Below are 57,671 nucleotides of genomic sequence, written 5' to 3'. Positions count from 1 at the left end.
TCATGCCGCTCGTTGGTTAACAACTCAATCACCTGCTTTAGTAATTTTAAGTAGATATTACTTGAAATCGCTTCCAAAATCAATCATAATCATTCATAAGCAATCAAAAACGTTCATTTTCTATCATTGGTTCTTTGATATACAGTGGTTTATACTATTGAAAATGAACTTATAATTATATTTAGGAGGAATTTAAATGACTGAAAAACAATTCACCATTACAGACGAAGCGGGTATGCATGCGCGCCCTGCATCTGCGCTGGTTGGTACAGTGAGCAAATTCAAATCTGATATCCAATTGGAATTCAAAGGCAAGAAAGTAAACTTGAAATCAATATTAGGTGTCATGTCCCTCGGCATTTCATCAGGCTCGGTTGTTACAATTTCAGCGGACGGTGAAGACGAAGCAGAAGCGATGGCTAAAATCGAAGAAGCGATGAAAGCTGAAGGAATATCAAACCAATGACAACGGAATTATATGGAATTGCGGCTTCTGACGGAATTGCCATAGCAAAGACATACCGGCTCGAAAGCCCTTCTCTGGAATTTGACAGAAACACAATTGATGATCCGGCACTTGAAATCGAGCGGTTCCAGACAGCGATAGCTGTTTCTTCAAAAGAGCTGGAACTCATCAAAGAACAGGCAGAAACGCAGATCGGCCCTAAAGAAGCAGCGATTTTCGGTGCCCATCTCATGGTGTTAAGTGATCCGGAACTGATTGGGCCGATCACTGAGAAAATTGAAACGGACCGGGTCAATGCTGAGACTGCCCTTCATGAAGTATCGGAAATGTTCATGAATATATTCGCTTCGATGGACAATGACTATATGAAAGAACGGGCAGCGGATATCAAGGATGTCCGAAACCGTGTTTTGGCACATTTACTGGGAGTGAAGTTTCCAAACCCAGGGTTGATCTCAGAAAAAGTGATCCTGTTGGCGGAGGATCTTACGCCATCTGACACTGTCCAGTTCAACCCTGAATTCATCCAGGGCTTTTTGACTGAAATAGGCGGCAGGACATCACACTCAGCCATTTTAGCGAGAACATTGGAAATTCCGGCAGTTGTCGGAGTCAAAAAATTGATGGAGAGCCTGGCCGATGAGACGTTGCTGATAATCGACGGAATCGAAGGGAAAATTATTGCAGATCCCACCGGAGAGCAAATCGAATCGTATAAAAAACGCAAAGAAGAGTTTGAAACACGGAAAACACTTCTGGCCGGTCTGAAAGACTCACCTTCTGTTTCCTCGGACGGCTCTAAAGTGGAACTGGCGGCTAATATCGGTTCACCGAAAGACGTGAAATCCGCGCTTGAAAACGGCGCTGAAGCAATCGGCCTTTTCCGGACCGAATTTTTGTATATGGGCAGAGACAGTTTCCCGACTGAAGAACAGCAATATGAAATTTATTCTGATGTACTGAAGGCAATGGGAACAAAACCCACTGTTGTCCGTACCTTGGACATCGGCGGGGACAAAGAACTCGCTTATTTGGATTTGCCGAAAGAACTGAACCCGTTTCTTGGCCTTCGCGCCATTCGCCTTTGCCTTGAAATGCCGGATATGTTCAGGACACAGCTGCGGGCTTTGCTTCGTTCAAGTGTCCACGGCAATTTGAAGATCATGTTTCCGATGATCGCCACTCTTGATGAATTCAGGCAGGCCAAGCAATTGCTGTTGGAAGAACAAGAGAAGCTTGCTGCTGAAAACATTGCTTTCAGCAAGGATATCGAAGTCGGCATAATGGTCGAAATCCCTTCCACAGCGGTAATGGCTGACCTTTTCGCTAAGGAAGTCGACTTCTTCTCCATCGGCACCAATGATCTGATCCAGTACACGATGGCTGCCGACCGCATGAATGAGAACGTCTCACATCTATACCAGCCATTTAATCCCGCAATTCTACGGATGGTCAAGATGGTTATTGACGCAGCGCATAAAGAGGGCAAATGGGCTGGCATGTGCGGAGAGATGGCTGGTGAAGAAATGGCTGTTCCCATTTTGCTCGGACTCGGTCTCGATGAGTTTTCAATGAGTGCATCATCCATATTAAAAACCCGCTCCATGATCGCCAGCTTGTCGAAAGCTGAAATGGAGAACCACACAGATACCATTTTGGCATTGGCTACTGCTGAAGATGTGAAGAATTATGTAACGCAATTAATGGACAAATAAGTTTTAAAGGTTTAATTTTCCGATGGAAATCACAGCAATAAAAAATAACCCCTTGGACAAGGTTTTCCTTGTCCAAGGGGTTATTCTGTACGTTGGCACAATTTTGCAGCCAATTCTTCTGGATACAGTGTAATCGACGGCAGCGTATCCCTGGCCACCCATACAGCTTTATAGCTTCCCCGCTCCGGGTCGCGTTCTGTAAATTCCATGCCGGCGCCCGTTCCAAACTTCCCGCCTGTAACTGCAGCCAGAAAATAAGATTCCTCCGCCGTACCTGACAGTTCGAAAAAGCATTCACCAATTTCCACTTCCAGGCCCAGTTCCTCCAAAGCTTCACGTTTGGCAGCTTCTGCAGGCGTTTCTTTTGCTTCGATGCCGCCGCCTGGAAAGACGTAATAGGTATATCCGTTCCGAGTTCTTTCAATCAATGCCAATCGATCGTTTTCGATTATAATCACACCAGCCCGATTTCTCATGACCTGAACCCGCCTTTCAGTAATTTCAGCCGATTTGCTTGAAATTCAAGCTGCTGGGTATATAATAGTATGTATAAGAAAAAGCCGCCCGGTGCGTCAACACCGGACAGCAAGCAATCGACAGGTCCCAACAAGGGAGATCAGCCATTAGGTTACTTAATAAGGATAACCCGCAGAGCTACCAACTCAAGGGCGGGTTATTTTTTTTGGTTTGAAGACGTGACCATGAGCATCAGGCTTGCGAAAGTTACTGCAAACATCAATGCTTCATAAACCGTCATATGCACCACCCCCTTTCTTCCGGGGATGGCCAACCACCCTTGAGTTCCCTGTTCGATTGCATCTTTCAGTTTACCATAGACAAGTGCAGCGGCAGACAGGCTAATTTCTTATTTCCATCACTTTTATCTGTTTAAATAAAAACTTTTCAATAACTATTTGCTTGATGCTTGGGTTCCAGTTCAATCACGAATGTAATGATGCTTTTCACTTTTTCAGAATGTTCACCCTCCAATGTATACATATCACAATAGCAGAAATTGCGGACATTCCCTTCATCATCATTACGGCGGCTGACCCCTTTAACAGCAGCTTCGCCCTGGCTGCAAATAACTGATTCAATCTCGTATTCCATATTGCTGAAGTCTGCTACACCGAAAGCAGCGTCCAATAGCCCCTGCTTCCCTTTAACAGGTTCTGCACCGACAATCGACCAGGTCACATTTTCCGTGACATGGCTATTAATGAATTCCTGATCTCCATTAAAAAAAGCGGCATTGAATTTACGGAAAAACTCTGCTTTCGCCTTCTCTTCCATCTGGATCGCCTCCGAATAGTTTCTGGTGACGGTTGGCATTTTAGCATTTGAAAAATATTATACTTCTTGTCATCCTCCTTTAATATTCAAATATTTCTGACATTTAAACACATTCTAATTTTACATCAAAAACGCATTTAAATAAATACAGCAAGTTCCATAAATGCCCATTTTGAGTGATAAATATTTATGTTCCCCGACATACAACAAACCGCTCCGTCTAATGGGAGCGGTTTGTTGTATTTATCTTCTCAGTTGTCTGAGTCCTCTTCTTTTTCAGCGCGTTCTTTCTGCTGATTCTGTATATCTTCCGCTTCCAGATCCGGTAATCGTTCTTCAGGCGTTCCAGTAAAATGTTCTTCCCTATCTTCTCCGTTATTTTGCTGCTCTTTTTTATCTGGCATTCGTTTCACTCCTTTGTTAAGGTTTACTGTCCTTTACCCGTTCCATTATTTTTCAAGCAGTTCAGTCAGCTTGCTTTGTTTAATACGCCTTTAATAAGGCTATTTCTTCTATATAGCAAAGAGGAAGGATGAACTGAATGGATAACATCCCTGTTTGGTCAAAAGATCTTGTCAAAAGGCACTTACCCCATCGCCACCCGGAAAGCCATAAAGGTACATATGGGACCGCTCTATTGATTGCCGGCAGTTCAGGAATGCCTGGCGCTGCAATCCTGGCGTCTGCTGCAGCGATGCGCAGCGGGCTTGGTAAATTAGCGGTGGCAACAGCCAGGGAATCCATAGCACCAATCTCCTCCCATGTGCCGGAAGCGACTTTCGAGCCAGAATTGATGGAGCGCATTAACGATCCTGACCTTGACCTGGACTCTTATAAAGCTATTGCAATCGGTCCAGGGATGCTGCCGGATCAAAGAACTGAAGCTGCAGTCGGGCACCTGCTCCGAGGCGGAAAACCACTTGTGCTGGATGCCGGTGCCCTGTCTGAGAGAGCATACGGCAAAACTGAAGCTCCCGTCATATTGACGCCGCACCCGGGTGAATTTTCACGGATCGCAGGAGTTCCGGCAGAAGAACTTCAACACCAGCGCGCTCATCATGCCGCAATTTGGGCTGCCAAATTAGGTGTCACCATAGTGCTAAAAGGGCAGAACACTGTCATCGCATTTCCGGACGGCGAAATTTATTTGAATCCGACCGGCAACAGCGCACTTGCAAAAGGCGGCACCGGCGATACACTGACAGGCATGGTGCTTGGCATGCTCTGCTGCCATGATAACTGGCGTCACGCGGTTCTGAATGCTGTCCATCTCCACGGGGCGTGCGCCGATGAATGGGTCAAAACCCGCTCCGCGCATACGCTCGTGGCACATGAATTGGCGGAGCTTCTGCCAACAGTCATGAAATTATATGAATGATATAAAAAGGGGTTATCAGATGAATATCTGATAACCCCTTTTTGTTTTATACCAATGCTGATTCTTCGCCTACTTGAACTTGAACCACGTCTGGCTGTTCAGAAACGAAATAACGTCTATGCCAAACAAGGAACATAAAAATGGTCCAGATTTTACGGGCATTATTTGCTTTATTCGTGTAATGCTCATCCAAAAGAGCAAGGAGCTCGTTCTGATTGAAGAATTCTGCCGCTTCGTCCGAAGTGAAATAGGACTTGATCTGCTGATAGAATTTATCTTCACGCATCCAATTACGGATCGGCACAGGGAAGCCCATCTTTTTGCGATTGGCTGAAACTTCCGGAAGTGCCCGGCGAGCCGCGAGCCGCATCGCATATTTGGTGTCATTCGCGCCAATGCGGTAATGGGCAGGCAATCGGGATGCTGTCTCCATCACCTTTTTATCCAGGAAAGGTACACGCAATTCAAGGGAATGGGCCATGCTCATCTTGTCGGCTTTCAACAGGATATCCCCTACCAGCCAAAGATTCAAATCAAGATACTGCATTTTTGTTAAATCATCTTTTCCTTTGACACGGTCATAAACGGGCTGCACGATTTCAGCTACCGTGGGGCCAGTCTGGTAAGCGGGCTTAAGCATACGAGCCGCTTCGTGTTCAGGGAATACGTTGGCTTGGCCGATAAACCACTTCTCTACCGGCAAGCCGCCTTGGATCAAAAATTGCTTGCCGCGCATCTCCGGCAGTTTTGCTGCTGCAGAACCAACAGCCGAACGCAAGCCAGCTGGCAGCTTTCTGTATTTCTTCAGATTCGGGCGAACATCATAATCATCGTAACCACCGAATAATTCATCCGCTCCTTCACCCGACAAAACGACTGTAACATCTTTTTTCGCAAGTTGAGCCAGGAAATACAATGGCACAATCGATGGATTCGAATGTGGTTCATCCATTAAATACTGGATTTGCTCCAGCTCGCTGAAACATTCATCCGAATTAAGGACTTCATTGATATTCTGGATTTCCAGTTCATCAGATAAGATTTGCGCATTGTCGATTTCCGAAAAGTTCTTATCACTGAAACCGACTGTGAATGTTTTGTCCGGTTTAAGGACAGAAGCCACATAACTGGAATCTACACCACTGGACAGGAAAGAACCGACTTTTACATCACTGATCCGGTGTGCTTGGATAGATTCTCGAATCACGCTGTCGATTTCTTCCACTGTTTCTTCCAAAGGTTTCTCGTTTACATCAAAAGAAGGTTCCCAATAACGTTCAAGTGACACCTGGCCTTCTTTATACACCATAAAATGGGCTGCTGGCAGCTTGAAAACGCCTTTGAAGAAAGTCTCATCCATAACAGAATACTGGAATGTCAAATAAGGTTTCAACGCATCCCGGTTCACTTCTTTTTTGAATGCCGGATGCGGAAGGAAACTTTTGATTTCGGAGCCGAACAGCAAAACGCCGTTCATGTTCGCATAATATAACGGCTTGATGCCGAACATGTCTCTGGCAACAACCAATTTCTTTTCCTGGCGGTCCCAGATGGCACAAGCGAACATGCCGCGAAGCCGGCTGAAAATCGCCGTGCCGTATTCTTCGTAACCGTGGATGATGACTTCACAATCCGAATGGGTCTTGAATACATGCCCTTTTCCGATCAGCTCTTCACGCAGTTCCTGGAAGTTATAAATTTCGCCGTTGACCATGGAGACAAGCGTATTGTCTTCATTATGGAAAGGCTGGCTGCCGCTTTCAAGATCGATGATGCTCAATCTGCGGAAACCCAAAGCTGCTTCCCCTTCCAAAAATTCACCGGCTGAATCCGGCCCTCTATGTATGATCCGGTCCATCATTTTATTCAATATAGATCCGGCATTTTCTGTATTACCTATAAATCCTGTAAATCCGCACATATGAAGCCTCTTTTCCAAATTTAATCGTAATGCTATCCTTGTTTCTTCATTCATTAAATCACATGAAACACTAAAAAAGAATCTATATGTGATAAATTTTGTATAAAAATTTTAAAATCAAAAAACGCAACAAATTAAATACATATAAATATATGTATTTAACAAAATACTAATTTTAAATATCCCCTTTTAATTTGACGTTTTTTCCTCTTCTAAGTTCCTGATCCGACGCTTCTTCACTTTGAATCGGCCCGTAACATAAAAAACTGGTGAACAAGAGCGGCGCTCTTCTTGACCAGTTTGTCATCAGACATCTCTTTTGCTCAGATAATCCATTAACCCCATTGAACCGACCATCAAATCAAGTTCGATGAGCATATAGACCTCATGGTCATCATTGATACCCAAAGACCGTAATCTTTTAGTGACCTGTTTTTTGAGCCGCGCTGTCAGCTCGATATATGTTTCTTGTGCCTTTACGGCTGCCTCCGCTTCTTCCATAAAAACAACCAGCCATTCGAGCGTCTGGTCAAAAGCCGCTTCCGGATTTTCAGTCATCCCGTAATGTCCATAAAATGCACGGTTGAACCCTTCTTCTTTCATTCTTAAAATCGATTCGCGCATGAGATCCGGATCGAATTGATTAGGAGAAGTCGAAGGCAAATGAAATTCGATATTTTCCTTCGCCAGCTGCTCATAATGTATTCCTGCAGTATCACCCGTGAATATGCCTTTGCTGACAGGGTCCAGGATAGCTAGATGATGGTTTGCATGACCTGGCGAATTCCAAAATACAAGCTTGCAATCCGGTCCTATTTCCAGCTCATCGCCTTCCCCTTTTATCAGCAATTTCTCTTCCGGTACAGGCAGCACCGGCTCGAACAAACTTTCAAACCTGTCCCCATAGACCAATTTAGCACCTGCCACCAAACGCGATGGGTCTGAAAGATGCCTTGCTCCTTTCGGATGCACCACAAGTTTCGCATTCGGACAATCCTGCAGCAGCAGCCCTGCTCCGCCAGCATGATCGAGATGAATATGGGTGACAATGACATATTTGACTTGATCTAAAGAATGGCCCAGTTTTTTTAACCCTTCTTTTATATAGGGAACTGATGGACTTGGGCCGGTTTCTATTAATGTGAGCTTATCTTCGTTAATTACGTATGTACCGGTTCGTTCCGAGATATTCATATCAAAACCATCAATCAATGAAATTCGTTCTGTTAAAACTTTGGGATCTTCTATGCTCATGAATAACCCTCCTCTTATAAAGATAAGTATAACAAATATTCGGTCAATAAATTCAGTCCATACCGCCCCTAAACATGAATACGTATACATGCTGATGAAAATTATATTTTACGGGTCGATTTCCGTTCAAATAACACAGGTGCATATTTCATTTCAACGGATTTATTCGCACCACCTTCTTCTATCGCTTTGACCAGCCGGTCCACACCATCACTGTAAATATCCCTGTCTCCAGATATACCGATACTGCTCAAGTTCATGTAAGACATGGCAGATAAAGGTGCATTACCGATACCCAACAATGAGATATCGTCAGGTATCCTATAGCCATAATCCACCAAAAAATCCATAGCGCGGTATGCGATCACATCCGTTGCAGCTATAATGGCCGTCGGTCTTTCCTTTCTTGCCAGCATTGCTGATAAAGGTGCATCCAAATCATCGATGGCTGCCATGGCACGCAAAATATTCATGTTGTTCGCTTTTGCGCATTCCTGGAATCCTTGATATCGAAGCTGAAGATGCGACTCTGATGGTTCTCCTCCGAGCCAGCCAACATTGCTATGGCTCAGTGAATTGATATATTCAGCTGCTGCAGCACCTGCCGAGCGGTTGTCCAAAGAAGCGGTAAGCTCATTTGCAGCTGGCTCCATATTGAAAAACATCAAAGGTATCCCTGTTTTCTTCAATTTGGCTATCGCAATTTCATCGATGACAACAGAGCCCAGGATTATACCTTCCGCCTGCGTATTTTGAACTGATAAGAGAACCGATTCAGGATTTGAGGAATCCTGTAAATGGATCTCTGCAATGAAACCTCTTTCCTGGATGCGTTTTATCGTTTCATTTGTGAATTCAGCATTGTCCGGATTATCGAGCGGACCGCTTACTATTGCGATCACTCCGCTTTTTCTGCTGATCAATGAACGGGCTGCGGCATTTGGACGGTAATTCAACTGCCGTATCGCGGCATTCACTTTATCAAGCGTCGGCTTATTCACTTTATCAGGATCATTCAAAACTCTGGAAACAGTTGCTTGTGATACACCAGCGAGCTTGGCGACATCGATTGAAGAGACCATCTGTCCTCCCCCTTTTCTTAATTTACAGTATATATGTATACGTATTCATAATCAACGAAATCCATAAAATAAGCCCTTTCCAAGATATATACCTGGAAAGGGCTTTGGTTAGTCTTTATTGCGAAGCATAACGATAACGGTCTATACCACCGGGAACGGGTAGCTTTTTGGCCCGTTTACGGTCAATCGCATCGTTTTCAAACTTCGCTGAAATGAGTCCCAGCACGACACCAAACATTGCCCCAGCGAAAACTTCAATTGGCTGATGGCCTAATAGTTCCTTCAATTCTTCTTCTCGCTTAATCAATTCAAGGCTTGGGAAATCGCCTTTCAATGAGATAAGGCTGTCTTCAAGGTCATTGACCAGCTGTGCAATTTCACCGGTATGTCTTCTGATGCCTTGTGCATCGTACATGACGATTGTGCCGAATACAATAGCAAGTGCGGTTTCAGTATGGCGCGTCCCTTTGTTGGCGGCCACATATGTAGCCAGAGCAGACACACCTGCTGAGTGGGAGCTTGGCATGCCTCCGGTTGTAAACGCGTGCTTCAGATGCCATTCACCCGTCAATTTTTTATTTGTTACAATTTTTAATGCTTGAGCGATGCCTATCGCTGATAATGATGTGATTACTCCACGGTTCATACAATCCGCCTCCTGCTTTGGATACTGCAGCAAAAATGCTGTATAAAGACCAATACCCTAAAATATAAACTGATAACCGAAAAATTTCAGGCATAAAAAAAGAAGCTGATCGACGCTTCTTTTTTGCAGGCTATTTTTTGTTGGAATGTTGAGCCAGGACAATACCCGTCGAGCTTAATGTATCGATCAGCAGTTCATGCATCAATTTATAGCCTTCCTCATTGGGATGGATACCGTCCAACCAGATTCCTGGATTTTTCCCCATCTTGTTGGTCTTTGATATGATGACGCCCCGTTCTCCGATAGCCCGGTTCCATCGTCTGTAGAGCAGTTTTGTCAATCCCCAATACTGATGCTCTTTTTTCATGGAATTATACAGATCGTTCTGAACGATTAGCATTTCCGGATTCAACTCACGAAGCTTGGCATACATTTCAAGCAGATTTTTCCGGTAATTAACGCGGATTGCTTTAAAATTACGGACCAACCCGGCAGTTCCCAGTTTTCGGAATCCCTGCAGCAGGTCATTGCCGCCGATATTGATCAGCACCAGGTCAGCGGAAGCTATCTGGAGATCCCATGAGCCGGATTTCAATTTTGCTCCAAGTCCGTCACTCGTCAGCCCATTGATGCCCAGGTTGATGACACGGCTTCCCGGAAAACTCGTTTTCAGATACCTCGAGATCCCTTCTTTTGTTCCATATCCGTATGCGACAGAGTCACCGATGATGACAATTGTTTCGATTGAATATTCCTTTTTGCGTTTTTTGATTTTATTTAAAGGCGCTTTTGTTAAAAGGGCGCCCGTCAGCGATTTATTCTTCAATCTAAGCACCTCTCTTTCAATCATCCATTATCATAATTATATCATTATAACATTATTTTATCAAAGGTTTCAACTCTTATCAGACTTATGATTATACAAGGCCAGTAATTTCACTTATCATTTTAATAAGTACTCAATCAAGCAATTTTTAAAGGAGGCTGACAATGACTGAAATCTACGCTATTTTAGGCATTATCCTGATACTTGCGGGCATTATCGATTTTGCATGGACGACTTTATGGCCCGATGGCGGCGCGGGACCTATCACAAAAAGGATTTCGCTGCTTTGTTGGCTGGGCATTCGTTGGCTGAGTGGAGGGAAATCCTTTATCATCAGCATGGCCGGGCCTATAATTCTTGTAGCGACGCTGTTGACCTGGATCCTGTTGTTTTGGACCGGGTGGACATTGCTTTTTGCTGGAGATTCTTCTTCATTCATTGATACAAATGATAATAATCCCATCAGCTGGGCGGAACGGTGGTATGTCACCGGTTACCTCCTTTTTACACTCGGTGTAGGGGATTACATCATGAAAGAGGGCTTATGGCAGATCCTGGCTGTCCTGACAGCTGCAAGCGGCCTTGTATTTATCACACTCGGCGTTACCTATATCTTATCGGTACTCGATGCGGTTACCCAAAAAAGGGCTTTCGCTGAAAGTGTGCGTGGAATGGGACAAAATGTAACGGAGATAGTATCGAACTCGTGGAATGGCGAAAATTTCCATAACATTGATCTGTTACTCAACACCTTTTCTTCCCAACTAAGCACATTGACATCACAGCACAATGCGTATCCTATCCTGCATTATTACCACTCAAGCAAACGCGATGAGGAACTCGCTGTGTCGGTCGCTACATTGGATGAAGTTTTGACTGTCTTCAAATTCGGTATAAGAAATGGCCACGGGCTGAATCAGTTGCTCGTCCATGAAGCCAGATCGACAATCGACAGTTACATCACAACATTGCGCAGCGGTTATATCAGTCCTGCAGAAATGGCTCCCCCGCCACCGGACCTGGATACGATGAGAGAGAGAGGACTGCCAGTTGTCCAGACAGACGATTTCCTGCAGTCACTCGAAGAGTTATCTGAACGCCGGAAAGCATTATTAGGAAGTTTGCGTGACAATGGCCGAAAATGGCCGGAATAAAGCAACTTAAAAAGCGGCTCTGCAAAGTGGTTATTTCCACCTTGCAGAGCCGCTTATTTTTATTCACTTACTGTTTTTTCGCCTGTCCCTTATTTGTTACCACCGTATAGTTGCCAAATTCGTTTACGCTCAAAGTGAAGGTATCGCCATCCACTTCGCCCTGGATGATTTTCCATTTGCCTTTCGCATCTTCACGTGCGCCGAATTGGATTTTCACTCCGCTGTCAGTATCAAAAGCCAAAGTGAAGTCAGAGTTGAAATCTACATCGATTTCATTGCCTTCCGGATCTGTAACTGCGATGTCAAGCTGCTGCGTCAACGCTGGACGTTTGTCCACCGTTTCTGCGTCGTCGACAGCCAGTTCCAGGTTGAAGCTTTGTCCTGCAGCATCCGCTAATTGCTGAAGGTTTTCAGCCGTGAAGGTGATATCTGCTGCCGGAAGATCGATCAACAGATCTTTTCCGCTCGCCAGCAATTCTTCGACGGTGCCTTCAGTAAATTCGATTGTCAGTGTGCCTTCTTCGTCAAACTCGCCTGCTGTGATAACAGCCACATCTCCTGAATAATCAGGATCCGCTTCCTGTTCGCCCGGCACTGCAGGTTTTGAAAAGTCGATCTGTGCAAGCAATGGATCGTGGTCAGATGCGCGTCCATGTTCTTCCATGAACATGGCGTTGATATGAACCATATCCAGGTCTGTGCGCTCCGCCAGGTTGTTCGTCACCAGCAGGTGATCAAGAACCTGGGAATTGCCCTGATAATAGTAAGAGAAACGGTCTTCGAGTGGAACATCTTCCACTTTATTAGTTAAAATATCACCTTTTAATGCTTCCATTGCTGGTGTGAATTCAAAATCATTCATATCACCCGCAACGATGACATTCAGGTCTGGATCTTGTTCAAGCCCTTCCTGGATGAAGCCGTTGATGGCTTCCGCCAGTTCAATGCGTTCTTCTTCAGAACCAAGGAATGGCGGCTGGTTTTGGCCGAATAATGGCTCGTCTCCGCCTTTTGAATTCAAGTGTGCGCCGATTACAACAACCTGCTCACCCTGGAATTCGAATTGTGCGGCAATCGGTTTGCGTGTATTCGGCATCGGGATCGGCTGAATGCGGCCTGGATTCAATGACAATTCACCGTCCACCCATTCCGTATCCTGTGTCGCAGTTCCTTTTGTTCCTTCTGAAAGTGTTACGCGTTCAGGGTTGTAAAGGTAACCGACGCGAATATTTCCGCCAGGCTGTCCTCCGTCCTGATTGTATTCAGGTGCGATATCCGTCCATGCATAAGTCGGACCGCCAGCAGCTTCGATATCAGCGATCAAGCGTTCATAACTTGCAGTTGCATCGCTGTTGCCGGATGCCGTCGGACCGTCGCTGTCCTGTACTTCCACCATGACGATAATATCCGGTGAATTTAAATCGTTCACAAATGATTCAGCAATGCGTTGAGCTTTCTCGTCAGAAGTGTGGCTCGGATCTGCAGAGAAATTCTCCACATTATATGCTGCTACTGTTAACTCGTCTTCATCATTTTCAATCCATGTTTCTTCCGGCGTTGTTCCGCCGTCCACTATTGCCGGAACTTCATTTTCATTTGTCCAAATCTGGTAATTGCCGAAGCCGAAGCCAAGTACGCCAATCGGCATTTCCGCAAATGTGTCGCCAGCTTTGGCGATGACATTCTCACCCGTCGTTACAGTGATGCGTTCCGGATTATAATCATCTTCCGCAAGCAGGATGCCGCCTTGTTTATGGAAATCATTGTTTGTGGCGTTCTTCGATACGACGAATACTTCGCCATAATCCTGTGGTCCAACGATTTGTGCGTCAGCCACACCGACACGCATCAATTCAAGAGATTCCCAGAAATCGATGCCGTCTTCTTCCGGATCGAACGAAGTCAATCCGTCATTTTCAATATTTTGAGTCGGAGGGAAAACATCTTCTCCGATGACAAGCGGTTCCGGCAGTTCAGCCGTACCGTTTTTCACTACTTCCGTCGAACGGATGCGTGTCAGCGGCAGGTCGTTATCCCGCATATCCGAATAGCCTTTATAGAACCATTCTTCCACGGTTCCCGCTACTGTCACGAGATCACCAACTGCAAATGAGGTGCTTGCACTGGATCTGTTTACGATAATCGCTTCTGAAGTCGTCCAGTCGCCATCATCATCCAAGTCCTGGATGACAAAATTCGCTCCGTTGTAGAAATGTGTGATAACGCCAGTGATTTCATTGACTGCTACGTCTTCGTAATTTGAATAATGGCCTTGCCCTTGAATATCACGGATGCGAAGATCTTCCGTTTTTAAAACCGTATATTCGAATGAAAAGACTTCCGATGTTTCGTCAGCTGCAGCAATCGCCTTGATGACTGTATCCTCCGTCAATACGATCGGAGCTGTGTATTGTGTGCTGGCGGCTGTTGGATCTGAGCCGTCAATCGTGTAATAGATCGTTGCGTTTTCCCAGCCTGACTGAAGCGTGATCTCTGTGCCTTCAGACACGATGCCTGGGAAAACATCCGCATAGACAGCCGGTTTGTTGACTAAGTCGAAGCTCTCAAAACCTAATGTCTTCACCTGATAAGTATCATTGTATTTAGAAGCGATTCCTGTCACATGGATCAGGTCACCTTCCTGGTAACGCTGTGTGAATTGCTCAAACGTCACGCCGTTGCGGTTGTCGTTTCGGATAATTACAGATTCCCCGTTTTCCGCCACTGCAGAAAACTCAAAAGTACCGTAATCATTGACCGCTTGCAGACCTGTAATCGTTACATTCTGCAACTCAACGCGCTCACCTTGCGTTTCTTCGTTCACTCCTGCAGGTGTAATCGTTTGCAAAGCAGGAAGTTCGTTGTTCGATGACAGCACCTCTACCGTGTTCGGCTGCAATTGCAGCTCCCCGCTGTATTCTGACACTGAGCCAGTCAAACGGACGATATCGCCAGGCGCTGCTGTCGCGCTGTTCGTGTAAACATAAAGTCCAGCTGTTTCGTCCTGGACATAGAACGCGTTGCCGCCCCAGAAACCGGTACCTGTAGTAACTGTCGCTTCCACCTGGATCAATTCACCAGGCATTGTGCGGGCTTCAGCCAATGAATCGACGGTTGTCGGTTCTGGCGGAGCTTCGCCTTCTGACAGGATTTCAAAAGATGTCGGTGACTTTAAGCCAGGAACGCTGAAATATGCTTCCAGTGAACCTGTAATATTAATTTCCGCTTTAAAATTGGTCGGATTATCAACCAAATTCAATGCGGTACGGATTGAACCTGAAGGTAATTGCACCGTCAGAATTTTTGCTGGGTCCGTTTCGTCCGGTGAATCCGCCAGCGCTAAATTCGTATTACTTGTGAATGGCGCTTCCTGGTCATAGTTTCCTCCACTGATTACGGTTCCCACAATAAACCCATTAACCGCGGCCGTTCCAGAATTATTCGCGATCGCGTCCGCCACCGAGATGGGATCTGCTGCATTTGCAGTCGCCATGTACGGCAAAGCTGCTGACAGCACCAATAAAAGACTTAGAAAAATCTTCCCTATTGCGCTTTTCGTCAAACTATTCACTCCCTCTTTTGAATTTGCGTACGGCATAATTATACAAGAAGAAAATATACACTTTGTTAAAATTATGTAATATTATAATAAATTTACTCGATAGTCCTATGATTCAAAAGATGTATAGAGAGGTCTTGATTTTATTTTCCTATTTATCTGTTAATTTTATCTCACTATGCCCCCTGGACCATTCCACCAATACTGGAAAAATCACAAGGAAAATAAAGGGATTAATTCTTGTGTGATGGAATACCTTTTATATAGAAGAAACGATGGGAGCTTGATTATGAAAAAATTATATTTACCAGTGTTAATTTTAGCGGCAAGCATTCTTTACATTTTCTTCATTCCGGATGAACCCTTATGGTTTAAGCTCATTTTCAAGCTGATTCCAATGGTGTTGATCATCATTTATGCAATACAGCGAATGCCTCGCGAAAAATTAAAGATCCACTGGCTGATCCTCACCGGACTTATTTTTTGTTCAATCGGTGACGCGACGCTTCATTGGTTCATCATCGGCTTGTCCGCTTTTTTGATCGGCCACCTCTTTTACATAGCCGCATTATTAACCCAATGGAAATACAATCTTTATCGATTACTGTCCATCCTGCCACTCGGCATTTTCGGTCTGGTGATGGGTGTACGGATAATGGAAGCACTGCAGGCCGGCGGCGATGACGCATTAATCGTGCCAATCCTGTTTTATATTTCCGCTATTATCCTGATGGCCTGGTCCGCAATTATGACCGGGAACCGCTGGCTGATCATCGGCAGCCTGCTCTTTGTCGCATCGGATTCCGTACTCGCCTGGAATATGTTCGTTGCTCCTGTGGCGTATTCCCATCTGCTGATCATGTCCACCTATTACGGCGCACAATTTTTCATTGCGCACAGCGCGTCAAGTTTCCGGAAGCCGAATATCGGGAATAAATAAGCCAGTAAGCTACCGCATGAAAGGAAGGAAAATATATATGGATCCGATAAAATATCTGAAACGCTTTAATGCCCATCCCGTCGAAGAGAATTACCTGCAGGACCTGGCGCGTCTTCAATCACTTCACATGCAGCATATCCCTTTCGAGAACCTGGATGTAATCCGAAAAGTCCCGATCTATCTGAATCTGGAGAGCATCTACGACAAAGTGGTCAATCAGCACAGAGGCGGTTATTGCTATGAACTGAACGGCTTGTTCTGCTGGCTTCTGCAGCAAATCGGTTTTGACGCCAAAATGATTTCAGCGACTGTGGTGAAGCCTGACGGCAGCTATGCAAAAGCCGATACGCATGCAGCCATCATCGTTGAACTCGACGCCCCTTATCTGGTGGACGCGGGTTTTGGCGATTCGACGATCAGTCCGATTCCTCTCGAAGGCGAAAGGCACACCGATAATAGCGGAACTTATCGGATAGAGGAAGCCGAATCCGGAGTTTATGAACTGTCTCGCGAAAATGACGGGAACGAAAAAGTGCTGTACCGTTTTACACTGGATGAGAAAAAGCTGGAGGATTTCCATGAAGGCTGTATCTTCAACCAGGTATCGGAAGAATCTACATTTACGCATGATGACATCGTGACAAAAGCGACTCCGGATGGCCGTGTCACGCTTTCCGGAACCACTCTTACCCGGACTATAGAAGGCAGGAAAGAAAAGCAGGAATTGACGGAAGCTGAAAAAGTAAAATTGCTCGAAGAAGAATTCGGGATCATATTGAATACAGAAAAGCCTCTTCGCATTTGAAGAGGCTTTTCTCAAGCTGTCGTGAAACATTCATCTTCTAAAAATATTTCTTCTGGATGGATGCTTTCCTCGGGTAACATTTCCTTTAATTGAAAAGCTGAAATGAATTTATTATTACAGTAAGAGATTTCAGATATGCAGCAAAACAGCGAAGACTCCCAGGTGAGTAGAAACGGAGTTGGCTTTCCAACTCCGTTTCGAGCGAAGTGCTGAGATCCACTCGGGTGAAGTGGAACGAGACCGAGTTAGCTCAGTGCAAGCAACCAGGAAAGCGAAGCTGTTTTGCGGAATATCGTTTAACTTTTTCTATATTCAAAAGTTTTAAAAAAGCCTCTTCGCATTTGAAGAGGCTTTTCATGTCCGTTCTTTTTTTCTGCGCTTCCAGATGGAATACGCTGTAAAGAGAACCGCCAGCAACAGTCCGATTCCGTAGAACTCAAATTTATAATCGTTGAAAAGAGCCGAAAAACGCTCATAATTGCCGTTCAGGTAATCTCCCAGAAACAGAATCGCAAAACACCATGGAAAGATCCCTGTAAATGTTAGGATCATGTATTTTACCAAGCCGACATTGCCGATGCCCGCCAGATAAGATATATAGTTCCCTACTCCGAATGGCCGCGATAAAGCGATGCTCCAGATTCCGTAGCGATTAAAGAAACGGCCTGCCTTCTGAAGCCCCTTTCGGATTTTATTCCATAGGAGATGCTCCAATTTATTGCCGATGAAATAAGGGATCAGGCTCGCCAGGCTATAAACGACAGCCATCATTGCTGCAATTCCGGCCATCTTTGCCAATGACAGATCAAGCAATCCGCCGTATGCCAACACGGCGATGATGCCTGGAAACGGAACCGAAGCCCCTTCAAGAAAAATAGCCCCGAACAGCCCAAACAAACCCATTGCTTCCAGGAACAACAATATCTGATCGATGAGGGATTGGATATCCATCCTTCTCAGCCCCGCTCCAGCATTTGTTGGATCACTTTAAACAGGCTTTTTGAATCACTCAGTTCAATCGATTTCCTGTACCTGTCAGCCGCTTCATTGAATTGTTGCATCATTTTCTCGTCCTGAAGCGCTCTGCAGGTGAAATCAAGCGCGTCTTCATCTCCGGGAATCAGCGTCACCAATCCCATCTCCTTTAGAATCTGCAAATTGATCTGTTCCTGGCCGGGCAATGCCGACGAAATAAAAACAGGGATGCCTTTTCTGAGCGCTTCCGACACCGTTACACCACCGGGCTTGCTGATAATAGCGTCCACTTCATCGTAAATTTTGTTCATTTCTTCTTTGGAAGATATATAGGGGTACGCTTCAGCAAATTCATCAGGTATGCGTTTGATGTCTTCATATAACTTCCTGTTTGCTCCGCAAAGAACCTTCACCCGGCAATTAGTGCCTTTAACTCTCTTTTTGACCAAATCCCCCAGGTTTCCCAGTCCCACACTGCCCCCAGACAATAAAATCCGTTTCACTGTTGGGTTGCCGGTTTCTTCTTGCCGTGTCCGTTGCTCAAATTTCGGGCTGATCGGGATGCCGGTAACGAAAATCCGGGTTCCATCAATATCATATTTAGACGACAGCGCGTCTTTAACCATCCTGCTGGGCACGAAATGATAGTCGATATGGCTGCAGCCCCACACGTCGTTAATGAAAAAATCCGTATAGATATTCAATGTGGGAATATCGCATTCGCCAGATTCTTTTAAACGGTTGATAAAAAGCGAAGCGAAGCCATGGGTACAGACAATCAGATCCGGCTGTTCCCTTTCTAAAAGATCCCTCACTTTGTTCATGAATAAGATTTCGTATAATTTATGCGGCCTTTCACTTTTACTGCGATAGGCGAATTGCCGGTATATCCATGCATAGGATTTTGGAAAGCGGCGGATCCATCCAAGATATCCCGCTACGATGCCTTTTTCAAGCCAGGTATTCCATTCACTCAGAATATCCAGTTTCGTGGATGCAATCTCCCCGGAATTCATCTGAATAATCTCCCGGACCGCATCAGCGACCTGATGATGACCGGATGGCATGCTGTCCAGCAAAGGGAGAAGCAGGACCTTCTTCATTGGACAGCCTCCAGATAATGCGCTTCGGCAATATAAGCTGGGATGCTGTCAAGATACGGATAATTACGCATGTCTCCACGGTAAATCATTTCCATGCTGTCTGACGAAAAGATATCGCGCGGTGTCATTAAAGCAGGCGGCTTTTCTGTCAAATGGATGTTTCCGGCAGCCAATGCTTCGGTTACAAATTGCGAGCAGAAATAAGCATTTTTCCGATTGAAATTATAATTGAAAGCAACGGCAAATAGACCGGTGAAATTGTATTTGAAAGAATCTTTTTCCCGTTCCATCCGTTGAACGTACGCCCATATCATCCGGTAGCACTCTTCACTGAGTTCCATCTTACAGACAGCGCAATCCGCCCGTTGAAAAAGATGGTCACGCACATCTTCTTTCACAAATCCTGCTATGAATGCGTTATCCGTTTCTTTTCGGCCGAAGCTGTACATTTGGCTTAAATCTTTGGTAAATGACAGCGACACATGGCTGAACGGATATCGTGTACAGTTCTTGATCATTTTTGCCAAATTGGTTTTGGTGTCAGTGAACACTATGTAAATTTCCATCATTTCTTCCCCCTTGCAAAGAATCCCGTTTTTCCTTAGCTTCAGTTTATCTTTCTCTCTATAAACCTACATCAGGCGCCAGGCTATTATTGTATGCGACCGGAGACTTAGAATTTATCGGGACTTATCTGTCTATATATAATTTAACGAATGAACAGGTGTAAAGTTTCATAAATATTTGTAATTTCCTGTTAGTTTATTACCTTATTATAGCTCTGATTACTTAAAAAAGAACCAGCTTATTTATTAAGATATTATTAATATTCATAGAAAAACCTGCTCGCCACAGAGCAGGTCAACTAAACTCAATATTAATCTAAGCATCACTTATCAACTGCAATCACTTTTCCGAGCTTCAGGATATTCATGAGGCGCTTGGCTGCTTCATATAACAGACTTTCCCCATCAAGCAAAGCTTCCTGAAGTTCCATCGGCCCACTTATTATCGGCATGATTTCAAGAATACCTTCCTTTTCAAGATTTTCGATGCCTGAACCGATCGATCCGGCAAAAGCTATGACAGGTATATTGTGGCTCCGTGCCAATCGCCCGATGCCAATCGGAACTTTTCCGAATACAGACTGCCCATCAATACGTCCTTCACCGGTCAGTACAAGATCAGCGCCGTCCAATTGCTTTTCCAGTTGTGTCCTTTCCACAATCAATTCAAGGCCGCTCATAAATTCCACATCCAACAAAGTTTTCAACAAGAAACCGATGCCTCCAGCAGCTCCACTTCCGGGTTCCGCACTTTTATCATGGCCCATAGTATTGGCAGCGAGCGCGGAAAATTGCTGCATGCCTTTTTCGTATCGGCTCATGTGCTGCTGTTTCACTCCTTTTTGAGGGCCGAAAACCGCAATCGCTCCATCTTTTCCCAACAAAGGATTTATTACATCGCTGGCAACGATGATTTGAACTGCAGCCAGGGAAGGTTCCAGCCCAGTTGCATCCATTGAGGCGATCAAATCCAATCGACCGCCGACAGTTTCCAGTTCCCTGTTGTTTTCATCAAAGAATTTAACGCCAAGCGCCTGGAATAAACCCGTGCCCGCGTCTACCGTCGCACTGCCGCCAAGCCCCAGTATGATTTTTTCCGCTCCCCGGTCCAATGCGTCTTTGATCAGTTGACCCGTGCCAAAACTCGAAGCTTTGTCAGGATCCAGCTCCTCCGGCAAAAGCAATGGCAAGCCGGAAGCAGCAGCTGTTTCAATCACAGCTGCTTTCTCGTCAACAATCCATCCATAGGCCGCTTCAATTTTCCGGCCAAGCGGATCCTGGACCTGGCAGCTGATCCTCTTTCCGCCGCTAACCGACAGAATTGCCTCAACTGTTCCCTCTCCACCATCAGCCATCGGCAAAAGAATCGTTTCAGCAAGTGGATCAACATCGAGTATCCCCCGCTTTATGGCTAAAGAGGCCACCAAGCTTGTCATCGAACCTTTGAACGAATCCGGTGCAATAATTATTTTCATAGCGAGCCTCCCAAGTTTCAGCAAATTCCGCAGCAATAAAATAGAAGACATGCCTTATGTTAAGACACGTCTTCCGTAACTTCGTTGCTGTAATCCGTTCAATAGCTTTCAATATCCCATGCATGTTCAATTTCAACTGCGCCTTTCAGCGTCTGGGCTACAGGACAGCCCCTGTCAAAGACTTTTAGAGCCCGTTCAGCAGCCTCTTCTTTGCCGGCTGGAACTTTCACGTGATAATGGCAGCTGATTCTGGTGATTTTCAAAACCCCGTCCGGCGCTTCAATTACACCTTGCACTTCCGCTTTTACTTTGTCTGGTGAAGTCGGTATATGACGCGCTTCCAGCGCGCCTGATAATGTACCGACCAGTCAACCGCCCGCGGCAGCTACGATATGGTCAAGTGTCGATGGATATTCCGGATCGGTTTCGACTCCATAAAATTCCCGTACACCTCCGTGTACACCGAACAAGAGCGGCTCTTTGAAATCGCCGATATAGGCTTCACGGATTTTATTGGCTGTGTCTTTTTGAAACACTGTGATTTTGGTCAATTCAATAATATCACTCAAAATATCACCTTCCTTTTTGTAAGGATATCAATTTACCGATTATTCCGCAAACTATAAGGAAGGTTCTGTCGGCTGCAATGTTTTGTTCAATACATCCAAAAAATCGATCAGATTTTCCTCAGTTGTGCCAGGATGGAATGAAATCCTGATAAACTTCCTGGCGACATCACTCGCAATTCCCATTGCCAGCATCGCTGACATCGCTTCCCCCGCTCCGATCTTGCAGGCTGTACCGGTGGAGATGGCAATCTGGTGCCGGTTGCATTCAAGCATCATCCATTGCCCTTCAACATGCGGCAATAATAATCCCTGGATGAAAGGAGATTTAGCCGAAGGATCGCCTGCAGGAATCACTTCCCCCGGCAGATGTTCAAGCAAATACGATTGCAAATCTTTAGCGTTATTGAAATTTCCGGGCTGTTCCGCTATCGCGATTTTTACAGCGATTGTGGCGGATACAATGCCCGGAACATCAATTGTTCCCGGCCGAAAACCGTTTTGATGGACCGTTCCCTCGTAAACAGATTGCCAGTGGATGCTGGGATCCACAAAGACGATGCCGACGCTTTTGGGTCCGCCAATTTTATGCGCAGAGAAAACTGCCGAAGCAACTCCGCTATTTGATAAATTGACGGGCATTTTGCCTAAACCTTGGACCATATCCGAATGAAGCGGAACATCATAGCGTTTGGCATACGCCGCACAATAGGCAATATCCTGGATTGCCCCCATTTCAGAATTGACATGCTGCATTATAACGAGTGCCGTCTGTTCATCAACCGCGAGCTCAAATTCTTTCCGGTTCAGGTTTCCGAATTCGTCCACCGGCACATACTCCACTGTATATCCTTCCTTTTCCAGCTCATGCAAAACAGCCAAAACAGAAGCATGCTCCAAAGATGTCGATATGATTTTTCTGCAATGTCCTGGCCTTCCTTTCAATACCGAACGGATGGCTAATTGGTTTCCTTCAGATGCACTGCCGGTAAAGTAAAACCCTTCAGGTCTGGCATCCAATAAATTTCCCAGGATCCGCCGGCAGGAATCCACATAATCCGATGCCTTTGTTCCGGCATCATGAAGGCTTTGTGTATTGCCGTAAGCCTGTTCGGCTGTTTCCATATATGCCTGTAAAGCTTCTTTTCTCATTGGAATTGTCGCTGCCGCGTCCAAATAGCTTTTCATATCTGTATCAAAATCCCTTCAAAATGCATTTTTACCTTGTATTCACTGTATCTTTATGTCATTAATAGTGTCAAGACACTTGTAAAGAAGGTGTAAAGTTTTGTTTGATGTATGTATTATCGGCGGCGGAGCAGCGGGTTTGATGCTCGCACATTCCCTGCCTTCTACCTATAAAATTGCCGTGCTGACAAAAAATACGCCAGAAATAGCGAATTCATATCTGGCCCAGGGCGGTATCGCAGCCAGCCTCGACAAAACCGATTCGCCTGAAGCGCATGCATGGGATACTTTATTGGCGACAGCAGATCATTCCGATCCCGACCGTGTAGAAATGCTGGCAAAGGATGGGCAAACTGCCATCAAAAAACTGATGGCTGAGGGGCTGCCCTACGACCAGGACGAATCGGGCCAGCCGATACTTGGCATGGAAGGCGCACACAGCACCCGCAGAATCCTCCATTCGGGCGGTGATCAGACCGGCAAGAATCTGATGGACTATTTAATGAAGAAAACTGAAAAGAAAATCCATCTTTTACCCGAACACCAGGCACTCGAACTCATAATGGATAACGGAAAATGCTGCGGCGCAGTGGCAAGCAATAGAAATGGACAACGACAAATCATACCCGCTCGCTATACCGTCCTTGCGACAGGAGGAATCGGCGCATTATACAGCCACACATCCAATTCGCCTGTCGCAGGAGGCGAAGGGTTATCGCTGGCATATCACGCCGGAGCTGTTTTGGAAGATCTTGAATTCGTCCAGTTCCATCCAACCATTTTGACGATCGACGGAAAATCCGAAGGGCTTATTTCAGAGGCTGTCCGCGGAGAAGGTGCGTTTTTGATCAATAAAGACGGCCATTCCATAATGGACGATATCCACCCGATGAAAGAACTTGCCCCCAGGGACATTGTCGCCCGGACAATTGAGTGGCATTGGCAGATTCAAGGCCCTGTTTTTTTGGATGCAAGGAGCATTTCCGGTTTCAAATCAAAATTCCCTGCAATCTGGAAAAACTTACGTACCCATGGGATAGACCCCGCAAGAGATTTGCTTCCTGTCCGGCCTGGAGCGCATTTTCATATGGGCGGAGTGAAAACGGATGACAAAGGCGCGACGAGCATTAGCGGCTTATATGCCATCGGGGAAGTTGCGTCCAGCGGCGTACACGGCGCAAACCGGCTGGCCAGTAATTCATTGCTGGAAGCAATCGTTTTCGCAAAACGGCTGGCAGATGATCTGGTTGAACAAAACTCGCTTTCTGATGACAGGCCACCAGTTCAAGTGAATGAATCCATAGAAAGCGCAACGTCTCCTCTTTTTGACTTCCCCGATATGGGATTGATGCGTTCGAAAATGACTGACATCATCGGAATATTGCGGGATAAGGAACAGTTAAATGCATTTATCACTGACTATCCGCTGCGCCCAATTAAGCATTTGTTGAATATGGACGATGAAGATATCAGTAATCATCATCAAATGACGGTGTGCACATTAATTGCAACTGCAGCTTATCTGCGCACTGAAAGCCGTGGCGCCCATTTCAGGACAGACTTCCCTTCTCGAATGGATGAATGGCAAGGAAAAGTGATTGAATTGTCGAAAGCCGGAAGCGCAATTACCTACCGAAAAACCCATAGCAAGGAGACTGTAAAATGAACAGATTAATGGCGGAAAAAGCATTGACGAATTTTTTAATTGAAGATATCGGTGAACGTGATGCATCGTCGGTCATCTTTAATGAAACGGATGAAGGAGAAGCGATTGTTCGAGCGAAAGCTGACGGCATTATCGCTGGATTACATATTTTTGAATGGGGTTACAATCTTCTCGACCCATCACTAGTGGTTGAAGCCTTCAAAAAGGATGGCGAGCCAGTCCTGGCGGGCGAACCGATTGTAAGGATTACCGGAAAAGTATCGCAAATCCTGTCAGGGGAACGTGTTTTCCTCAACCTGGTGCAGCGCATGAGTGCGATTGCAACATTGACGAGACAATGTGCAGAAGCATTAAGCAGCTCCCACACCCGCATCGTCGATACGAGAAAAACGACACCCGGCCTGCGGATGTTCGAAAAATACGCGGTAAGAGCCGGCGGCGGGTTTAACCACCGCAACGGGCTATATGATGCCGTGATGCTGAAAGACAATCATATAGCAGCGGCCGGATCCATTACGGAGGCTGTGAAAAAAGCGCGCTCTGCACATGGGCATATGATGATGATCGAGGTTGAAGTGGAAACAGAGGAACAATTAATGGAAGCGATCAATGCATCACCTGATGTCATCATGTTCGATAATCAGACGCCTGAAACCATGAAACGCTGGGTCCAGCTTGTGCCCCCTGCTATCCGCACTGAAGCATCGGGAGGCATCGATCTGGCAAAGTTACGGGATTACAAAGATACCGGCGTTGACGTCATATCCATCGGCGCTTTGACACATAGTGTCAGTAATCTGGATATGAGCATGAACTTGAGCATTTCACATAAGGAGGCTGTCACACAATGACTTCACTATTGGATGAACTTCAATTGACTGACGCAATGCCGTCTGAATATCTCTCAGCACCTGTCAGCGAACTGCACGAACGCGCTGCCCGCGCAAAGGATATTCTCGGAGAACGTTTGTTTATCCTTGGACACCATTACCAGAAAGACGAAGTGATCCGCTATGCGGATGTTACGGGTGATTCACTTCAGCTATCCCAGATTGCCGGTCAGCAGACAGCGGACTTCATCCTTTTCTGCGGCGTCCATTTCATGGCGGAAACAGCCGACATTCTGACGACTCCTGAACAGGCGGTCATCTTACCGGACATGCGTGCAGGCTGCTCGATGGCCGACATGGCCAATATCGATCAAACCGAGCGGGCCTGGCTGAAACTGCAGGAGTATTTTGGCGACACGATCGTTCCCCTGACTTACGTAAATTCGACTGCCGCCATCAAAGCTTTTGTCGGCAGAAACGGCGGAGCTACCGTCACTTCATCAAATGCCGTTGAAATGGTGGAATGGGCACTTGCACAAAAACAGCGCATGCTGTTTCTTCCCGACCAGCACCTTGGCAGGAATACAGCGGTAAAACTCGGCATTCCACTGGAGCGGATGGCGATCTGGGATCCAATTAAACAAAAGCTTGAACTCAAGTGTGAACTCGAAGACGTTCAGGTCATACTTTGGAAAGGCCATTGTTCTGTGCATATGAATTTCCTGCCGAAACACGTGGAAATTTTGCGCGACAAAGAACCGGACCGCAATATCCTCGTCCACCCGGAATGCACTTATGAAGTCGTCAGCATCTCTGATTACGCCGGTTCGACAAAATACATCATTGATATGATCGAGGCTTCCGAACCCGGTTCAAAATGGGCGATCGGCACCGAAATGAATCTTGTCAACCGCCTTATAAAGGATTTTCCTGACCGTGATATCGTATCCCTGAATCCTTATATGTGCCCTTGCCTGACAATGAATCGAATCGATTTGCCGCATCTGACATGGGCACTTGAAGAAATGGCCGAGGGCAGAGTGATCAACAGGATTTCAGTTGATCCAAAAACCGCTCAAGAAGCGGTTGTGGCTCTTGAGAAAATGTTATAAATATAAAATGAAAAATCCCGGCCATCCAAATTTGGATGGCCGGGATTTTCTATACTATTAATAGCTCAATGCTTTTTGATAAATCCAGGTCTTCAAGTTTCCGATCGATGGGAAATGGATGGATTCACCTGTCACCTTGTTTTCGGCTTTGATGATCACATCAAATTCATTGGGAGTAAATGACCAGCCTTCTTTCATCAAACTGCGTGTCATTTTAACAATCATGCTTGAACCTTTGATCGTTTCTAAACTCATCGGTCTCAACTCCTCTTTAGGGATGAATTGCTTCCCTTTATTTTATTTCAAATTGAAGATAAATGAAAGTTTATTGATTTATACCTTAATTTTTCAGATTCTAAACCTTTCGATTTATTTTTTTCATATTTTTATTATGTAAACAAAAAATCATGTACAACTAACGATTAACTTTGTATAGCTATTTAACTTATAAATAAAACACTTCGCAAATAAAAAACGGGGCTCAATATTGACCCCCGCTTTGCTCCTTGCTTATAGCTTTTAAATGGGTTTCCAGGATACCCCTCGTTTTCTCGAAATTCACTTCCGCTCCCTGCAGCATGGAATTCAGCGCCAGGCCATCCATCAAGGCATAAAGCCTGTCCGTTTCCAAACTCAGGTCCGTATCCTTCTTCAACAGATTCAGCATCACAAGGTTGGACATCACTGATTTAACAGCCTGATAGACGCTGTCACGCCCCCTGTCATAAGCTTTTCCCGAGTATTTCGAATGGAGTTTGAATATCAATCGAGCCTCAGACGCGGAGTCCCCTTCCCCGTTTTCCGGCAGCAATCCCGCCAGCAGCTTAAGCACTTTTTCCTGAGGAGGCAGATCGGCCATGAATAGTTCGGTTGTCCGTTCAGCCAGATTGGCATGAACCAGGTCTTCTGTATAAGCCAGCAGTTCTTCCTGTGTTGTGAAATAATAACGCAATGCTCCCAGTGTAATTCCGGCCTCCTTTGCGATATTCCTTACTGACGCGCCTTCCATACCCTCCTTCAATAGAATTTTCCATGCGGCATGTGCGATATCCAGCTTTTTGCTTTCGTGATCTATTAGTTTCGGCATACATCCATTTTATCAGAATACTTTTATTATTCAATAAATATGATACAGGTGTATCAAATAAATTCAATACCCTGAATCTAATTAATACACTCGTATCATCAAAAAGTTAATAACTTTGCCTCTTTGTGGATAACCCCGTTTCCCTGTGGGTTACTGGATAACCCCTCTCCACAGGCATTCACCAGTATTCACAGTTTAAGCATCCTTATCAGAAATATGATCATGCTTCCGATGATCACGACCAGAAAAATCGGCATGAAGAATATGCCCAAACCTTCTGTGCCACCGGTCGCCACCCGGATTCCCTGAAAGGTAAGATAACTGAACAAAAGAACCGATTCATTCTTCAGCACGTTCAGCATCAATTGGCCGTTGCGGTATTGGGCTTCAATATTGTCTTCTCTCAAATTCATGTAATTGAATAGATGCGGATACTTTTCAAGGACTGTCATGGGAATCCAAAGCAATACCCCGACCAGCGGTAAAATCCATAATTCCATTTTGCTTCCCCATCTGTCGATATTGCCCTTTCCGTCATAATGTCCAGGAACTCTGTCCGGCAATGCAGAAAACTGGGTGATAAGATAAATAACGACAGCAGCGAAAACCAGAATCGTCAGCCAGTCCAAGAATTGCCCAATCATAGATTTCGGTATGTTCATTGAAGGCTGTTTCTTCATCGGCTCCCCTCCCCTCTCCAACTATTTTACGGAAAAAATCATCTGAAGTTTCAACAAATCAAAAAGCCGCTCCAGCAAACAGCTGGAGCGGCTTCGCTATTTCTAACTATTGCCGAGGCAAATATTACAATCCTCTTTTATCGTCCTTATCGTTGAACAAGCCTTTATTGGCATTATTATCTTCATCGATATCAGCTTCTTCACGGCGCACCGTTTCGCTGACATGCTCTGTATCTTTGACTTTACGCTTGCCGACAACCAATTCTTCACTGACGACATCGTCTTTAGAAACATTTACGCGTTCTTCATTGACATCCACATGGATTGAATCCTTGTCATTGAAGCCATCACGATCATTTAAGCCTGAGCCTGTCTCATCATTGACCGGACGACGTTCAACGTACACTTCTTCGCGTTCGACCGGAACATCTATCGATTGTTCTTCTTCTACAACATGTTTGCCGACGTTAACCTCACCCGTCTGCACACGTTCCTTATCTACATTCAAACGTTCTTCGTGCAGTTTAAGGCTTTCTTCTTCAGTACCTCTTCCGGTGCCGGTACCAGTGTATCCACCTCTGCCCATATCTGCATCCGAACCGGTTCTGCTGCCTGTCGCAAATGTACCTGAAGTGCCCGCATAATCACGGTCGACATACAATAATATACGGCCATTTTCCACATGGCTGCTGTAGTCCGTATCTCTGGTGCTGTCATCGCTGACATTGCGGTACGAACTTCTTTCCGTATCGTCACTTGAGAACAGATTAGTGAATTTATCTTTCCAGTTGCTGTCTTTATCACCTGATGTGATGTTGGTTCTTGTCTTATCCTGAAGCGTATCGATATTCGCGCCGTCTTTGGCCACTACATACATGTCCTCTTCGCGATAACCCTGTTCTTTCAATTCTTCAATTTTCTTGAAAACCTGTGCCTGCAATTCAAATGTACCTACCAGTTTGTCATTATTATTATTGTTCACCATCATAAAACCTCCAATTAAATTGTGATGTCTTCTTTCTGATGAAGCTAGTATCTGTCTACCCCGTGGCACTCAAACTAAACATAAAAAGCCCTGAAAGCCTAATATAGAAGGGTTTTGCGGCAATCAGAAATTGTTTTTTCTATTGATTGGTAAGTCACGGTCGTCGATATCGACTTCCTCCCTGCGCACTGTTTCTGAAATATGCTCAGTGTCACTGATCTTGCGTTTGGTGACTATTATTTCTTCAGTGACCACTTCTTTTTTTGTCACAACCAGTCGTTCTTCAACTACAGGAATATGCAGCTCATCCCCGACTTGATAGGGCTCCCTTTTGATTTCTTCATTTGAATCCCCATTATCAGCGACAGGACGCCGCTCAACTATGACATCATCCCGTTCAACCGGCACGTCCATATGCTGCTGCTCTTCCACTATGCGTTTGTTGACATTGATCTCGCCTGTCTGTACGCGTTCTTTATGGACTTCCAATTGCTCTTCATGCAAAAACATGCTTTCCTCGCCATTCCCTGTCATCTTTTTTCTGCGTTCCGCCCGGCTCATCTTGGGAGCATCTGAAAAACCGCTGCCGGGATGTTCATTTGTGCCAGTTGTTTCAGTTGCTGTATAGCCGGTGCTTCTATCGACTTCGTTATAGACTTCATCATCGGCAAACAGGAAAATTTCGCCATTTTCAATCCGTCGGTTATAGTCTTCCGCTTCTTCATTGCTGAATCCCATTTCTTCAAAAACATTTTTCAGCGAATGGTTGCCGGAAAACATCTCCTTGAATTTATCGATCCAGTCGCCGTCCTGTTCAGTACTGAAATGGACTTCCGAATAGGAGCGCAAGGCATTGATCTGTTCATTGTCTTTAGCGATCACATACATATTGTCTGATGGATAACCTTCACTTCTTAACTCCTCTATCTTTTCCTGAACTTCCATTTGTCCGCCAAAAAAACCGAATAATTTATTGTTCTTTTTATCCATTGAATAGATACCTCCAACAATCGATTTTTAACATCAAGGTCTTTATAGACTCACTACCCTTTGCCATTTCAATCAAAACTATCGCCGCACCGGGCACAAACAAAAAACTCTTCCACTTAAGGAAGAGTTAGAAGTTGCCTATTTATTTCTTTGCACGCGATTTATAATCTTTTTCGATATCTTTCTTCCAGTTCCGGTCGATTGATTTACCGGTGCGGAAGGATGTTACAGCTTCGCTGAGAACTTGATAATTCAGCTGGGTTCCTTCAGGATCGGCATGATATTCCACCGCAAACTCCTCTTCAACACCGAATTGCCGCGCTGTTGCGACCGCGTCAATATTGGCGCCGAGGAAAATGAATTCCCAATTGAACTTCTGTTTTTGCGAGGCAATCATTTCGTTGATTTTTTTATAATTGTATTCGCAGCTTGCGTTCTCCATACCATCTGTGGTGATCACGAACATCACTTTATCAGCACGTTCTTCTTCCATGGTCCTTTTCTGCGCATTTGCGATTTTCTGGACCGTGGAACCGATCGCATCCAGCAATGCAGTTGTGCCTCCAACCTCGTAGTCATCTTCGGTCAGCGGAGAAATGCCTTTTAACGAGATGCGGTCATGCAGCAATTCATAGCTCTGATTAAACAATACTGTAGTAACCCTGACATCCCCCTGCAATTGACGCTGTTTCTCAACCAATGCATTAAATCCGCCGATCGTATCCTTTTCAAGCCCCGCCATCGAACCGCTCTTATCCAGTATGAATACCAATTCCGTCATCTCATTCTTCATTGTTTATTCCTCCTCAAGTTATCTTAACAACTTAAGGATACGTCACTGGGCATACCATTTGGTCGCTTCAGAAGCGACATTTTTTATGCACCGAGCAGAACCTGGTCGAACGCGAATAAAGCTTCGTTGATTTCATGGATCTTATAATTCCCCCGTTCGATAAAATACATGATGATCAAATCGAATTCATGGCTTCTCGATAGCCGGTAACCCGCTTTTTCCAATAAATCTTCCGTCTCCTGCAAATCCAGTTCGAGCGCCACAGCAAATGCGATAATTGTTTTCTTTAAAGGCGTGTACTTCGGCGAATTCCGGATCTTCGAAAATAGTTTTCGGTCGATATTCGCTTTTTTATAAGTCTCCGCATCCGTCATCCCTTTTTCATCGATATACCGGAAGAGTCGTTCTGAAAAAGATTCATCCATATTTTTCAAGACATCTTCCAAGCTGATATCCATAGCAGAATCCAATTTGAACTCCTGCTCCATCTTTTGAGAAATGATTTCTTCTCTAAAAACACGTCTGCGCCGAGGATAGGGCTTTTCTATTGCCTCCACTTGATTTTCATCAATATAGGCTTCAATGGATTCGACCAAGTTCCGGCTGATGCCAAAAGATGTTTTATCGAAAACGACTAAAAAGACATCCATTTCATTGGTGGTAAGAAAAGACTCAATTTCACCTATTGCCACTTTCAACGCTTCTTCTTTCGGGTATCCGAATATGCCTGAAGAAATCAGCGGAAACGCAATTGATTCGCAGCCAATCGATTTTGCCAGTTCAAGTGAATTTCTATAGCTGTTGCGGAGCAGTTTTTCTTCATTAGCCTGTCCTCCCTGCCAAACAGGCCCTACAGTATGGATAATGAAATCGGCATCAAGTCCATACGCATCCGTCTGGACAGCTTCCCCTGCAGCGCAGTGGCCGATATTGTCGCAAGCCACTTGCAATTTGTCAGCGCCGGCAGCTCGAAAAATGGCGCCACATACCCCTCCACCCATCTTCAGACCCGAATTGGCGGCATTGACTATGGCATCCACTTTCATCTTGGTGATATCATTTCGCACAATGTCCAGCGGCATATACTTTATCCCCTTTTACGCGTAATTATAGAAGCATCTTTAATAATAAATTTTGAAATAATCGAGAAAAGTTTCATCATTCCAGCCCAGCCGGAATTTTAACTCATATAAATAAGCATAGATAAACGGATCATCCTCGGATTGAATTTCATTGTCCAGCCCTCGCTCCTTCAAAAGGTTGCGAATAACGTCTCTTTCGCTTTCACTGCAATCATTCCGCCTGGCAGCTTCCTGCAGTTCATGGGCGAATGCCAACAGCCGGGATTCATTTAACCCATCATAATTTGAGATCTTGCCGATCTGTATACTGTTGAACAGCAATCGAATGTCATGGAGTGTCAATTTCTTTTTGCCGATGAACAACTCGTTCGTTTCTTCTTCCAGCTTCCTGATCAGCGGCACTTCACGCTTTTTGTCTTTCAATTCGCGGACAATGCTCATATAATACCAGCATTGCTCCCTTTTCCCTCTATTGAAACGGGCCCAAATGCTGTCACCGAATTTACTGGCATCCGTCTGGATAGATCGCAGATTATGAAGTTTGTCTGCCAGTATTAAATGGAGTTCGTCTACGGAGTGGTATTGGAGCCTTTCAATGGTGCGCTGTTTCCTGATTTCCCACGGCAATGTCTTATCCGACTCGGAAGCGGCTTTCACCAGCATCAGAATTTCCTCGCCAAAGTTTTTGAATAGATCTTCTTCACTTGTCTCGGTATCTTCCAGCGTGTCATGCAATAAACCTGCGGCAATTATTTTGTCGGATTGTTTTTCTTCCATAAGGATCAACGCCACGCCAAACGGGTGTGAAATATAAGGAATATGCGTCCCTTTTCGGTAATGACCATCATGTTTGACAGCCGCAAAACAAGCTGCCTTATCAATCAACAGATTCATAATGTCCTTCCGCCCCTCCATTTTAACTGCCCTTCTATTGCTTTAATCTTACCATAAATAAAGAGTCACTCTTGACAGGAAACTTCTGGCGAAAATATTTTACAGACAATTCAATTAAATAAGTTTATACTAAAATTGCAATAAAATTGAAAGGAGAATGTTGATGAAAAAAATTACAAAAAGCCTGACTGTTTTACTATTGGCGACTTCGATCGTTTCGCCATCTGCCTTCGCCAAAAGCGAACAGGCAAAAGAATCTCTGGTTGCAGTTGGTGATTCCATTCCCTTCGGTTATAATCTCGGGCAAAACAACCAGAATCCTGCCAAATCTGCTTATCCATATCTAATCGGTGCATCAGAAGATTTACGTGTCCGCAATCTGGGCATTCCAGGCTGGCAAAGCGAGCAATTGCTGAGCGCGCTGCAAACAGATCAGAAATACCGCCAGGCGGTCATCCACGCTGATTATGTAGCCATTACGATCGGCAATAATGATTTACTTCAAATTTTGCGTGAAGCAGGTCTGGAAAGCGGCGGTAAACAACCGCTGTTCCAGCAATTATTGATGCAAAAACTTTTAAATGATGATGTCTTTGCGAATATAGCGGCAGCAATAGCAGAAACCCGCTCCCTGACGGATGCACCAATTGTGCTTTATAATGTTTATAATCCATTCCAATTGAATGATCCGCTTCATTATGTTGCTGATCCCATTCTACCCGGGATCAATCAGGCCTTCGCAGCTTTGGCAGCTTCGAATGAGAATGTATACGTGGCAGACGCCTATGCTGCATTTGGCGACAATCAAGCCGAATACGTCATCCAAAATGACATCCATCCAACTGCCGCCGGCCAGCAGGTACTCGCTGATATCGGCATTGTTGCTCTGAATCTTGATTAAAAAAACTCCAATCCCGCCACATGGGATTGGAGTTTATTTCAATTTTTATAAAATTATTGCAGATCCTTCAGCACTTTGGATAATGGATAGATTCCCACACTTTGAATTACTAGGGACAATAAAATTACCGCAAAAGACAGAGAAACCAAAATTTCTTCTTTGCCGGAAGTCGCTTCTTCCAACCAAAGAAGCAAAGCAATGGACATCGCCCCTTTTATCCCTGACCAAGTTGTAAGTGTAATGGTGGAAAAGTCGTTTTTAAATTCATGCCTCCATTTCGGGACCCCGTATATAAAACCGCCAATGACCAGATACCGGACAAGGATGGAAAATATAAAAATCACAATAGCAAACCACCAGCCCGAAAATGCCAGATATTCAGCTCCTCTAATACCGATGAGAAGAAACAACACTGCAAGCAGTACGGGAGTGGTTATATCCCAGAACCCATCAAGCGATTCCTGCAGATTATCCTCCTTGATTTCCTTGCTCATTTCATAGGACACAAATATGCCGGCAGCCACAGTTGCAAGTACTCCTGATACCCCGATTGCTTCCCCGATATAAAATGCGCCATAGGCACCGACAATACTCAGCATCACCTGATACTTCTTATCTTTAGTAAATCTGATTGTTTTGCTCATGAGCCATCCTATAGTGACCCCTAGCAAAATACCGCCGATCGATACAAGCAATAGTTCAGATATGAATTTACTGAGTGAAAATCCGCCGCCGGTCTGAAACATAGTCAGAAAAATAGTGAAGAAAACGATACTGGTACCATCGTTGATCATAGATTCCCCTTCAACCACATCAGCAATCTGATCAGCACCGCTGCTTTCCTTCAGAATAGCTGTCACGGACACCGGATCAGTAGGCGCAAGGATTGCCGCCAATAGGAAGGCTGCAGTAAATGACACTGCCGTAAACAAGCCGCCGGCAAGATATATCGAAAGTCCGAGCAAAAATACAGTGGCAATCATGCCCAATGTACTCAAAGTGATGATAATACCAATATTTTCCTTTAATTGTTTTAAAGGAAATTGGTAGGCGGAAGTAAAAAGAATGGCCGGAAGAAAAACATTGAATATAATATCTTTGGAGATATTAAATCCATCAAAGAATGGGATGAATGATAAGCCTAATCCTATAGCCACCAATACCACCGGCACCGGAAAGAAATTCTTTTTGATGTCGACTGTGTAAATGATGTAGCCGATAAACAGCAAAACCAGCAATTGATGAGTAAACATAGCTGCCCCCCTCTTTTTTGATTTTAAGATGCCTCTATATCTATTAGCCTAAAAACTTATAATCAAACATAAAAAACCGCGCCTCTCTATATTCAATAGAGAATCGCGGTTTTGTTGCTGATCTTAGTTATTTTTTGCTTGAATTAGAGTTATAGAAGAACTTGGCTGTAATTGAACCGTCTTCGTTTTCCACAATATCCGTTACATGGATCCCTGAATCGGCAGGTGTCGCATTCTGCCCTTTCCAGAAGTAGTAAGATCCTGAGTGGACATTACTTGAAACCGGTGTGATCTTATCGCCGGCTTTGAAGAAATCGGCAGCGTCGCCGCGGTTTACGTTCTTCTCAAGATCATATTTACCGTCAGCCTGAAGCACAGATAGACCATAATGCGTCACTTTCGTGCCATCAGAAGCTGTTTCGGACTGGTTGTACTGGAAGCGTTTGTTCATCCAGTTTTCAACGTTATTAGGTCGGAATCCGGCTGTCTGATAAAGATTTATGATGTTTTCATCCACATGCCAAGCAAGCAGGCCATGCGCATCTTCACCTTGGCGGATCAATCCTTGGTTGAATCCTTTTTGCTGAACGTTCTCGAACAGGAAGTATTCTGTGCCGTTTGAACCAGGGACTTCCATTTTCACAATTCCGCTGTCAGCTGACGCTTCGTTGACCGGAGGCAATGTAATCGTCTGCGGCTCATCACCAGGTTTCACGTCAATCGGATCAGCCCATCCAAGGAAGATTTTCGAGAATGGATCAAATAGAGTCGGCGAGTTTCCTGAGTAAGCCGCAGCATCCGGATAGCGCATCCAAGATCCGCCAGCCATCATTGAATAGTTGCCGACGCCTTCGGAAGAATAAACTGTGTCATAGAAATCCGGCAAGCCTAAAGCGTGGCCGAATTCATGTGCGTAAACGCCAGGTTGTGCAGGGAATGGCCCTGTCGCAAGAGACTCATCATAAGAATCCGTCGCCGCGTCATAACCCGCTACGTTGCCGCCGATTCCCGGCTGGATATTGTAGTTATTGACAAGTACGCCGTCATAGGTCATTTCGTTGGCGATAGTATCGTTGATCCATTCCCCTTGTGACACTCCTGCATGAGTAGCAGCATCTTTACCTGTTTCATAATACTTGCCGTAGAATAATGCGCTCAAAAGACTCCATTTATGTGACCAGAACTGCGCCGGGTCACGGCTGAATTCTGCACCTGTTCCTTCATGGACAACAAAGATATTCGGCACTTCGCCGTCAACAGCGTATTCAGAAAAGTCGATCTGATCATCTGCCGCTTTCAGCAAATCACGGACAAATTCACCTGTATGGGCATCTCCGTTAGCGTTGCCTAAAAGATATTTGCCATTTTCAGCATATGTGCCTTCCTGATCCAAATAATAAGAAGCGCCTTTTGGCAATTCGACCCAAGCAAAATCGGTGTTTTCCTTACGTACCAGGTTAACTTTGCCATTGCTGGACTCTTTATATACATTTTGCATCGTACGGTCCGTCGGCACGGCAACGCCATTATGCTCAGCATATTGTTTGAACTGTTCCAGTTCATAAGGATTGTACTCATCACCGAAAATCAGGTCTTCGTAATATTCAGCCGGCACTTGGCCTGGCATGTCACCGATTGGCTCGTCACCGTCTTTATATTTTGCTAAAAGCACGAGTACCGGTACATCGCCTTCTGTCACATTGTAAGCAGCGTGGTTATCACCAGGCGCCTCAAATTTTTTGCCGTTATTGTTTGCCAATTTTTCAGCAGGATCAGCTTTGGACAGATCAATTCCTAATTCCTTCGCCTGATCTGCGAGTTCTGGTGAAGCACCAACATAATGAGCCAGGCTCAATTCACTTTTATGGCTGACTTTTTCAACAGTTGAGTCGCTGTTGTTTACGCCAGCGAATACTGCGCCGCCCACTAAGGCAAGCGTTATTGCGGATGTAGATAATACTTTCAACATCATTCGTCCCCCTAAATATTATTTTGTACTTTTAAATTGTATAAATAATTCAATATATTTTGAATAGGAGGAAAGGTTTGTTTGTCAATTTAATACATAGCTCTTTATACATGTTTTATCTGTCAGAATAAAGCAAAGTTAGAAATGGCTGTTTATGTAACAAAAGTTGTTTGGTCAATTTCATACTGAAGGATATAATGAAACTGCACGTAAATATGAAGAGGTGAAAATTTTTGAGAAGCGGAAATCCAAGTTTGAAAAAAGAAGCATTTGAAAAATTCGATACGGTCGGTTCGGGCCAAACGATGACAATCGGCGGTACAGTCAACAGAACATTTATCCTGATCCTTCTGGTATTGGCCACATTCGTCTATTCCTGGAATCAATTTGTCGAAAATCCCGGCAGCGTTTTGCCGCTTATCTTGATAGGCGCAATCGGCGGGCTGATTGTGGCTTTGATCACTATATTCGTCCCAAAAGTTTCCCCTTTTACAGCACCGCTGTATGCTTTGCTTGAAGGGCTGTTCCTTGGTGCAATATCCGCTCAATACGAAGCCCAATACGGAGGCATCGTCTTTCAGGCGGTATTGTTGACCATAGCTGTGTTATTCAGTTTGCTGTTAGTTTATAAATCCGGCTTGATCAAGGTTACCCAAAACTTCCGGATGGGCGTAATAGCTGCAACTGGCGCTATTTTCCTTGTCTATCTGGTATCGTTCATTGGTGGATTCTTCGGATTCAATGTCCCTTATCTGCACGATTCGTCCCCAATCGGCATCGCCATCAGTGTCATCATCGTCATTATTGCCGCACTGAACCTGGTGCTTGATTTCGACTTTATCGAAAACGCCGCGGCCAGCCGGGTGCCCAAGTATTTTGAATGGTACGGGGCTTTCGGTCTGCTGATCACTTTAGTATGGCTTTACCTGGAGATTCTTCGTCTGCTGTCGAAAATCCGCAGCAGGTAAACGAATCGATTTGACAGTCATAAAACAAACGAAAGCCGCAACTGGTGATTATCCAGCTGCGGCTTTCCTATTTTCATCTCCAGTAACCGTTTGCCGCGGCGACTGTTTGGAAATGTATTGCTACAACTTGCGAAGCCATTGTAAGGCTGTCGGCGTTTTCCGCATATTCCGGGCGCAGACGTTCACGTACTTCTGCAGAAGTCTGCGTATATGCCACCCCTTTTCTCGCCAATACCAATGCAAGTTCAAATCCCTGTTGCGGTGTCTCCGTTTGTAAACTGGTCAGCCAATCTGCCATCCAATCATCTCCTTATATATAAGTTACTCTAAACTTAACCTATATTTTCAGACAATTCAATCTTATTTAAGGATTCATGTTTATTCCCTCTCTTTAAATACCTATCAAACAACTTCACCTACACGTTTCAATTGCTCTTCCATATCATCCAGCCACATGACACATTTAGTTTGCAGCCAAGGAAACGGATGATAATAAAGTGGGTGCTGCTTGTATCGCAGACCTTTTACTTCAGCGATTTCCCACAAGATCATATTCGCTTCCTCCGCAGCGGATGATATCTTCAATTTGGTGCCCCATCCCGCAATGACCACACCCGCTTTTTCTACACGCTCCAACAGCTCAGGATAGCGGTCAATGGAAAAGATGCTGTGTCGATTGTCATGATGAAGCTTCATCCATTCCTGGCATTCCAAATAATCCTCAAACTTCCCTGTTAATACATCGGTCAGATTGATGATCTCGATATGATTCCACCCCATCCGATCCATCAGCCACATCAGCTGATACATCGTATTGTCAGGTGTTGCCTGCAGCATAGGGAGAACTTCCACTTCTCCGGTTAGCATTGAAATGGTTTCTTCACCGTCAACCGGCAGACATCTCCCCGGGTTCAGCAACACAAACAACGCATCCGGTTCCTCTTCAATTTCTGCGCCCTTTCTCCGGACTGCCGCAAGACTGCGGCAGAGATGAATTTTGCCGTGTGTCTGGAGTTTGTAGAAAGCTGCTTCCGTGTTAAAGAGATTTTCCAATTCCTTTGCTGATTGAAACATAAAAATCCTCCTCCAAATTTATAATGTCTTTATTGAAGAGGCATCAGTTAAACAAGCGGCAAAGTGATCCGCCATCCCATATCTAAGTAAACACATCATACCAAACAGAACGTATGTTTTCAATATATAGTTCGAATAATTCTGAAAATAGTTGGCTTATCGGAAGTTTTCCATAAAAAACCGGCTCAGCGTTTTTCGCTAAGCCGGCTTCCGTCTATCTGCACAATCAATTAGATGTTCAAGTCGTATTTTTTGACGACGCTTTCAAGCTTCAATGCTTTAGTCATGTCTCCATCAATCTTCAATTTCCCCGTCATGAAAGCAGTCATGCCATTCAATTTGCCATTCAGGAATTTTTGGAAATTGTCATACGACATTTTCAGTGTGCAGTCCACTTGTTTATCCGATTCAGATAAAAGTTCGGCTTTTTGATCTTTTAACCGCATCTGAAATACTTCCCCATCGATCTCAAACTTATAAACCGTATCCATGCCTGAAATCGGTTCAGGATTATCATTGATTTCCTTCTCTATCTTCTGCATTGTTACATCCAATGTACGTGCTGTCATTCTCTTCATCCCCTTTTAATCTATAAATGGTTCCAAATCAAAAGCCTATTCGATGGCACCTTTTGTTTTATTCTATCCGATACCCTCTGATTCCTCTTTCCTTGCAGAAATAGTATATTTTCTAAAAAAATCCTAAAAATGAATTCTTAAATTTGACAGAATTTTAAATATTCGAGAAAATAAAGCCAAGTTTGTTTAGCAAGTAAACAAAGATAGGGGATGATTTGATGAATTCATTGAATATCGGTATGGTCGGCTATAAATTCATGGGTAAAGCACACAGCAACGGCTACCGGGCGCTGCCTATGTTCTTCCCGGACCGCATAAAACCGAACATGAAAGTGATTTGCGGCCGCAATACTGATGCTGTCACAGCTGCCGCCACGCAATTTGGCTGGGAAGAATATACTTCCGATTGGAAAGATCTTGTATCCAGGGATGATATCGACTTGATCGACATCAACGCTCCGAGCAACGCCCATAAGGAAATTGCAATCGCAGCGGCGGATGCCGGAAAACACCTCTACTGCGAAAAACCTTTGGCCCTTTCACTGAAGGATTCACGTGAAATGCTGGAAGCGGCAGTAGGAGCAGGCGTAAAGCATATGGTCGGCTTTAATTACCGTTTTGCCCCTGCTGTGCTGCTGGCGAAAAAGTTGATAGACGGTGGCCGATTGGGCGACATCCATCATTTTCGGACCTGGTTTTTACAGGACTGGCTGGTCGACCCTGACTTCCCCCTCGCCTGGCGGCTTCAGAAAGAAATTGCCGGTTCCGGAGCGCATGGTGATTTAGGAGCGCATCTGATCGACATGGCCCATTTTCTTATTGGAGATATCGCTGATGTCATCGGCATGAGTGAAACGTTCATAAAAGAGCGGCCGCTTCCGGATGAAACGGCTGGTTTATCGGCAACAGGCGGACATTCAGCCAAAACCGGTCCTGTTACTGTTGACGACGCGACACTGTTCATGGCCCGCTTTGCAAACGGCGCATTAGGCAGTTTTGAAGCCACCCGTTTCGCAACAGGACACCGCAGCACAAACTCTTTTGAAATCAACGGCAGCAAAGGCAGTGTCATTTTCGACTTTGAACGAATGAACGAATTGCAGGTTTATTTCACCGACGACCAGGATGACGTCCAAGGATTCCGCCGCGTACTCGCAACCGATCCGGCGCATGCCTATGCTGGCGCCTGGTGGCCAGCCGGACATCCGATCGGCTATGAACATACATTTACCCACGCTTTCGTGGAATTCATGGATGCACTTCAGGAAGACCACCAGCCGGTCCCTAATTTCAACGATGGCGTCAAATGCCAGCATGTTCTTGAAGCTGTCGAATTATCCATTAAGGAAAGAAAGTGGATTGAAGTATTCAGCCTTTAAAAACAAATATGAACCGACAGGGGTGTTGAGTCCGTGAAGAAAAAAGCATTGATCGTCCAAGGCGGTTGGGAAGGCCATGAGCCGGAACAAGTAGCAAAAATTTATAAAGAACTGCTCGTTGCCGAAAACTTCGACGTAGAAATCTCGAATACACTTGACGCATACGCAGATGCTGAAAAGCTAAAAGCGCTTGATTTGATCGTCCCCAACTGGACGATGGGTGAAATCGCTCCACTATATGTCCGCAAAATCTCGGAAGCTGTCATCAGCGGTGTTGGACTGGCGGGCAGCCACGGCGGCATGTGCGATTCTTTCCGAAAAAATGTGGACTGGCAATTTATGACCGGCGGCAATTGGGTCGCACATCCAGGCAATGACGGGATCGAATATATGATCAATATCAAACATTCTTCGAGCCCCCTTTTAGAAGGATTGAACGATTTCACAGTCGTCAGCGAACAATACTATCTGCATATCGATCCGGCAGTAGAAGTGCTGGCCACCACCCGCTTCCCTGTTGCAGAAGGGCCGCATACCCCAAACAAAGCTGTCGACATGCCGGTTGTCTGGACAAAGCGCTGGGGCGCCGGGCGCGTATTCTACAATTCGCTGGGCCATTCAGCAGATATCATGGCGATGCCTGAAGTTTCGTTGATGATGAAAAGAGGATTTTTATGGGCGGCTGAAGGAAAAACACTCTACAGAGATTCAAACAATCACAAATATGCATCTTCTGGAAATGCCGGAAACTATACCGGCATGGGCGACAGCCAGTGAAGGAGGAGTAATATGCGCACAATGAAAATCGGCATTATCGGCTGCGGCTACATAAGTTCCATCTATATGGAGAATATCCCGGCATACAAACACCTATCGCTTACAGCTTGTGCAGATTTGGAACTGGATCGGGCCCGCTCCCAAGCGGATCAATATGGCATTCCGAAAGCCTGCTCCGTACAGGAATTGCTGGCCGATCCGGAAATCGATCTGGTCATCAATTTAACGCTTCCGAAAGTGCATGCTGAAGTTTGCCTTCAAATATTGGAAGCCGGCAAACATGTCTATGTGGGAAAACCGCTGGCAATCAGCCTGCAGGAAGCCAAGCAGGTGTTGGACAAAGCACAGGAAAAAGGCTTATTGGTCGGCGGCGCCCCGGACACATTCCTGGGAGCGGGAATACAAACCGCACTGCATTTGATTGAAAACGGCGAAATTGGCATCCCAATCGGTGCTTCAGCTTTTGTAATCAGCCGCGGACATGAACATTGGCACCTGAACCCTGCTTTCTATTATGAAAATGGCGGTGGTCCGCTGTTTGACATGGGACCCTATTATTTAACCGCTTTAATCGCTCTGCTCGGCCCCATCCAACGTATTGCGGGATCTGCGCGCATCAGTTATCCGGAACGGACCATCCTGAGTGAACCGAACGCCGGCCAGAAAATCACCGTTTCTACTGAAACACATATAGCCGGAACAATCGATTTTGCATCCGGTGCGATCGGTACCCTAACCTCCAGTTTCGATGCTTTCGGCGGGTCCACCCTGCCGCCAATTGAAATCTACGGAAGCGAAGGCACTTTGCTCGTTCCAGATCCCAATAATTTCGGCGGACCGGTGCGGCTGCGCAAAAAAGATGAAGAAAACTTTACCGACATCCCTTTGATATCCAGTTTCCAGGAGAACGGCCGCGGCATTGGTGTTGCTGACATGGCATATGCCATACTGAACGGCAAAACGCACCGAGCGAACGGCCAACTAGCTTATCATGTATTGGAAGCGATGCACGGCTTCTTAACTTCATCACGGGATGGCGTGTATCATCATATGGAAAGCACTTGTTCGAAGCCAGAAGTATTTGTGAGGAACGAGCAGATTTTCAGCTAGTGTATATTATATTTTTTCATTTTAAAAACTAATTTATATTAAAAGAAAGGAGAAGTACATCCTATAGAGGATGACTTCTCCCATTCAAATTCCGGCAAGTTTTTAGCACTTGATGAGTTATTCAAGTAACAGATATTAATTTTTTAAATTCTTCAAAACAAAAAACAGCATGGCACCTTTTGCCTGCTGCTGTTGTAAAGACCTACTATTTTAACTTAGATTATTTCATTTAACTTCTTTCCCTTTCCATTCAACTCACCAGTCAACTCTTCAAACCACTCTTTATCACCCGTCTGCAAAGCCAGATCAATAAGGTACTCAAGCTGTACCGTATCTTTCGGAGCAGTAAGCGGCAAACTTTCAACCTGCTGGACCGCAAGCGGAATCGTCAAACCTACAATGGCGTCATTATCACTATTGGCAACCGTTACATATACAGCGCCCTGCACCATGCTCAGCGAATCGATAAATCCAATAACCATTTCACCTTTAATCGAAGTCCCTTTAACCCAATCAGTTGTTTTTAAAATCGTAGTCTCTTCATTCATATCTTAACACCTGCTTTGTCATTTATTTTTGTGATAATTTAACCAAGATTATTTCACTATAATCTTCAATACCCTCTTTTAGATCTCTTACGCATCAATATGAGAATATTACTCATCTATCAATACATTGGTTTTAGGGCTTAAACAATCAATCAAAAAGAGCAGCGGCTCAATTACACCGCTGCTCTTTCTTGAATTACCATCTTCTCAGTCTGCTTTTCTTAATTAACCGCTTGCTTCTTCTCATTCAATTCAGCAGACAGTTCTTCGAACCATTCTTTATCACCAGTCGCCAAAGCCAGGTCAATCAAAAACTCAAGCTCGCCGGCATTTTTGCTTGTCGCCGTCGGAATGACTTCCACTTGATTAAAATGCATCGGAATCGTTTTGCCGATCAGCTCTTCGTTATCACTTTCAGCCACAACAACATAGACTGCCTCTTGTTCCAAACTCATCGAATCTACAAAACCGATGATCATTTCACCATGTCGGGAAATGCCTTTTACCCAATCATTATTCTTTAAAATCGTTTTATTGTTATTCGTCATAGGTTTACACCTCTTCTGGTAGTATTAGCAGAAACCGCCTGGTCCACAAGCCATTCCTTCAAACAAGACTTTAGGCTTTTGTTTCTGCAGTTCTTCGTCAATCAGCTGTTCGAGTGTCTCTTTCGTATGGATGCCGGCGATTTTTGTCTCGCCGATCACGAATGTCGGTACAGCAGTTACCTCAGCCTCTTCATAAGAATGCTCAAGTGCCTGTTCGTGAGCTTCTTTGTACTTACGGGACTCAAGTGCTTCACGATATTCTTTTTCATCCAAGCCGACTTCCCCTGCCAGTTTCGTCAATACATCGACATCACCGATATCCTGGCTCTCCTGGAAAAAGGCTTTCAGCATGCGTTCATTATAGGCAGTGCCTTCCCCTTTTTCTTTGGCATATTGAAACCCTTCAAATGCCAAATGGGTATGCGGCTGGGGTGACACATCCGGAAGAACTATCTCGATTCCCATCTGCTCAGCCATCGGGTAGACCGACTGCGACCAAGTCGTTTGGAGATAATCATCTTCAGGGCGCAATGTCGGATTTGGAGCTGGACGCAACTCGAAAGGCATCCATTCAACTTCCACATCTTTCCCTTTGATCGCTTCCTCTAATGGCTGTTCTGCCAGGAAACAAAACGGACAAACATAATCCGAATATACTTTCACTTTTACTGTCATATCAAAAACCATCCTTTCTGCTAACCAGATAGTTATATAGTTTAAATCAATCGATTTTCATCTGTATTTCTTTTTAATAAAGCCCCTATAAATTTGGTGACTAATGGGAATTTTACGCCGGTTTATGCATGAACACAATAAATATGCTCTTAATTCGAGATTCTCTTTAAAGACTCCCATTAAACAGGTTTATTCATTTTGTTCATATAAAGTAACACTTTCAATGTGATTGATAAATCTCCTTAAGTCTCGCGCTTCTTTTCTGGTGATAACTCCTGATTCATATAGCCGGAAAATTTCAGAGCGCCCGGTATCCAGTACATTGATCCGGAGCTCCTCTTTTTGCAGTTCATATTTTTTGGCACTCATCGAGCCGGGATTATTTAAGCGGCTGATTTTTTGCCTGTAATCAGAAATCACTTCATTCACCAATTCCTTATAACCCAATTTATCCTTCACCTTTTCCAGATCTTGTATCGCGGCCATCATCGCTTCCCTTTGATGTTTCCGACCTTCCGGAAAAGGTTCTGGCCGGTTTTCAATCGCCTCCGGATGATAGCCCTTGAAACGTTTCCACGCCCTTCTCAATTTCCCCTGCAAATAAAAAGTTACCGTCCGGACATTGTTTGAGGCGGCTTCCTCCCGGCGATCGAACGATTTTTCGAATGCTTCGTATATATCCTGGTCCATATTTCCGTTTTCTTTGGTTTTCTGGATGAAATTCCTTTCCGCTTTCAATCCACGGCGTCTGATTTCTTTAAGTTTTCGCTCCAATTCATTATCCACTTTCGCATTTGTGCCTTCAGCAGGCTGAAGCTGCTCAAATCTCCATTTGTATTCATCGATCAAATCATAAGCCGCCGCTTCGTTTTCTTCATTCATTTCATGACGGATTTTTTTAAGAGAAGCGAGCAGTACCCGCCTTCTGGCTTCTTCCAGACTGATCTTTCCTGTTTCTCTTTGCCGCTTTTCGGGACTCTTGCTCAACAGCGGCAGACAAATAGTGGCCAACAGCAAAGTGTACAGGATTGTTCCTGCGGCAAGAAATAAAAGCAGCGGTCGCTCAGGGAAACCTTCACCGTTCTCCATCAGAAAAGGTATCGACAACACGCCGACCATGGTAATAGTGCCGCGGACACCTGTCAGGCTGATCAGCAAGGCTGTTTTTAAATTCGGCTTCGGGGCGTCGGGCATTTTTCCGCGGCGAAATTCATATATGGAAAACAAATATGCCCACACAAATCGAATGCCTAAGATCACAGTTCCAACAGCGAAAACATAAAAGAATACCAGCCCATATCCTCTGCCCGGATCTTCCAATATTCCGCTCATCGAAGTCGGAAGACTCATGCCGAGCAGCAGGAACACAATACCGTTCAGGATAAACAGAATAATCGTCCATATGTTTTCTGTCACAACTTGTTCTTCTGCGACCAGTGTCGCTGTCTGGTCCCGTACCAGAGAATGGACGATCCCGGCCACTACGACGGCGATTACGCCGGAAGCCTGCAAAATGTCTTCCGTAATCATGAAGATGATAAAAGGTGTGAGAATCTGAAGAAGTGTATGAAATGTCACATCGGTTATCCCTTGCTTCCGAAGCGTCAGGCGGATGCCGATAAGTAATAATGCGAGTACCAGTCCGAAAATTCCGCCTGCCACAAATTTATAAGAAAAGTCCAGAACCGCTTCCTGTAATGAAAAATAACCCGTTACAACTGCCGCCACTGCATAATTGAACGCGACAAGTCCGGATGCATCATTGATCAGCGATTCTCCTCTGACCAGATTCAGGACACCCTTTGGCAAATGGATTCGTTTTGCAATGCCGTTAACCGCGACTGGGTCTGTCGGAGACAAAATAGCCGCAAGCGCAAATGCTGCAGCAAGCGGAATTTCAGGTATCATCCAATGAATGAACAAACCGCCCACAATCGTCGTCAAAAATACGAGGAAAACCGCGTTGCCCAGAATCGGCCCTCTCATCCTCCACAATTCTTCTCGTGGATAATTATGGCCGTCATTATATAAGAGCGGAGCAATAAACAACAGCAAGAACCATTCAGTTTCGATATCAAGCGAAATCCCCTCAAACATCAGCACCAGCATCAGGCCAAGTGATACTTGAACCAGAGCCACAGGGATAAAAGGGATATAATTACTGATGACATTCGACAGCAAAAGACAAATCAACAGTGTTAATATGGTAAACAATAAGCCCATAGGATTCTCCCTTCCGCTCACGCATTGGTTTTTCCGGTATTCTTGCTATACCCTGAAATCATACAAATAAAATTCTCTTGCGCAACCCTGCATCAAGCGCGTCAAATTTCAATCAAACTTCCTTTTTTCATTTACTGGTCTTTACTTCTTTTCCACGTTCATTTACACTGAAGCCATCGGGTCAACCCGAACACAAAAACCGCATACCGTTTTCTGCACTGGGGGTGCTTATTTAGCTGAGATGCGAGCGAAAGCTCCGATCCCTTATGACTCGATCAGGTTAGGACCTGCGTGAGGAAGTGCGGTGACTTTCCGCAAAACGAACTTTTCAGGAGCTCGACTCTCCTTTTAATTTGCATGGAACAGTGGCTGCATCTTCACGGATGCGGCCTTTTTTGTGCACATTTTTAAGGAGGAATATTGTTATGGAACCATTGCAATGCGGCACCAGCCCGATTGTCGGATTTCGCTTCACGCTCAATCCGATGTCCGGCGACTTCATCAAAATAATCAAAGGGGCGCTGAATGAAACAGACACCTCGAATGTCTGGATGCACACGGATGATGTCTCGACCGTCATCCGAGGAAAACAGAATCACGTCTTCAATGTAGCAAAAGCGCTGACACTGCACGCAGCCAAAACCGGCGAACATGTGGCATTGTACGGCACGTTCTCAATCGGCTGCCCGGGAGATTCGTCAGGAGATGTCTACCTCGACAAAGGCGATAAATTGTTGAATACGGATAACACAAAGCAGTATGTATCGTCGCAGTTTGCACTTTATCCGATGAACAACCCGGATTATATGAGCGTTATTTACCGTGAAGTGGAACGGGCAAAAGAACACTGCGTCTGGAACGATTCGATGCATTACGCGAGCGGAATCCACGGCGATATACACGATGTCTTTGCATTCTTTGAAGAATCATTCACTCATGCACGTTCTGATGAACACCGACATCTGGTCATGACGGTATCGATGAGCATCAACAGCCCGTCTCACAAAGGGGGCACCGAAAATGCTTAAATCGTGGAAACTGAAGGAAATTGTATTGATGTCCCTGTTCGGAGTCGTGTTTGGCATCGTCTACCTGTTATTCATCCACCTCGGCAATATATGGGCTGGTCTGATCGGCCCCATCGCCTATGAATGGATGTTCGGCATCTGGTTTATCGTTTCAATCATCTGTATGCACATTATCCGTAAGCCCGGCGCTGCCTTAATTCCCGAAACCATGGCGGCAATCATCGAAGTGATGCTTGGAAATGCGGTTGGTCCGCGTCTCATCCTTTCCGGGATTGTTCAAGGGCTCGGCGCTGAAGCCGCTTTTGCTGTGACGCGTTACCGCCACTTTAATATTTTCGTATTTATGCTTGCAGGCATCGGTGCGGCAGTATTCAGCTTCATCTACGGTTATTTCGTATCCGGCTACGCGGCGCTCGATCCCTCATTCGTTGCGCTGATGTTCACACTGCGCGTATTGAGTGGAGCAATCATCGCAGGAATTGGCGGCAAATATATCGGGGATGCGCTGCTTGCGACCGGTTCACTTCGCGGCTACGCCATTGCCCGGACACAGCCGCGTGATGCCAATGCCTGACACTATCTTTGAAATGAATAATGTCAGCTTCCGTTTTCCGGATGACCAATCACCGACACTTTCATCCATCTCTTTTGCGATCGAGCGCGGCGAACGGGTCGCCATTTCCGGTCCCAGCGGCTCCGGCAAGTCGACGTTGCTGTATTTATTGAACCGGCTCTACCCCGCCAATTGCGATGGCATCGTGGATGGCGAAATTCACTCTTTCGGCAAATCGGCTGATTCTTATGCACCGGGAGAAATCAACCACCGCGTGGCAACCGTTTTTCAGGATCCGGATTCGCAGTTCTGCATGCCGACGGTCGAAGAAGAGCTTGCCTTCACACTGGAAAACTTGAATACCCCGGCAAGCGAAATGGAGGAGCGGATCCGTCATGTCCTGGATTTAACCGGTCTGTCCCACCTCCGGCATGTTTCAATCCAAACACTTTCCGGCGGAATGAAACAGCGGGTTGCCACTGCCTGTGCATTAGTTATGAATCCCGAAGTCCTGTTGCTGGATGAACCTATTTCGCATCTCGATCCATATACCGCCAAAGAATTTATCCTTTGGCTCGATCAATTGCAAAAGACGTTCAATCTGACAATCATCGCTGTTGAACACAGGCTGGATTATTGGGGAACATTTTTTAACCGTGAGATTAAGGTTACGAGCGATGGCAGAATTTCTGAAGATGCCATCTTCAAGCCACATGAAACATTGCGGTACCCGCTCCGGTTGAATTCAATGCTTGATTCCACCGTTCTAACTGCGACCGGACTTTCAGTCAAGGTGAAAGGCAATACAATGCTCCACCCTTTATCCATGACTGCAAAAAAAGGGGAATGCATTGTTATTGCAGGACCAAATGGCAGCGGAAAATCGACATTGGTGAAAGCGATCTGCGGCATCTATAAAAAGGTAGCCGTGAAATTCGCATCAGACCCGTGCGGCTATGTGCCACAATCACCAGAATTTCTGTTTCTAACTTCAACAGTCCTTGACGAACTGGCTTTTGGCGGAACATCTTCCCAACAGGAACTGAATGATCTCATAGAGTCTCTCCGTTTAACGGATATCAAGGAACACAATCCTTTTGCTGTCAGCCACGGCCAGAAACGCCGGGTGGCGATCGGAGCGATGCTGGCGGATAAACGAAATGTGCTGTTTCTCGATGAACCGACTTCAGGCCAGGATGAAGCGGCGCTTTTGGAATTGTTCCGTCTTATCGACAGCCGGTTGGATCGGGGAGATACTGTTTTTATCGTCACGCATGATATGGAGTTCGCTGCCGCAGTCGCCGATTCTGTTGTGCTATTAAAAGACGGCAGAATGACCGGGAAATTTATTTCCGAGAGAGTGTGGCAAGACGTGGAACTGCTTGCGTCCCATAACCTGCTAGCGCCGAAAGGAGTGACGCGACGTGCGGAATCTTTTGCATGATATGAATCCCGCGATGAAATTCATCACAGTGACGATCGCGATGCTTGGTCTCGCATTTTTCTTTAATCCTTGGACGCCGCTGCTCGTTTTTATCAGCATCCTTTTAATGCAGTTCGTTTTCAGCAGCATCAATTGGAAGCTTTGGACTTTGTTCATGTTTCCTTTTGTGCTGGGCGCATTCGGCTATCTCTGGACAACGATTGTTTTCAGTGCTGAAACCGGCGGCACAGTCATATGGTCGCTGTTCGGACATGATGTGACTGATAGGCAACTGGCATTGGCGTTATCCCTGTCTTTCCGTGTTCTGGCGTTTTCTTCCCTCTCTCTCCTGTTCGCGTTGACGACGGATCCGGTAAAATTCGTCATGAGCCTGATGCAGCAATTGAAACTGTCACCAAAACTAGCCTATGGTGTATTGGTGGGCTATCAGTTCCTCCCCGTGCTGAGAGATGAATTCTTTCAGATCCAACAGGCACATCGCCTCCGCGGAACAGCGGTTGAAAAATACTGGTGGCAGAGGCTTCTTAATATCCGCAGAATCATTATTCCGATGCTTGCCGGAGCTGTGAGAAAAGCGGAGCGCTCCGCTTTTGCGATGGAAGCGCGTGGATTTACCGGTGAAGCCCGAAAAGAGTTCTATCAGCCTGTGTCTATAAAGCCTAAAGATTTTGCTTTATCTGCCGCAATCTTGCTGCTTGTAATCCTTTCTTCGATTACGGGTACGGTTCTATCTTCTTGAGTGATTTTAAAACCATTCCACTTGAAAATTTATACAATAAATAAGTTCATTTTACCCTACCTAGTTCTATAGTATTCATTTAAACTTAAGTGGCAATAATTTTCTGTTTTTCTTTCAAAGCTAAGCAAAATATTTATTCGCATCTTGTATAAAGGCAAAACAGCTGAAAGGCTGTGACGCAAAGTTACAGGCCTGTGGCTTCGGCTATGGCGGCTGGACTGCCGGGAATGGCGGTTGATACTTCTATTATAGTAGAGTTCCGAATCCCTTCGATTTGAAATAAGAACTCGGGGGTAATGAGATGTTGTCAAAAAGTAAAAAAGAACAAGTTTCCAAACAGATCAAGCGCTATTTTGCAGTCGGGGTGATTGCTTCAGCTGGCATGCTGTCGTTGAATGCACTGGCTGCCTCAGCCGATGAACATTCTCCAGCTGCTGAAGAAAATGCAACTGACACAACTGTAGCAGAAGAACCCGCACTGGTGCCGGGTGACTTCTTTTATTTCCTGAAGCAATTGCAGGAAACGGTCCAATTGGCTTTCACGTTTGACCAAGCTGCGGAAGCGGAATTATTTGCTGAGTATGCAGAGCAGCGCATTCTGGAAGCGGAAGCTTTGATGGCTGCGGGCGATGAGGAATTGGCAGTCCAAACGCTGGAGAAAGCATTGGCGCTGTATGAAGAAGGCCTTGATCAGCTGGTGGATGGCGACGAAGATGAAAAGGAAGAGCCGCCTGCTGACGAACCGGACGGAGAAGAACTTCCAGCTGAAGAGGCTGAAGAAGAACCTGTCGATATGGGTTCGGAAACGGATGAAGATTTGACGGAAGAAGACGCGCGTGCTGCATTGGAAGCCAAGTTCAGTTCCAGCCTGCTGGCGCTGCAAGCAGCCATGGAGAAAGTGACGAATCCGCAGGCAAAGGAATCGCTGGCTAAAAATGTCGCCAAAGCGATGGAGCGCCTGGATCGCAAAGTGGCGAAGGAACTCGCCAAATTAGAGGAATCCGACGAAGAAGCGGAAGAGCCTTCTGAAGAGGAAGTTGTTCCGGAAGAAGACACAGTAGAAGAACCGGAAACACCTGAAGAACCGGTTGAGAATGAATCTGCTGAGACTGAAGAAGCTGCCGAACTTCCGGAAGATGAAGTTACGGACGAGGAATCAGGCACGGTTCCGCCACCATCCGAGGAACCCGATGCTGAAGATGATGTGAATGAAGAACAGGATGCGGCGGCGAAAGCCGTGAAAGCGGAAGAGAAAGCGGCCGAAAAAGCAGAACAGGACGCTGCGAAAGAAAATCCGAAAGAGAAAAAAGATAAGAAGGATTGATTCAGCATCAATTCTTCAACGAAATAAAGCGGACAGGATATACATTTATCCGGTCCGCTTTTTTGTATGTATTATTTTAAAACTGGATACATAGATAAATCGTTGTTGTTATAACATCTCTTGAATAGTCGAATATCTATCCCACTCATTCATCGTTTGTCTGATCAGCTTCTGGAGGTCTCTCAATCGCACTTCGCCGCATTCTTCATTATTGGCCAGGTCACACAAGGCGATCAGATCCAATAATTTTGCCTGTTGCAGCCAGTGCTGCGGCAATATGCCTCCGTTATCCCGGTAACTGGAGATAAACGGCCCCATAAATAAAGAAACATCTCCATTCTCATACCGCAGCATATTGCCAATATCGATCAATGGCGAATTGCTGAAAGCGAACTCCCAGTCTAAAATGCCGGTCACCCTGATACCGTTCCCTTCCCTTTCAACTAGTATATTCAACGCATTAAAGTCACTGTGCACCAAAGAGGACTGATTGCCCAAATGATCCAGTAAAGGGGCCTGCTCCTTAGCGAACTGACCGATTTTGTGAACCATATCGGAACCTAAATTTTGCATCACCTGGCGGTCACGAAGAATCTCATCCAACACTGCCAAAAATGACGCTGCACCCGATATTTCAAATTCCTGTATTTTGAGCGTTGCATCAAAAAATCCTGGAGAAGAAAACTGAATGCTATGCATTTCCGCCAGATGCCTGCCCACTTCATTGCCCGAATTTGCAAGGTCGCTGGGATCCCCTTTTTGAAACAACTCGGACAACTGAAAACCATCCACCCAGGTTAAGACTAAAAACGGATACTCCAGCAATGACAATGAAAAATCATGATAGAGCACTTCAGGTACAGGCAGCTTCCCTTGGACGAGCTGCAAAACTTCTTTTTCTATTTCCGCTTTTTTGCCGCCATCATTATAGATCCGCAGAACAATTGTCTCTTCATTTTGCAAAGTTATTTTTAAATTGGAATTGCTGAGTCCGCCGCCGAGCGGTTCGATTCGTGTTATGGGCTTTCCATTCAACATTTCTTTCAGCATTACGGATATTGTCGGATGGTCCGGTAAAATCATCGGTTTGGTTCGTTCCCAGCCTGCTTTCAATTCCATCACTTCCAGTTCTTATATTTTTGCGATTTATAGAATTAAAAATATTTTAACACAAAAAAAGAAGGCTTTATCAGCCTTCAATCTTCCCATATGTAATCTCGTCTTCATCACGTACATCCACACCTTCGCGGATGTGCACTATCGTCCGCAAAATCAGACGCGCTTTATCAGTTTCCACCAGCCAGCGTTCATCCGGCACGATTTCAAATTGCTGCATCACTGTATCCTTAGATTTGACGGAGCCCGCAAATTCCATGGATTGCTTGGCTACGATGGTTTCGATAATGTTAAAATCACTGTCTTCTCGATAATCGTCGATTATTTTAATGACATGTAATTCCACGTAGTCAACTTCCTGGTCGGAGTCTCCCCCTTCAAAATAGATGGTGCCGTTCAAGGTCTCGCCTTCTTCCAAATGCGGCCTCTCCACAACTGTTTCGACTTTCATCGAGCCAAAGCCGATAGATGATAAAAACTCTTTGAATTTCATATCTCGGAAACCTCCAAATATTTGTATTATCCCTTTACCACTTCCGGTTTAACTGTAAACTTCTAGTGCAGCTCCGTGTAATCATATTGATTGCCGAGCACAGGTTCATGTTTATTGTATCTGCGTTTAAACAGCTTGAATATATGGGATACCAGAACCCGCAGAATCGCATATGCCGGAATACCCAGGATCACCCCGGCTACACCAAACAGTGAGCCGGCAGTCAACAGCACGAAAATGATCGTGACCGGGTGGATAAATAGTGTTTTTCCCATTACCTGTGGGGAAATGATGTTCCCTTCCACCAATTGTACCACTGTCCATACGATCGCAAGCTTCACTAACATGAATGGCGAAGTTACAAGGGCGATGATAACTGCAGGCGTAATCGCGATGGCTGGCCCGATATACGGGACGACGCTTGTGAACATAGCCAATACACCCAGAAGCAGTGCATACTTCATGCCAATGATCAGGAATCCTATGAAAACCATGACGCCGATTAAGAAAGCGACGATCAATTGCCCTTGAATGTAAGCACTTAACTGCCTATCTGCTTCCCCAAATACTTCTCGCGTATCATCGCGCAGACGCGGCGGGAGAAGTTTTAAAATATATTCAGGAAGCTTTTCGCCGTCTTTAAGCAAATAAAACAAAATGAATGGAACAATGACGATCGACAGGACAAAACTTGTAATCGTCGAAAGGAAACCAGTGATCCCGGTAATGATGCTTGCCACAACATCCTGGAGTATGCCGGACAGATTGTCCGGCAGCGTTTCCATCAATTGATCGATGTCGAAATTAGAGCCGGTATAGTAATCCCCGACAAAAGAAGTTCGAAGAAACGCGTCGATGTCTGTCAATAACTGCATGAAATATTGCGGGAACTCTTCAATCAGCATCTGCAGCTGCTCTCTGAGAAACGGCAGGATCAGGAAAGTGACAAGCGTCAACAGACCGACGACACCCATGAAGATAATCAGGATCCCCCATATCCTTTTGATGCGGAAACGCTCAAGAAGCCTAAGTACAGGTCTCAACAAGTAATACAGGATCATAGCCAGCGTAACCGGCAAAACGACTGTCTGCATAAAGACGCTCAGCGGATTGAAGATGAATGACACTTCCCTGAATATGAAAATGATCAAACCGATCAATACTAAAGCGATTAATGTGAATAACGTGTTTCGGCCTCCCAGGAACTGAATGTAATTCGTTCTGAAAAAGGATGGCTTATTTTCTGGTTCCATGGCGCGCCCTACTTTCCATATGGACTATTCTATTTTATTTTATCATATTTTCAGAATTTTTCATTGCAGCGGCTGATCTAAAAATTCACTTAATGCCTGTCGGTTCTGTTCCAGATTTATCTCCAGGACAGATCCGGCTTGCGCATAACTGCCATAGCTGTAGCTGCCTTCAACGGGAATCGTCAGCCTTTCAACGCCTTCCGTTCCACCGGTTGCCATATCAGTCGCCAGCTTTATTTGATCAAGCACTGGCATATCGGTTTGCACATAGCCTTGTGCGGCTCCCGCCAATTTCGGGAATTTAGGAATTGCGGAGATGCTGATCATCTCTTCTTTCAAAGCGGCTAGAACCTGCTGCTGGCGGCGCACACGGCCGAAATCCCCTTCATTGTCTGCCCGAAAACGAGCATAGCCCAGCAATTCCTTGCCGTTCAAACGTTGTTCGCCTTGTGTCAGGGATACGCCGATATTTTCGGACATATCTTTTTCGACATCCATTTTGACACCATTCGGCGCGGCAATATCCACCAACTTCTCAAAACTGGAAAAATCGACAAGTGCATAATGCTGAATTTCCACACCGAACATATTGCGCAGCGTATCAGCCAGCAGATCCACGCCGCCTAAATAATATGCTGTATTCAATTTATACGATTGATATCCAGGAATTTCCGCATAGATGTCCCGCATGAATGACACGACTTTCACATCATTCGTTTCTTTATTGTGTGCGACGAGCATCATCGTATCTGTACGGGATTTCTCTTCTCCCCGTGCATCCACACCCAGAACCAGGATGTTTTCGTAGCCATCGTTTTCTTCATCATTATTGAATTCGACTTCCGGCAAGTCCGATTCTTCTGCCAGTTTCTTGCCGCTTTGGTACTGCATAAAAAAGTAAGCGCCCAGGGCAAGCAATACAATCATCAACAGGAACAGGATTCCCCGTTTCCGAAATCTTCTTTTTTTGCGGCGTTTACCTCTTAGTTGGCGTTCTTCTTCCATTAATGACACATTCCTTTCTATATCCATGCAAATATGACGCATGGAACTTTTGCAGGTTTCGGTTGGCTTTTTATATTTACGGATTCTTGAAAGCTGATTTCACCTTATCTCCATACAGTATAAACAATTTTATTGTCTGGAAACAGTTGCAGTGGTACTATTTCTCTTATGAACGACAGGAGGAGAATGATTATGGCAGAGAAAGCAACATTTGCAGGCGGTTGTTTCTGGTGTATGGTCAAACCGTTTGACCAATTTGACGGAATAGAGAAAGTGGTATCGGGTTATTCCGGCGGACACGTTGAAAATCCCACTTATGAGCAGGTCAAGACTGGCACAACCGGCCATCTTGAAGTGGTCGAAATCACATTCGATCCGGAAGTTTTCCCATATGAGCAGCTGCTTGATATTTTCTGGCAGCAGATCGATCCAACAGACAATGAAGGACAGTTCCAGGATCGCGGAGATCAGTATAGACCTGCCATCTTTGTCCATAATGACAGACAGCGTGAAATCGCCGAAACTTCAAAGCAGGAACTGGATGCATCCGGACGATACAATAAACCGGTCAACACACCAATTCTTGAAGCTGCACCTTTTTATGCTGCAGAAGACTACCACCAGGATTATTATAAGAAAAACTCGGAACATTATCTGGAAGACCGTGCTCAATCGGGCCGTGATGATTTTCTGGATGCCGTATGGAAACAGGAAAAAATCGAAAAATAATATTGACGGACGCTTCTGAAATGGAAGCGTCCGTTTTTTATCTATCTATTTATTCATCCTAGCAGCTTCGCCATAAAATACTCATCTATGTATTCACCGTTGACTTTCAACGAGTTCTTTTTGATTCCTTCTATCTTAAAGCCCGCCTTCTGGTATAAAGCGACACCGGCGCGATTGTGCATCATCACCGTCAATTCAAGGCGGTGGATATTATTTTCCTCTGCCCAGCTATCAAGCCCTGCAAATAATCGCGTTCCCACTCCCTGTCCCCGGCTTGCTTCAGCAATACCGATTGCCAGATACACATTATGGCTCATCCGCTGAGTGCTATTGCCGATGATGAAGAGATAACCTTTCAGTTCCCCATTGTCTTCTGCCAACAGTATCGCTGATTTTTCATCCTGTTCAACCGCCGCTATTCTTTTGTCTAACTGATCTGGTGCTATTTGCCTTTCACCCGGTTCAAATAGCATGAAGCCTGATCTTTCTGCATCAGCCATCAAACTCACCAATCGTTCCGCGTCAGCAGTTTCCGCTTGTCTGATGATCACTTGGATCCTACCTTTCCTTGTGTAAAACTTCCATTCACTATATCAATGATTTCCAGAAGATCTCTTATTTCAAAAGTCGGCTCCACTGGACTGTCATTCTTTTTGGCTGATGGATTGAACCAGATTGTATCAATGCCATAATTGATGCCGCCCTGAATATCGGATGTCAATGAATCGCCGACGATGATCGCATTCTCTTTCGCTTCAACTCCAATTTTAGAAAAAGCGAATTCAAATATTCCGGGATCCGGCTTTTGATATCCAGCCTCTTCAGAGATGACAATGTGGTCAAAATGCTGGCCAAGATCCGAATTTTTCAGTCTGGAAGTCTGGACTTCTCCAAACCCGTTCGTCATTATCACCAGCCGACAATGCGATAACTGCTCAAGAACTTCAAGTGCG

At 45.2% G+C, this 57,671-nt stretch carries 60 protein-coding genes and 2 riboswitches (2 of these 62 cut by a window edge); of the genes, 20 read left to right on the top strand and 40 right to left on the bottom strand.

The window, feature by feature from the left end:
- Window positions 1–23 carry the 5' end (the start) of a DeoR/GlpR family DNA-binding transcription regulator gene (locus CXF70_RS13155; protein WP_101803030.1) on the bottom strand. 730 nt of this gene lie to the left of the window's left edge, so only the first 23 of its 753 coding nucleotides appear in the window; the start codon lies at window positions 21–23; its stop codon lies beyond the left edge, outside the window.
- Between the two features lie 173 nt (window positions 24–196).
- On the opposite strand from CXF70_RS13155, the gene CXF70_RS13150 reads away from it, so the two are divergent.
- Complete coding sequence (locus tag CXF70_RS13150) at window positions 197–466, top strand: phosphocarrier protein HPr (protein WP_084245833.1); 270 nt, start codon at window positions 197–199, stop codon at window positions 464–466.
- Complete coding sequence (gene ptsP / locus CXF70_RS13145; protein ID WP_101803029.1) at window positions 463–2,181, top strand: phosphoenolpyruvate--protein phosphotransferase; 1,719 nt, start codon at window positions 463–465, stop codon at window positions 2,179–2,181. Before CXF70_RS13150 ends, ptsP begins: the two co-directional genes overlap by 4 nt.
- A gap of 80 nt (window positions 2,182–2,261) precedes the next feature.
- Here ptsP and CXF70_RS13140 read toward each other — a convergent pair whose 3' ends face one another.
- The 3 genes from CXF70_RS13140 to CXF70_RS18220 form a co-directional block, all read right to left on the bottom strand.
- Window positions 2,262–2,657 carry an NUDIX hydrolase gene (locus CXF70_RS13140; protein WP_101803028.1) on the bottom strand — a complete coding sequence of 132 codons (396 nt, stop codon included), beginning with the start codon at window positions 2,655–2,657 and terminating at the stop codon, window positions 2,262–2,264.
- A 427-nt stretch (window positions 2,658–3,084) separates the two neighbouring features.
- Window positions 3,085–3,474 carry a nuclear transport factor 2 family protein gene (locus CXF70_RS13135; RefSeq protein ID WP_158241198.1) on the bottom strand — a complete coding sequence of 130 codons (390 nt, stop codon included), beginning with the start codon at window positions 3,472–3,474 and terminating at the stop codon, window positions 3,085–3,087.
- Between the two features lie 251 nt (window positions 3,475–3,725).
- A complete protein-coding gene (locus tag CXF70_RS18220; protein WP_158241197.1) occupies window positions 3,726–3,878 on the bottom strand; it encodes a hypothetical protein in 153 nt (50 codons plus the stop codon).
- Between the two features lie 137 nt (window positions 3,879–4,015).
- On the opposite strand from CXF70_RS18220, the gene CXF70_RS13130 reads away from it, so the two are divergent.
- Window positions 4,016–4,852 (top strand): NAD(P)H-hydrate dehydratase, encoded by an 837-nt coding sequence (locus tag CXF70_RS13130; protein ID WP_101803026.1) that lies wholly within the window; start codon window positions 4,016–4,018, stop codon window positions 4,850–4,852.
- A 46-nt stretch (window positions 4,853–4,898) separates the two neighbouring features.
- Here CXF70_RS13130 and asnB read toward each other — a convergent pair whose 3' ends face one another.
- From asnB to CXF70_RS13105, 5 genes are all read right to left on the bottom strand, one after another.
- On the bottom strand, window positions 4,899–6,773 hold the full coding sequence (gene asnB, locus CXF70_RS13125) for an asparagine synthase (glutamine-hydrolyzing) (protein ID WP_101803025.1): 1,875 nt from the start codon (window positions 6,771–6,773) through the stop codon (window positions 4,899–4,901).
- A 306-nt stretch (window positions 6,774–7,079) separates the two neighbouring features.
- The gene (locus CXF70_RS13120; RefSeq protein ID WP_101803024.1) at window positions 7,080–8,027 is read right to left on the bottom strand and encodes an MBL fold metallo-hydrolase; all 948 of its coding nucleotides are present in this window, start codon (window positions 8,025–8,027) and stop codon (window positions 7,080–7,082) included.
- A 101-nt stretch (window positions 8,028–8,128) separates the two neighbouring features.
- Window positions 8,129–9,109: a LacI family DNA-binding transcriptional regulator gene (locus tag CXF70_RS13115; protein ID WP_101803023.1), complete on the bottom strand. Its 981-nt coding sequence runs from the start codon at window positions 9,107–9,109 to the stop codon at window positions 8,129–8,131.
- Between the two features lie 115 nt (window positions 9,110–9,224).
- Window positions 9,225–9,755: a divergent PAP2 family protein gene (locus tag CXF70_RS13110; RefSeq protein ID WP_084245817.1), complete on the bottom strand. Its 531-nt coding sequence runs from the start codon at window positions 9,753–9,755 to the stop codon at window positions 9,225–9,227.
- Between the two features lie 130 nt (window positions 9,756–9,885).
- Window positions 9,886–10,581, bottom strand: a complete 696-nt coding sequence (locus tag CXF70_RS13105) for an SGNH/GDSL hydrolase family protein (protein ID WP_158241196.1) — start codon at window positions 10,579–10,581, stop codon at window positions 9,886–9,888.
- A 164-nt stretch (window positions 10,582–10,745) separates the two neighbouring features.
- On the opposite strand from CXF70_RS13105, the gene CXF70_RS13100 reads away from it, so the two are divergent.
- The gene (locus CXF70_RS13100; RefSeq protein ID WP_101803021.1) at window positions 10,746–11,735 is read left to right on the top strand and encodes a hypothetical protein; all 990 of its coding nucleotides are present in this window, start codon (window positions 10,746–10,748) and stop codon (window positions 11,733–11,735) included.
- 67 nt (window positions 11,736–11,802) lie between these two features.
- On the opposite strand, the gene CXF70_RS13095 is transcribed toward CXF70_RS13100, so the two are convergent.
- Window positions 11,803–15,306 carry a DUF6359 domain-containing protein gene (locus CXF70_RS13095; RefSeq protein ID WP_304528591.1) on the bottom strand — a complete coding sequence of 1,168 codons (3,504 nt, stop codon included), beginning with the start codon at window positions 15,304–15,306 and terminating at the stop codon, window positions 11,803–11,805.
- Window positions 15,307–15,583: 277 nt separating this feature from the next.
- Between CXF70_RS13095 and CXF70_RS13090 the strand changes: the two genes are divergently transcribed.
- Both CXF70_RS13090 and CXF70_RS13085 read left to right on the top strand, forming a co-directional pair.
- Window positions 15,584–16,234, top strand: coding sequence for a lysoplasmalogenase (locus CXF70_RS13090; protein WP_101803019.1), 651 nt, complete (start codon window positions 15,584–15,586; stop codon window positions 16,232–16,234).
- Between the two features lie 37 nt (window positions 16,235–16,271).
- Window positions 16,272–17,039, top strand: a complete 768-nt coding sequence (locus CXF70_RS13085) for an arylamine N-acetyltransferase family protein (protein WP_101803018.1) — start codon at window positions 16,272–16,274, stop codon at window positions 17,037–17,039.
- 354 nt (window positions 17,040–17,393) lie between these two features.
- Here CXF70_RS13085 and CXF70_RS13080 read toward each other — a convergent pair whose 3' ends face one another.
- The 7 genes from CXF70_RS13080 to CXF70_RS13050 form a co-directional block, all read right to left on the bottom strand.
- Window positions 17,394–17,990, bottom strand: a complete 597-nt coding sequence (locus CXF70_RS13080) for a DedA family protein (protein ID WP_101803017.1) — start codon at window positions 17,988–17,990, stop codon at window positions 17,394–17,396.
- A 5-nt stretch (window positions 17,991–17,995) separates the two neighbouring features.
- On the bottom strand, window positions 17,996–19,117 hold the full coding sequence (locus CXF70_RS13075; protein ID WP_101803016.1) for an MGDG synthase family glycosyltransferase: 1,122 nt from the start codon (window positions 19,115–19,117) through the stop codon (window positions 17,996–17,998).
- Window positions 19,114–19,683, bottom strand: coding sequence for a C40 family peptidase (locus CXF70_RS13070; RefSeq protein WP_101803015.1), 570 nt, complete (start codon window positions 19,681–19,683; stop codon window positions 19,114–19,116). The genes CXF70_RS13075 and CXF70_RS13070 overlap by 4 nt, the downstream gene beginning before the upstream one ends.
- Before the next feature lie 323 nt (window positions 19,684–20,006).
- A complete protein-coding gene (locus CXF70_RS13065) occupies window positions 20,007–21,158 on the bottom strand; it encodes a glycerate kinase (protein ID WP_233208634.1) in 1,152 nt (383 codons plus the stop codon).
- 98 nt (window positions 21,159–21,256) lie between these two features.
- Window positions 21,257–21,526: an OsmC family protein gene (locus tag CXF70_RS13060; protein ID WP_101803013.1), complete on the bottom strand. Its 270-nt coding sequence runs from the start codon at window positions 21,524–21,526 to the stop codon at window positions 21,257–21,259.
- The gene (locus tag CXF70_RS13055; RefSeq protein WP_101803012.1) at window positions 21,527–21,727 is read right to left on the bottom strand and encodes a hypothetical protein; all 201 of its coding nucleotides are present in this window, start codon (window positions 21,725–21,727) and stop codon (window positions 21,527–21,529) included. It abuts the gene before it with no gap.
- Between the two features lie 51 nt (window positions 21,728–21,778).
- The gene (locus tag CXF70_RS13050; RefSeq protein ID WP_101803011.1) at window positions 21,779–22,912 is read right to left on the bottom strand and encodes an IscS subfamily cysteine desulfurase; all 1,134 of its coding nucleotides are present in this window, start codon (window positions 22,910–22,912) and stop codon (window positions 21,779–21,781) included.
- A 100-nt stretch (window positions 22,913–23,012) separates the two neighbouring features.
- Between CXF70_RS13050 and nadB the strand changes: the two genes are divergently transcribed.
- The 3 genes from nadB to nadA are packed head-to-tail and all read left to right on the top strand — an operon-like array spanning window position 23,013 to window position 26,520.
- Entirely contained in the window at window positions 23,013–24,578 is a 1,566-nt protein-coding gene (gene nadB / locus CXF70_RS13045; protein ID WP_101803010.1) for an L-aspartate oxidase, read from the top strand.
- The gene (nadC, locus tag CXF70_RS13040) at window positions 24,575–25,429 is read left to right on the top strand and encodes a carboxylating nicotinate-nucleotide diphosphorylase (protein ID WP_101803009.1); all 855 of its coding nucleotides are present in this window, start codon (window positions 24,575–24,577) and stop codon (window positions 25,427–25,429) included. The genes nadB and nadC overlap by 4 nt, the downstream gene beginning before the upstream one ends.
- Window positions 25,426–26,520, top strand: a complete 1,095-nt coding sequence (gene nadA, locus CXF70_RS13035; RefSeq protein WP_101803008.1) for a quinolinate synthase NadA — start codon at window positions 25,426–25,428, stop codon at window positions 26,518–26,520. The genes nadC and nadA overlap by 4 nt, the downstream gene beginning before the upstream one ends.
- A gap of 57 nt (window positions 26,521–26,577) precedes the next feature.
- Here the strand turns inward: nadA and CXF70_RS13030 are convergent, their stop codons facing one another.
- The 8 genes from CXF70_RS13030 to CXF70_RS12995 form a co-directional block, all read right to left on the bottom strand.
- Window positions 26,578–26,775: a hypothetical protein gene (locus CXF70_RS13030; protein ID WP_084245785.1), complete on the bottom strand. Its 198-nt coding sequence runs from the start codon at window positions 26,773–26,775 to the stop codon at window positions 26,578–26,580.
- Between the two features lie 226 nt (window positions 26,776–27,001).
- On the bottom strand, window positions 27,002–27,607 hold the full coding sequence (locus CXF70_RS13025) for a TetR/AcrR family transcriptional regulator (protein WP_101803007.1): 606 nt from the start codon (window positions 27,605–27,607) through the stop codon (window positions 27,002–27,004).
- A gap of 188 nt (window positions 27,608–27,795) precedes the next feature.
- Window positions 27,796–28,287, bottom strand: a complete 492-nt coding sequence (locus CXF70_RS13020) for a DUF1648 domain-containing protein (RefSeq protein ID WP_101803006.1) — start codon at window positions 28,285–28,287, stop codon at window positions 27,796–27,798.
- A 124-nt stretch (window positions 28,288–28,411) separates the two neighbouring features.
- The gene (locus tag CXF70_RS13015; RefSeq protein ID WP_101803005.1) at window positions 28,412–29,272 is read right to left on the bottom strand and encodes a YsnF/AvaK domain-containing protein; all 861 of its coding nucleotides are present in this window, start codon (window positions 29,270–29,272) and stop codon (window positions 28,412–28,414) included.
- Window positions 29,273–29,395: 123 nt separating this feature from the next.
- Window positions 29,396–30,262, bottom strand: coding sequence for a YsnF/AvaK domain-containing protein (locus tag CXF70_RS13010; RefSeq protein WP_101803004.1), 867 nt, complete (start codon window positions 30,260–30,262; stop codon window positions 29,396–29,398).
- 142 nt (window positions 30,263–30,404) lie between these two features.
- Window positions 30,405–31,055, bottom strand: coding sequence for a vWA domain-containing protein (locus CXF70_RS13005; RefSeq protein ID WP_101803003.1), 651 nt, complete (start codon window positions 31,053–31,055; stop codon window positions 30,405–30,407).
- 83 nt (window positions 31,056–31,138) lie between these two features.
- Window positions 31,139–32,137: a macro domain-containing protein gene (locus CXF70_RS13000; RefSeq protein ID WP_101803002.1), complete on the bottom strand. Its 999-nt coding sequence runs from the start codon at window positions 32,135–32,137 to the stop codon at window positions 31,139–31,141.
- 39 nt (window positions 32,138–32,176) lie between these two features.
- A complete protein-coding gene (locus tag CXF70_RS12995) occupies window positions 32,177–33,031 on the bottom strand; it encodes an HD domain-containing protein (protein ID WP_101803053.1) in 855 nt (284 codons plus the stop codon).
- Between the two features lie 163 nt (window positions 33,032–33,194).
- Between CXF70_RS12995 and CXF70_RS12990 the strand changes: the two genes are divergently transcribed.
- On the top strand, window positions 33,195–33,932 hold the full coding sequence (locus tag CXF70_RS12990; protein WP_199172829.1) for a GDSL-type esterase/lipase family protein: 738 nt from the start codon (window positions 33,195–33,197) through the stop codon (window positions 33,930–33,932).
- 53 nt (window positions 33,933–33,985) lie between these two features.
- Here the strand turns inward: CXF70_RS12990 and CXF70_RS12985 are convergent, their stop codons facing one another.
- Both CXF70_RS12985 and CXF70_RS12980 read right to left on the bottom strand, forming a co-directional pair.
- On the bottom strand, window positions 33,986–35,185 hold the full coding sequence (locus tag CXF70_RS12985; RefSeq protein WP_101803001.1) for a cation:proton antiporter: 1,200 nt from the start codon (window positions 35,183–35,185) through the stop codon (window positions 33,986–33,988).
- A gap of 127 nt (window positions 35,186–35,312) precedes the next feature.
- A complete protein-coding gene (locus tag CXF70_RS12980) occupies window positions 35,313–37,154 on the bottom strand; it encodes a M6 family metalloprotease domain-containing protein (protein WP_101803000.1) in 1,842 nt (613 codons plus the stop codon).
- A 233-nt stretch (window positions 37,155–37,387) separates the two neighbouring features.
- Between CXF70_RS12980 and CXF70_RS12975 the strand changes: the two genes are divergently transcribed.
- Window positions 37,388–38,122 carry a Bax inhibitor-1/YccA family protein gene (locus CXF70_RS12975; RefSeq protein ID WP_101802999.1) on the top strand — a complete coding sequence of 245 codons (735 nt, stop codon included), beginning with the start codon at window positions 37,388–37,390 and terminating at the stop codon, window positions 38,120–38,122.
- A gap of 73 nt (window positions 38,123–38,195) precedes the next feature.
- Here the strand turns inward: CXF70_RS12975 and CXF70_RS12970 are convergent, their stop codons facing one another.
- From CXF70_RS12970 to CXF70_RS12960, 3 genes are all read right to left on the bottom strand, one after another.
- Window positions 38,196–38,420 (bottom strand): hexameric tyrosine-coordinated heme protein, encoded by a 225-nt coding sequence (locus CXF70_RS12970; RefSeq protein WP_101802998.1) that lies wholly within the window; start codon window positions 38,418–38,420, stop codon window positions 38,196–38,198.
- A gap of 104 nt (window positions 38,421–38,524) precedes the next feature.
- Complete coding sequence (locus CXF70_RS12965; protein ID WP_101802997.1) at window positions 38,525–39,196, bottom strand: hypothetical protein; 672 nt, start codon at window positions 39,194–39,196, stop codon at window positions 38,525–38,527.
- Window positions 39,197–39,426: 230 nt separating this feature from the next.
- Window positions 39,427–39,765, bottom strand: coding sequence for an SCP2 sterol-binding domain-containing protein (locus tag CXF70_RS12960; RefSeq protein ID WP_158241195.1), 339 nt, complete (start codon window positions 39,763–39,765; stop codon window positions 39,427–39,429).
- A gap of 227 nt (window positions 39,766–39,992) precedes the next feature.
- Between CXF70_RS12960 and CXF70_RS12955 the strand changes: the two genes are divergently transcribed.
- Genes CXF70_RS12955 through CXF70_RS12945 form a run of 3 tightly spaced genes read left to right on the top strand, consistent with a single transcriptional unit; the run spans window position 39,993 to window position 43,040 of the window.
- Window positions 39,993–41,153, top strand: coding sequence for a Gfo/Idh/MocA family protein (locus tag CXF70_RS12955; protein ID WP_101802995.1), 1,161 nt, complete (start codon window positions 39,993–39,995; stop codon window positions 41,151–41,153).
- Between the two features lie 33 nt (window positions 41,154–41,186).
- Complete coding sequence (locus CXF70_RS12950) at window positions 41,187–41,930, top strand: ThuA domain-containing protein (RefSeq protein ID WP_101802994.1); 744 nt, start codon at window positions 41,187–41,189, stop codon at window positions 41,928–41,930.
- Window positions 41,931–41,942: 12 nt separating this feature from the next.
- Window positions 41,943–43,040: a Gfo/Idh/MocA family protein gene (locus tag CXF70_RS12945; protein ID WP_101802993.1), complete on the top strand. Its 1,098-nt coding sequence runs from the start codon at window positions 41,943–41,945 to the stop codon at window positions 43,038–43,040.
- A 215-nt stretch (window positions 43,041–43,255) separates the two neighbouring features.
- Here CXF70_RS12945 and CXF70_RS12940 read toward each other — a convergent pair whose 3' ends face one another.
- The 4 genes from CXF70_RS12940 to CXF70_RS12925 all read right to left on the bottom strand — a co-directional run bounded on the left by CXF70_RS12940 (window position 43,256) and on the right by CXF70_RS12925 (window position 47,034).
- On the bottom strand, window positions 43,256–43,588 hold the full coding sequence (locus CXF70_RS12940; RefSeq protein WP_101802992.1) for an IDEAL domain-containing protein: 333 nt from the start codon (window positions 43,586–43,588) through the stop codon (window positions 43,256–43,258).
- 221 nt (window positions 43,589–43,809) lie between these two features.
- Window positions 43,810–44,136 (bottom strand): IDEAL domain-containing protein, encoded by a 327-nt coding sequence (locus CXF70_RS12935; RefSeq protein WP_101802991.1) that lies wholly within the window; start codon window positions 44,134–44,136, stop codon window positions 43,810–43,812.
- Between the two features lie 24 nt (window positions 44,137–44,160).
- The gene (locus CXF70_RS12930) at window positions 44,161–44,811 is read right to left on the bottom strand and encodes a DsbA family oxidoreductase (protein WP_101802990.1); all 651 of its coding nucleotides are present in this window, start codon (window positions 44,809–44,811) and stop codon (window positions 44,161–44,163) included.
- Between the two features lie 189 nt (window positions 44,812–45,000).
- On the bottom strand, window positions 45,001–47,034 hold the full coding sequence (locus tag CXF70_RS12925; RefSeq protein WP_101802989.1) for a Na+/H+ antiporter: 2,034 nt from the start codon (window positions 47,032–47,034) through the stop codon (window positions 45,001–45,003).
- 210 nt (window positions 47,035–47,244) lie between these two features.
- A riboswitch (TPP riboswitch) is annotated at window positions 47,245–47,349 on the top strand.
- 110 nt (window positions 47,350–47,459) lie between these two features.
- On the opposite strand from CXF70_RS12925, the gene CXF70_RS12920 reads away from it, so the two are divergent.
- From CXF70_RS12920 to CXF70_RS12900, 5 genes are all read left to right on the top strand, one after another.
- Entirely contained in the window at window positions 47,460–48,062 is a 603-nt protein-coding gene (locus CXF70_RS12920; protein WP_101802988.1) for a YkoF family thiamine/hydroxymethylpyrimidine-binding protein, read from the top strand.
- Window positions 48,055–48,636, top strand: a complete 582-nt coding sequence (locus CXF70_RS12915) for an ECF transporter S component (RefSeq protein WP_084245729.1) — start codon at window positions 48,055–48,057, stop codon at window positions 48,634–48,636. Before CXF70_RS12920 ends, CXF70_RS12915 begins: the two co-directional genes overlap by 8 nt.
- A complete protein-coding gene (locus CXF70_RS12910; protein WP_233208633.1) occupies window positions 48,572–50,059 on the top strand; it encodes an ABC transporter ATP-binding protein in 1,488 nt (495 codons plus the stop codon). The genes CXF70_RS12915 and CXF70_RS12910 overlap by 65 nt, the downstream gene beginning before the upstream one ends.
- Window positions 50,040–50,798, top strand: coding sequence for an energy-coupling factor transporter transmembrane component T family protein (locus CXF70_RS12905; protein WP_233208632.1), 759 nt, complete (start codon window positions 50,040–50,042; stop codon window positions 50,796–50,798). Before CXF70_RS12910 ends, CXF70_RS12905 begins: the two co-directional genes overlap by 20 nt.
- Window positions 50,799–50,941: 143 nt before the next feature.
- Window positions 50,942–51,024, top strand: a riboswitch (cyclic di-GMP riboswitch).
- A 75-nt stretch (window positions 51,025–51,099) separates the two neighbouring features.
- On the top strand, window positions 51,100–52,122 hold the full coding sequence (locus CXF70_RS12900) for a DUF5667 domain-containing protein (RefSeq protein ID WP_101802986.1): 1,023 nt from the start codon (window positions 51,100–51,102) through the stop codon (window positions 52,120–52,122).
- Window positions 52,123–52,230: 108 nt separating this feature from the next.
- Here CXF70_RS12900 and CXF70_RS12895 read toward each other — a convergent pair whose 3' ends face one another.
- The 4 genes from CXF70_RS12895 to CXF70_RS12880 form a co-directional block, all read right to left on the bottom strand.
- Window positions 52,231–53,241: a phosphotransferase family protein gene (locus CXF70_RS12895; protein ID WP_101802985.1), complete on the bottom strand. Its 1,011-nt coding sequence runs from the start codon at window positions 53,239–53,241 to the stop codon at window positions 52,231–52,233.
- Window positions 53,242–53,311: 70 nt separating this feature from the next.
- A complete protein-coding gene (locus CXF70_RS12890) occupies window positions 53,312–53,731 on the bottom strand; it encodes a sporulation protein (RefSeq protein WP_084245719.1) in 420 nt (139 codons plus the stop codon).
- Window positions 53,732–53,793: 62 nt separating this feature from the next.
- Window positions 53,794–54,984, bottom strand: coding sequence for an AI-2E family transporter (locus tag CXF70_RS12885; protein WP_101802984.1), 1,191 nt, complete (start codon window positions 54,982–54,984; stop codon window positions 53,794–53,796).
- Window positions 54,985–55,044: 60 nt separating this feature from the next.
- Window positions 55,045–55,989, bottom strand: a complete 945-nt coding sequence (locus CXF70_RS12880; protein WP_101802983.1) for an LCP family protein — start codon at window positions 55,987–55,989, stop codon at window positions 55,045–55,047.
- Between the two features lie 192 nt (window positions 55,990–56,181).
- Here CXF70_RS12880 and msrA point away from each other — a divergent pair, with 192 nt between their 5' ends.
- The gene (gene msrA, locus CXF70_RS12875) at window positions 56,182–56,718 is read left to right on the top strand and encodes a peptide-methionine (S)-S-oxide reductase MsrA (protein ID WP_101802982.1); all 537 of its coding nucleotides are present in this window, start codon (window positions 56,182–56,184) and stop codon (window positions 56,716–56,718) included.
- 53 nt (window positions 56,719–56,771) lie between these two features.
- Here the strand turns inward: msrA and CXF70_RS12870 are convergent, their stop codons facing one another.
- Both CXF70_RS12870 and CXF70_RS12865 read right to left on the bottom strand, forming a co-directional pair.
- The gene (locus tag CXF70_RS12870; RefSeq protein WP_101802981.1) at window positions 56,772–57,269 is read right to left on the bottom strand and encodes a GNAT family N-acetyltransferase; all 498 of its coding nucleotides are present in this window, start codon (window positions 57,267–57,269) and stop codon (window positions 56,772–56,774) included.
- Window positions 57,266–57,671, bottom strand: the 3' portion of a protein-coding gene (locus CXF70_RS12865; protein ID WP_101802980.1) for a YjjG family noncanonical pyrimidine nucleotidase. 320 nt of this gene lie beyond the right edge of the window; the window shows 406 of its 726 coding nt (coding positions 321–726); the start codon falls outside the window, past its right edge — the gene reads right to left on this strand; its stop codon occupies window positions 57,266–57,268. Before CXF70_RS12865 ends, CXF70_RS12870 begins: the two co-directional genes overlap by 4 nt.

Source organism: Planomicrobium sp. MB-3u-38, assembly GCF_002836425.1.
GTDB lineage: Bacteria > Bacillota > Bacilli > Bacillales_A > Planococcaceae > Planococcus > Planococcus okeanokoites.
The sequence above is the reverse complement of the archived record's forward strand: the minus strand, read 5'-3'. Positions and strand labels throughout refer to the sequence as shown.

Coding starts and splice junctions, on each gene's coding strand:
- CXF70_RS13130 (WP_101803026.1), top strand. CDS start 4,016: ATGGATAACATCCCTGTTTGGTCAAAAGATCTTGTCAAAAGGCACTTA.
- CXF70_RS13120 (WP_101803024.1), bottom strand. CDS start 8,027: ATGAGCATAGAAGATCCCAAAGTTTTAACAGAACGAATTTCATTGATT.
- CXF70_RS18220 (WP_158241197.1), bottom strand. CDS start 3,878: ATGCCAGATAAAAAAGAGCAGCAAAATAACGGAGAAGATAGGGAAGAA.
- CXF70_RS13085 (WP_101803018.1), top strand. CDS start 16,272: ATGGATCCGATAAAATATCTGAAACGCTTTAATGCCCATCCCGTCGAA.
- CXF70_RS12965 (WP_101802997.1), bottom strand. CDS start 39,196: ATGTTTCAATCAGCAAAGGAATTGGAAAATCTCTTTAACACGGAAGCA.
- CXF70_RS12880 (WP_101802983.1), bottom strand. CDS start 55,989: ATGGAAGAAGAACGCCAACTAAGAGGTAAACGCCGCAAAAAAAGAAGA.
- CXF70_RS13135 (WP_158241198.1), bottom strand. CDS start 3,474: ATGGAAGAGAAGGCGAAAGCAGAGTTTTTCCGTAAATTCAATGCCGCT.
- CXF70_RS12990 (WP_199172829.1), top strand. CDS start 33,195: ATGAAAAAAATTACAAAAAGCCTGACTGTTTTACTATTGGCGACTTCG.
- CXF70_RS13110 (WP_084245817.1), bottom strand. CDS start 9,755: ATGAACCGTGGAGTAATCACATCATTATCAGCGATAGGCATCGCTCAA.
- CXF70_RS13100 (WP_101803021.1), top strand. CDS start 10,746: ATGACTGAAATCTACGCTATTTTAGGCATTATCCTGATACTTGCGGGC.
- CXF70_RS12940 (WP_101802992.1), bottom strand. CDS start 43,588: ATGAATGAAGAGACTACGATTTTAAAAACAACTGATTGGGTTAAAGGG.
- CXF70_RS12995 (WP_101803053.1), bottom strand. CDS start 33,031: ATGAATCTGTTGATTGATAAGGCAGCTTGTTTTGCGGCTGTCAAACAT.
- CXF70_RS13030 (WP_084245785.1), bottom strand. CDS start 26,775: ATGAGTTTAGAAACGATCAAAGGTTCAAGCATGATTGTTAAAATGACA.
- CXF70_RS13005 (WP_101803003.1), bottom strand. CDS start 31,055: ATGAAGAATGAGATGACGGAATTGGTATTCATACTGGATAAGAGCGGT.
- CXF70_RS13050 (WP_101803011.1), bottom strand. CDS start 22,912: ATGAAAAGCTATTTGGACGCGGCAGCGACAATTCCAATGAGAAAAGAA.
- CXF70_RS13150 (WP_084245833.1), top strand. CDS start 197: ATGACTGAAAAACAATTCACCATTACAGACGAAGCGGGTATGCATGCG.
- CXF70_RS13070 (WP_101803015.1), bottom strand. CDS start 19,683: ATGGAAATTTACATAGTGTTCACTGACACCAAAACCAATTTGGCAAAA.
- nadA (WP_101803008.1), top strand. CDS start 25,426: ATGACTTCACTATTGGATGAACTTCAATTGACTGACGCAATGCCGTCT.
- CXF70_RS12955 (WP_101802995.1), top strand. CDS start 39,993: ATGAATTCATTGAATATCGGTATGGTCGGCTATAAATTCATGGGTAAA.
- CXF70_RS12895 (WP_101802985.1), bottom strand. CDS start 53,241: ATGGAATTGAAAGCAGGCTGGGAACGAACCAAACCGATGATTTTACCG.
- CXF70_RS13080 (WP_101803017.1), bottom strand. CDS start 17,990: ATGGATATCCAATCCCTCATCGATCAGATATTGTTGTTCCTGGAAGCA.
- CXF70_RS13065 (WP_233208634.1), bottom strand. CDS start 21,158: ATGAAAATAATTATTGCACCGGATTCGTTCAAAGGTTCGATGACAAGC.
- CXF70_RS12925 (WP_101802989.1), bottom strand. CDS start 47,034: ATGGGCTTATTGTTTACCATATTAACACTGTTGATTTGTCTTTTGCTG.
- CXF70_RS13025 (WP_101803007.1), bottom strand. CDS start 27,607: ATGCCGAAACTAATAGATCACGAAAGCAAAAAGCTGGATATCGCACAT.
- CXF70_RS13115 (WP_101803023.1), bottom strand. CDS start 9,109: ATGGTCTCTTCAATCGATGTCGCCAAGCTCGCTGGTGTATCACAAGCA.
- CXF70_RS12930 (WP_101802990.1), bottom strand. CDS start 44,811: ATGACAGTAAAAGTGAAAGTATATTCGGATTATGTTTGTCCGTTTTGT.
- CXF70_RS13000 (WP_101803002.1), bottom strand. CDS start 32,137: ATGCCGCTGGACATTGTGCGAAATGATATCACCAAGATGAAAGTGGAT.
- asnB (WP_101803025.1), bottom strand. CDS start 6,773: ATGTGCGGATTTACAGGATTTATAGGTAATACAGAAAATGCCGGATCT.
- nadC (WP_101803009.1), top strand. CDS start 24,575: ATGAACAGATTAATGGCGGAAAAAGCATTGACGAATTTTTTAATTGAA.
- CXF70_RS13015 (WP_101803005.1), bottom strand. CDS start 29,272: ATGGTGAACAATAATAATAATGACAAACTGGTAGGTACATTTGAATTG.
- CXF70_RS12970 (WP_101802998.1), bottom strand. CDS start 38,420: ATGGCAGATTGGCTGACCAGTTTACAAACGGAGACACCGCAACAGGGA.
- CXF70_RS12985 (WP_101803001.1), bottom strand. CDS start 35,185: ATGTTTACTCATCAATTGCTGGTTTTGCTGTTTATCGGCTACATCATT.
- CXF70_RS12960 (WP_158241195.1), bottom strand. CDS start 39,765: ATGACAGCACGTACATTGGATGTAACAATGCAGAAGATAGAGAAGGAA.
- CXF70_RS12935 (WP_101802991.1), bottom strand. CDS start 44,136: ATGACGAATAACAATAAAACGATTTTAAAGAATAATGATTGGGTAAAA.
- CXF70_RS13075 (WP_101803016.1), bottom strand. CDS start 19,117: ATGAAGAAGGTCCTGCTTCTCCCTTTGCTGGACAGCATGCCATCCGGT.
- CXF70_RS12900 (WP_101802986.1), top strand. CDS start 51,100: ATGTTGTCAAAAAGTAAAAAAGAACAAGTTTCCAAACAGATCAAGCGC.
- CXF70_RS12920 (WP_101802988.1), top strand. CDS start 47,460: ATGGAACCATTGCAATGCGGCACCAGCCCGATTGTCGGATTTCGCTTC.
- CXF70_RS12885 (WP_101802984.1), bottom strand. CDS start 54,984: ATGGAACCAGAAAATAAGCCATCCTTTTTCAGAACGAATTACATTCAG.
- CXF70_RS12890 (WP_084245719.1), bottom strand. CDS start 53,731: ATGAAATTCAAAGAGTTTTTATCATCTATCGGCTTTGGCTCGATGAAA.
- CXF70_RS13140 (WP_101803028.1), bottom strand. CDS start 2,657: ATGAGAAATCGGGCTGGTGTGATTATAATCGAAAACGATCGATTGGCA.
- CXF70_RS12915 (WP_084245729.1), top strand. CDS start 48,055: ATGCTTAAATCGTGGAAACTGAAGGAAATTGTATTGATGTCCCTGTTC.
- CXF70_RS12945 (WP_101802993.1), top strand. CDS start 41,943: ATGCGCACAATGAAAATCGGCATTATCGGCTGCGGCTACATAAGTTCC.
- msrA (WP_101802982.1), top strand. CDS start 56,182: ATGGCAGAGAAAGCAACATTTGCAGGCGGTTGTTTCTGGTGTATGGTC.
- CXF70_RS13010 (WP_101803004.1), bottom strand. CDS start 30,262: ATGGATAAAAAGAACAATAAATTATTCGGTTTTTTTGGCGGACAAATG.
- CXF70_RS12980 (WP_101803000.1), bottom strand. CDS start 37,154: ATGTTGAAAGTATTATCTACATCCGCAATAACGCTTGCCTTAGTGGGC.
- ptsP (WP_101803029.1), top strand. CDS start 463: ATGACAACGGAATTATATGGAATTGCGGCTTCTGACGGAATTGCCATA.
- CXF70_RS13020 (WP_101803006.1), bottom strand. CDS start 28,287: ATGAAGAAACAGCCTTCAATGAACATACCGAAATCTATGATTGGGCAA.
- CXF70_RS13090 (WP_101803019.1), top strand. CDS start 15,584: ATGAAAAAATTATATTTACCAGTGTTAATTTTAGCGGCAAGCATTCTT.